The 56402-nt window shown below is 59.2% G+C and carries 58 protein-coding genes and 2 tRNA genes (2 of these 60 cut by a window edge); 22 read left to right on the plus strand and 38 right to left on the minus strand.

Going from position 1 to position 56402, the window contains the following annotated elements; genetic code table 11:
• The 5 genes in view from H663_RS30740 to H663_RS30760 are tightly spaced (at most 9 nt apart) and all read right to left on the minus strand, a layout consistent with a single transcriptional unit that may run on beyond the window.
• Positions 1–1277, minus strand: partial view of an AMP-dependent synthetase/ligase gene (locus H663_RS30740; protein ID WP_053172091.1) — the 5' portion only. It extends 580 nt beyond the left edge of the window; only the first 1277 of its 1857 coding nucleotides appear in the window; its start codon is at positions 1275–1277; the stop codon falls past the left edge of the window.
• Positions 1278–1280: 3 nt separating this feature from the next.
• Entirely contained in the window at positions 1281–2099 is an 819-nt protein-coding gene (locus H663_RS30745; protein ID WP_053172089.1) for an ABC transporter ATP-binding protein, read from the minus strand.
• Positions 2096–2929, minus strand: coding sequence for an ABC transporter ATP-binding protein (locus H663_RS30750; RefSeq protein WP_053172087.1), 834 nt, complete (start codon positions 2927–2929; stop codon positions 2096–2098). Before H663_RS30750 ends, H663_RS30745 begins: the two co-directional genes overlap by 4 nt.
• Positions 2926–4002: a branched-chain amino acid ABC transporter permease gene (locus H663_RS30755; RefSeq protein WP_053172085.1), complete on the minus strand. Its 1077-nt coding sequence runs from the start codon at positions 4000–4002 to the stop codon at positions 2926–2928. The genes H663_RS30750 and H663_RS30755 overlap by 4 nt, the downstream gene beginning before the upstream one ends.
• A 9-nt stretch (positions 4003–4011) precedes the next feature.
• The gene (locus H663_RS30760) at positions 4012–4887 is read right to left on the minus strand and encodes a branched-chain amino acid ABC transporter permease (RefSeq protein ID WP_053172194.1); all 876 of its coding nucleotides are present in this window, start codon (positions 4885–4887) and stop codon (positions 4012–4014) included.
• Between the two features lie 383 nt (positions 4888–5270).
• Here H663_RS30760 and H663_RS30770 point away from each other — a divergent pair, with 383 nt between their 5' ends.
• Both H663_RS30770 and H663_RS30775 read left to right on the plus strand, forming a co-directional pair.
• The gene (locus H663_RS30770; protein ID WP_053172081.1) at positions 5271–5570 is read left to right on the plus strand and encodes an acyclic terpene utilization AtuA family protein; all 300 of its coding nucleotides are present in this window, start codon (positions 5271–5273) and stop codon (positions 5568–5570) included.
• 262 nt (positions 5571–5832) lie between these two features.
• A complete protein-coding gene (locus tag H663_RS30775) occupies positions 5833–6039 on the plus strand; it encodes a hypothetical protein (RefSeq protein WP_053172079.1) in 207 nt (68 codons plus the stop codon).
• Positions 6040–6202: 163 nt separating this feature from the next.
• Here H663_RS30775 and pcaF read toward each other — a convergent pair whose 3' ends face one another.
• Positions 6203–7405: a 3-oxoadipyl-CoA thiolase gene (gene pcaF, locus H663_RS30780; RefSeq protein ID WP_053172076.1), complete on the minus strand. Its 1203-nt coding sequence runs from the start codon at positions 7403–7405 to the stop codon at positions 6203–6205.
• Positions 7406–7521: 116 nt separating this feature from the next.
• Between pcaF and H663_RS30785 the strand changes: the two genes are divergently transcribed.
• The gene (locus H663_RS30785; RefSeq protein WP_205872716.1) at positions 7522–7956 is read left to right on the plus strand and encodes a DUF1841 family protein; all 435 of its coding nucleotides are present in this window, start codon (positions 7522–7524) and stop codon (positions 7954–7956) included.
• A 75-nt stretch (positions 7957–8031) separates the two neighbouring features.
• On the opposite strand, the gene H663_RS30790 is transcribed toward H663_RS30785, so the two are convergent.
• A complete protein-coding gene (locus H663_RS30790) occupies positions 8032–8691 on the minus strand; it encodes a c-type cytochrome (RefSeq protein ID WP_053172073.1) in 660 nt (219 codons plus the stop codon).
• 104 nt (positions 8692–8795) lie between these two features.
• On the opposite strand from H663_RS30790, the gene H663_RS30795 reads away from it, so the two are divergent.
• The 9 genes from H663_RS30795 to H663_RS30835 all read left to right on the plus strand — a co-directional run bounded on the left by H663_RS30795 (position 8796) and on the right by H663_RS30835 (position 18486).
• Positions 8796–9638: an AAA family ATPase gene (locus tag H663_RS30795; RefSeq protein ID WP_053172071.1), complete on the plus strand. Its 843-nt coding sequence runs from the start codon at positions 8796–8798 to the stop codon at positions 9636–9638.
• Positions 9639–9648: 10 nt separating this feature from the next.
• Positions 9649–9888, plus strand: a complete 240-nt coding sequence (locus H663_RS30800) for a hypothetical protein (RefSeq protein ID WP_053172069.1) — start codon at positions 9649–9651, stop codon at positions 9886–9888.
• The gene (locus H663_RS30805; RefSeq protein ID WP_053172067.1) at positions 9885–10508 is read left to right on the plus strand and encodes a GNAT family N-acetyltransferase; all 624 of its coding nucleotides are present in this window, start codon (positions 9885–9887) and stop codon (positions 10506–10508) included. The genes H663_RS30800 and H663_RS30805 overlap by 4 nt, the downstream gene beginning before the upstream one ends.
• A 15-nt stretch (positions 10509–10523) precedes the next feature.
• Complete coding sequence (locus H663_RS30810) at positions 10524–10745, plus strand: addiction module protein (RefSeq protein ID WP_053172065.1); 222 nt, start codon at positions 10524–10526, stop codon at positions 10743–10745.
• The gene (locus H663_RS30815; RefSeq protein ID WP_133240006.1) at positions 10742–11038 is read left to right on the plus strand and encodes a type II toxin-antitoxin system RelE/ParE family toxin; all 297 of its coding nucleotides are present in this window, start codon (positions 10742–10744) and stop codon (positions 11036–11038) included. Before H663_RS30810 ends, H663_RS30815 begins: the two co-directional genes overlap by 4 nt.
• A 2-nt stretch (positions 11039–11040) precedes the next feature.
• Positions 11041–11559, plus strand: a complete 519-nt coding sequence (locus H663_RS30820) for a DinB family protein (protein ID WP_053172192.1) — start codon at positions 11041–11043, stop codon at positions 11557–11559.
• The gene (locus H663_RS30825) at positions 11553–12737 is read left to right on the plus strand and encodes a vWA domain-containing protein (RefSeq protein ID WP_053172062.1); all 1185 of its coding nucleotides are present in this window, start codon (positions 11553–11555) and stop codon (positions 12735–12737) included. The genes H663_RS30820 and H663_RS30825 overlap by 7 nt, the downstream gene beginning before the upstream one ends.
• A 62-nt stretch (positions 12738–12799) precedes the next feature.
• Complete coding sequence (locus H663_RS30830; protein ID WP_133240007.1) at positions 12800–14629, plus strand: autotransporter assembly complex protein TamA; 1830 nt, start codon at positions 12800–12802, stop codon at positions 14627–14629.
• Positions 14629–18486 carry a translocation/assembly module TamB domain-containing protein gene (locus H663_RS30835; RefSeq protein ID WP_053172058.1) on the plus strand — a complete coding sequence of 1286 codons (3858 nt, stop codon included), beginning with the start codon at positions 14629–14631 and terminating at the stop codon, positions 18484–18486. Before H663_RS30830 ends, H663_RS30835 begins: the two co-directional genes overlap by 1 nt.
• 15 nt (positions 18487–18501) lie before the next feature.
• On the opposite strand, the gene H663_RS30840 is transcribed toward H663_RS30835, so the two are convergent.
• Complete coding sequence (locus tag H663_RS30840; protein ID WP_083451144.1) at positions 18502–20520, minus strand: PAS domain-containing hybrid sensor histidine kinase/response regulator; 2019 nt, start codon at positions 20518–20520, stop codon at positions 18502–18504.
• A gap of 84 nt (positions 20521–20604) precedes the next feature.
• Between H663_RS30840 and H663_RS30845 the strand changes: the two genes are divergently transcribed.
• Positions 20605–20679: transfer RNA gene (locus tag H663_RS30845), tRNA-Arg, on the plus strand.
• Positions 20680–20789: 110 nt separating this feature from the next.
• Here the strand turns inward: H663_RS30845 and H663_RS30850 are convergent.
• From H663_RS30850 to H663_RS30930, 17 genes are all read right to left on the minus strand, one after another.
• Positions 20790–21014, minus strand: coding sequence for a hypothetical protein (locus H663_RS30850; protein WP_133240008.1), 225 nt, complete (start codon positions 21012–21014; stop codon positions 20790–20792).
• A gap of 87 nt (positions 21015–21101) precedes the next feature.
• Positions 21102–22100, minus strand: coding sequence for an MBL fold metallo-hydrolase (locus H663_RS30855; RefSeq protein WP_053172025.1), 999 nt, complete (start codon positions 22098–22100; stop codon positions 21102–21104).
• A 54-nt stretch (positions 22101–22154) separates the two neighbouring features.
• Positions 22155–23888, minus strand: a complete 1734-nt coding sequence (gene soxB / locus H663_RS30860) for a thiosulfohydrolase SoxB (RefSeq protein ID WP_053172024.1) — start codon at positions 23886–23888, stop codon at positions 22155–22157.
• 60 nt (positions 23889–23948) lie between these two features.
• Positions 23949–24605: a sulfur oxidation c-type cytochrome SoxX gene (gene soxX / locus H663_RS30865; RefSeq protein WP_053172023.1), complete on the minus strand. Its 657-nt coding sequence runs from the start codon at positions 24603–24605 to the stop codon at positions 23949–23951.
• A gap of 18 nt (positions 24606–24623) precedes the next feature.
• Positions 24624–25427 carry a sulfur oxidation c-type cytochrome SoxA gene (soxA, locus tag H663_RS30870; RefSeq protein ID WP_053172022.1) on the minus strand — a complete coding sequence of 268 codons (804 nt, stop codon included), beginning with the start codon at positions 25425–25427 and terminating at the stop codon, positions 24624–24626.
• Between the two features lie 74 nt (positions 25428–25501).
• Positions 25502–25813, minus strand: coding sequence for a thiosulfate oxidation carrier complex protein SoxZ (gene soxZ / locus H663_RS30875; RefSeq protein ID WP_205872714.1), 312 nt, complete (start codon positions 25811–25813; stop codon positions 25502–25504).
• Positions 25814–25867: 54 nt separating this feature from the next.
• Entirely contained in the window at positions 25868–26323 is a 456-nt protein-coding gene (gene soxY, locus H663_RS30880) for a thiosulfate oxidation carrier protein SoxY (RefSeq protein WP_053172018.1), read from the minus strand.
• 69 nt (positions 26324–26392) lie between these two features.
• On the minus strand, positions 26393–27466 hold the full coding sequence (locus H663_RS30885; RefSeq protein WP_053172016.1) for a c-type cytochrome: 1074 nt from the start codon (positions 27464–27466) through the stop codon (positions 26393–26395).
• Positions 27450–28814 (minus strand): sulfite dehydrogenase, encoded by a 1365-nt coding sequence (soxC, locus tag H663_RS30890; RefSeq protein ID WP_240620488.1) that lies wholly within the window; start codon positions 28812–28814, stop codon positions 27450–27452. Before soxC ends, H663_RS30885 begins: the two co-directional genes overlap by 17 nt.
• Positions 28811–29158, minus strand: coding sequence for an ArsR/SmtB family transcription factor (locus tag H663_RS30895; RefSeq protein WP_053172014.1), 348 nt, complete (start codon positions 29156–29158; stop codon positions 28811–28813). Before H663_RS30895 ends, soxC begins: the two co-directional genes overlap by 4 nt.
• Before the next feature lie 487 nt (positions 29159–29645).
• Positions 29646–29936, minus strand: a complete 291-nt coding sequence (locus H663_RS30900) for a hypothetical protein (RefSeq protein WP_240620489.1) — start codon at positions 29934–29936, stop codon at positions 29646–29648.
• A 149-nt stretch (positions 29937–30085) separates the two neighbouring features.
• Positions 30086–30394, minus strand: coding sequence for a c-type cytochrome (locus tag H663_RS30905; RefSeq protein ID WP_053172009.1), 309 nt, complete (start codon positions 30392–30394; stop codon positions 30086–30088).
• 168 nt (positions 30395–30562) lie between these two features.
• Positions 30563–30943, minus strand: a complete 381-nt coding sequence (locus H663_RS30910; protein ID WP_053172007.1) for a rhodanese-like domain-containing protein — start codon at positions 30941–30943, stop codon at positions 30563–30565.
• 28 nt (positions 30944–30971) lie between these two features.
• On the minus strand, positions 30972–32354 hold the full coding sequence (locus tag H663_RS30915) for a TolC family protein (RefSeq protein WP_053172005.1): 1383 nt from the start codon (positions 32352–32354) through the stop codon (positions 30972–30974).
• A gap of 18 nt (positions 32355–32372) precedes the next feature.
• Entirely contained in the window at positions 32373–32582 is a 210-nt protein-coding gene (locus H663_RS30920; protein ID WP_053172003.1) for a YgaP family membrane protein, read from the minus strand.
• 31 nt (positions 32583–32613) lie between these two features.
• On the minus strand, positions 32614–35835 hold the full coding sequence (locus H663_RS30925) for an efflux RND transporter permease subunit (RefSeq protein ID WP_053172001.1): 3222 nt from the start codon (positions 35833–35835) through the stop codon (positions 32614–32616).
• Entirely contained in the window at positions 35832–36923 is a 1092-nt protein-coding gene (locus H663_RS30930) for an efflux RND transporter periplasmic adaptor subunit (protein WP_116695854.1), read from the minus strand. The genes H663_RS30925 and H663_RS30930 overlap by 4 nt, the downstream gene beginning before the upstream one ends.
• 134 nt (positions 36924–37057) lie before the next feature.
• On the opposite strand from H663_RS30930, the gene H663_RS30935 reads away from it, so the two are divergent.
• Positions 37058–37393, plus strand: coding sequence for an ArsR/SmtB family transcription factor (locus H663_RS30935; RefSeq protein WP_053171997.1), 336 nt, complete (start codon positions 37058–37060; stop codon positions 37391–37393).
• A 136-nt stretch (positions 37394–37529) separates the two neighbouring features.
• On the opposite strand, the gene H663_RS30940 is transcribed toward H663_RS30935, so the two are convergent.
• Together H663_RS30940 and H663_RS30945 are read right to left on the minus strand one after the other, a co-directional pair.
• Positions 37530–37979, minus strand: coding sequence for an OsmC family protein (locus H663_RS30940; RefSeq protein WP_053172184.1), 450 nt, complete (start codon positions 37977–37979; stop codon positions 37530–37532).
• Between the two features lie 188 nt (positions 37980–38167).
• Entirely contained in the window at positions 38168–38470 is a 303-nt protein-coding gene (locus tag H663_RS30945; protein WP_205872715.1) for a hypothetical protein, read from the minus strand.
• 89 nt (positions 38471–38559) lie between these two features.
• Here H663_RS30945 and H663_RS30950 point away from each other — a divergent pair, with 89 nt between their 5' ends.
• The 5 genes from H663_RS30950 to H663_RS30970 all read left to right on the plus strand — a co-directional run bounded on the left by H663_RS30950 (position 38560) and on the right by H663_RS30970 (position 42987).
• Positions 38560–39489, plus strand: coding sequence for a ZIP family metal transporter (locus tag H663_RS30950; protein WP_053171994.1), 930 nt, complete (start codon positions 38560–38562; stop codon positions 39487–39489).
• Between the two features lie 27 nt (positions 39490–39516).
• Entirely contained in the window at positions 39517–39990 is a 474-nt protein-coding gene (locus H663_RS30955; RefSeq protein WP_053171992.1) for a Dps family protein, read from the plus strand.
• Positions 39991–40149: 159 nt separating this feature from the next.
• Positions 40150–40710: a demethoxyubiquinone hydroxylase family protein gene (locus H663_RS30960; RefSeq protein WP_240620490.1), complete on the plus strand. Its 561-nt coding sequence runs from the start codon at positions 40150–40152 to the stop codon at positions 40708–40710.
• Between the two features lie 206 nt (positions 40711–40916).
• On the plus strand, positions 40917–41537 hold the full coding sequence (locus tag H663_RS30965; protein ID WP_053171991.1) for a class I SAM-dependent methyltransferase: 621 nt from the start codon (positions 40917–40919) through the stop codon (positions 41535–41537).
• 148 nt (positions 41538–41685) lie between these two features.
• The gene (locus tag H663_RS30970) at positions 41686–42987 is read left to right on the plus strand and encodes a DUF3422 family protein (protein ID WP_053171989.1); all 1302 of its coding nucleotides are present in this window, start codon (positions 41686–41688) and stop codon (positions 42985–42987) included.
• Positions 42988–43381: 394 nt separating this feature from the next.
• Here the strand turns inward: H663_RS30970 and H663_RS30980 are convergent, their stop codons facing one another.
• Positions 43382–43891, minus strand: a complete 510-nt coding sequence (locus tag H663_RS30980) for a thioredoxin fold domain-containing protein (protein WP_240620491.1) — start codon at positions 43889–43891, stop codon at positions 43382–43384.
• Between the two features lie 103 nt (positions 43892–43994).
• Here H663_RS30980 and H663_RS30985 point away from each other — a divergent pair, with 103 nt between their 5' ends.
• Positions 43995–45059: a YeeE/YedE family protein gene (locus H663_RS30985; RefSeq protein WP_240620492.1), complete on the plus strand. Its 1065-nt coding sequence runs from the start codon at positions 43995–43997 to the stop codon at positions 45057–45059.
• Between the two features lie 98 nt (positions 45060–45157).
• Here the strand turns inward: H663_RS30985 and H663_RS30990 are convergent, their stop codons facing one another.
• The 4 genes from H663_RS30990 to H663_RS31005 form a co-directional block, all read right to left on the minus strand.
• Positions 45158–46432: an FCSD flavin-binding domain-containing protein gene (locus H663_RS30990; protein ID WP_053171987.1), complete on the minus strand. Its 1275-nt coding sequence runs from the start codon at positions 46430–46432 to the stop codon at positions 45158–45160.
• 11 nt (positions 46433–46443) lie between these two features.
• Positions 46444–46752 (minus strand): c-type cytochrome, encoded by a 309-nt coding sequence (locus H663_RS30995; protein WP_053171985.1) that lies wholly within the window; start codon positions 46750–46752, stop codon positions 46444–46446.
• 51 nt (positions 46753–46803) lie between these two features.
• The gene (locus H663_RS31000) at positions 46804–47214 is read right to left on the minus strand and encodes a DsrE family protein (RefSeq protein WP_053171983.1); all 411 of its coding nucleotides are present in this window, start codon (positions 47212–47214) and stop codon (positions 46804–46806) included.
• Positions 47215–47299: 85 nt separating this feature from the next.
• Positions 47300–47629 (minus strand): ArsR/SmtB family transcription factor, encoded by a 330-nt coding sequence (locus H663_RS31005; protein ID WP_053171981.1) that lies wholly within the window; start codon positions 47627–47629, stop codon positions 47300–47302.
• Positions 47630–47899: 270 nt separating this feature from the next.
• Here H663_RS31005 and H663_RS31010 point away from each other — a divergent pair.
• Together H663_RS31010 and H663_RS31015 are read left to right on the plus strand one after the other, a co-directional pair.
• A tRNA-Lys gene (locus H663_RS31010) sits at positions 47900–47975 on the plus strand.
• Between the two features lie 212 nt (positions 47976–48187).
• A complete protein-coding gene (locus H663_RS31015; protein ID WP_053171978.1) occupies positions 48188–49702 on the plus strand; it encodes an acetyl-CoA hydrolase/transferase family protein in 1515 nt (504 codons plus the stop codon).
• A gap of 328 nt (positions 49703–50030) precedes the next feature.
• Here the strand turns inward: H663_RS31015 and H663_RS31020 are convergent, their stop codons facing one another.
• The 6 genes from H663_RS31020 to H663_RS31045 form a co-directional block, all read right to left on the minus strand.
• Positions 50031–50357, minus strand: a complete 327-nt coding sequence (locus H663_RS31020; RefSeq protein WP_053172175.1) for a hypothetical protein — start codon at positions 50355–50357, stop codon at positions 50031–50033.
• Between the two features lie 112 nt (positions 50358–50469).
• On the minus strand, positions 50470–51030 hold the full coding sequence (locus H663_RS31025; protein WP_053171976.1) for a spore coat protein U domain-containing protein: 561 nt from the start codon (positions 51028–51030) through the stop codon (positions 50470–50472).
• Positions 51027–53327, minus strand: a complete 2301-nt coding sequence (locus H663_RS31030; RefSeq protein WP_165803902.1) for a fimbria/pilus outer membrane usher protein — start codon at positions 53325–53327, stop codon at positions 51027–51029. Before H663_RS31030 ends, H663_RS31025 begins: the two co-directional genes overlap by 4 nt.
• Before the next feature lie 31 nt (positions 53328–53358).
• On the minus strand, positions 53359–54234 hold the full coding sequence (locus H663_RS31035; protein WP_083451138.1) for a fimbrial biogenesis chaperone: 876 nt from the start codon (positions 54232–54234) through the stop codon (positions 53359–53361).
• On the minus strand, positions 54152–54673 hold the full coding sequence (locus H663_RS31040) for a Csu type fimbrial protein (protein WP_053171971.1): 522 nt from the start codon (positions 54671–54673) through the stop codon (positions 54152–54154). Before H663_RS31040 ends, H663_RS31035 begins: the two co-directional genes overlap by 83 nt.
• 480 nt (positions 54674–55153) lie before the next feature.
• Positions 55154–56402: the 3' portion of an ABC transporter permease gene (locus H663_RS31045; RefSeq protein ID WP_053171969.1), read on the minus strand. Its footprint extends 386 nt past the window's final position; the window shows 1249 of its 1635 coding nt (coding positions 387–1635); its start codon lies beyond the right edge, outside the window — the gene reads right to left on this strand; its stop codon occupies positions 55154–55156.

Consider the following 56402-nt stretch of genomic DNA (forward strand, 5'->3'; position numbering starts at 1 on the left):
CGCATTTCGTTGTACTCGGCCGCCGGACCAATCGAGCCGGGTTTGATGCGGTCAGCGGGCACACCTGAGGCCGCACCGCAGGTTTCGGTCATGCCCCAGACTTCGAGCATGGGCAAGCCCAGCGCCAAATACCAGCGTACCAAATCGGGTGAAATGGGCGCAGCACCGGTCACCAAAAAGCGTGCACGGTGGATGCCGATCATCTTGCGCACGTTGTTGAGCGCCAACAAACGCGCCACATGAAAACGCAGTTTGATGCTGGCGGGCACCGGCTTTTGCGCCAGCACCAAATCGGCCACTTGCTGGCCCACGCCAATCCCCCAGCCATACACCGCTTGCTGCAAGCCGCCCGCTTCCTTGAGCGCGATCATCACGCCCGAGTAGAACTTTTCCCACACACGGGGCACAGCGGTGAACACGGTGGGCGCGATTTCGCGCACGTTTTCGGGCACGGTTTCGGGGTTCTCGACAAAGTTGAGCTTGGCACCGGTGTACATCGAGAAATACTCGCCACCCATGCGTTCGGCGATGTGGCACAAGGGCAAAAAGCACATGCACTCGTCGCGCTCGTCGCGGGCAATCAGCGTGTTGTAACCGCGCACGGTGTAGACCAGGCCGTGGTGGCTGTGCATGCCGCCCTTGGGCTTGCCTGTGGTGCCCGAGGTGTAGACCAAAATGGCCAGATCTTCAGGCTTGCAGGCAGCGCTGCGATGCGCGAGCATGTCGGGGTGTTGCTGGGCGTGTTCACGGCCCAGGGCGCGCAGGTCTTTCAGGCTGATGACCTGAGGGTCATGGAAGTCACGCAGACCGTCCATGTCGAACACCACGATCTTTTGCAGCAAAGGCAAAGTGTCACGTACGGCCAAGGCTTTGTCGAGCTGCTCGTCGTCTTCGACAAACAGCACGCGGGTGCCCGAGTCTTCACACAGGTAATGCACCTGCTCGGCCGCGTCGGTCGGGTAAATGCCGTTGGACACACCACCGGCGCTCAGCACGGCCAGATCGCACAGCACCCAATCGATGTTGGTGTTGGACAGGATGGAGGCGGTGTGCCGCGCCTCAAAGCCCAGCGCCATCAGGCCATGACCGATCTCGCGCACAGCCTGGGCGGTCTGGTTCCAGGTCCAGCTGCGCCAGATGCCAAAGTCTTTTTGGCGCATCCACACGTTCGGGCCGCGTGCGGCCACCGCGTTCCAGAAGATGGCGGGGATGGTCTCTCCTGCCATGACGACATTTTTTTGCGGCGCAATGCCGGAGGTGTCCCAGAGTTGGCTCATGTCTTATCTCCAGGTTTTCTTCTTTTTCCAACGGCGATCGGCGCGCACGCCTTCTTCCTTCATACCCAAGTAGAACTCCTTGATGTCCTCTTTTTCACGCAAGCGTGCGCAGGTGTCTTCCATCACGATGCGGCCGTTTTCCAGCACATAACCGTAGTCTGAAGCGTTGAGGGCCATGTTGGCGTTTTGCTCGACCAGCAAGATGGTGGTGCCACGTTCGCGGTTGATGCGCACCACGATCTCGAAGATTTCCTTGGTCAGCTTGGGACTCAGGCCCAAGCTGGGTTCGTCCAGCAAGATCAGGTCGGGGTTGGCCATGAGCGCCCGGCTGATCGCCAGCATCTGCTGCTGCCCACCTGAGAGCAAGCCCGCGTCTTGCGCAGCGCGTTCCCGCAGGATGGGGAAGTAGTTGTACACGGCTTCCATGTCGCGTGCCACGCCGTCGCGGTCCTTGCGGGTGTAGGCCCCCATGAGCAGGTTGTCGCGAATCGACAGCAGCGGAAACACCTCGCGCCCTTCAGGCACATGCATCAGGCCGCGCTGCACGATGATGGCTGGGTCTTGCGCGGTGATGCTTTGGCCCTTGAACTCGATCGAGCCCTTGCGCGGGTCGATGATGCCGCTGATGGTTTTCAAGATGGTGGTCTTGCCGGCGCCATTGGAGCCGAGCACGGTGGCGATCTCGCCACGCCGCACCTGCAGGCTCACGCCGCGAATCGCCTTGATCGGGCCGTAGGCGCTTTCCACGTTGAGCAGCTTGAGCATGACATTGTCATCGGCTGCCTCGGACGCCGTGTTCAGGGTCTGGGTCGCTGCGCTCATGCGGCACCTCCGGGCACGTAGTTTTCACGGCGCAAGGCAGACACGTCGTCCACCGATCCCAAATAGGCTTCGATGACGCCGGGGTCGCTTTGCACCTGGCTGGGCGTACCGGTGGCGAGTTCTTCACCCTGGCTCATGGCCAGCACACGATCCGACACTTTGGAGACCAGGCTCATGTCGTGTTCGACCATGAGCACGGTGATGCCCAGCTCGTTTTTGATGTCCGAGATCCAGAAGGCCATGTCTTCGGTTTCCTCGACGTTCAGGCCTGACGAAGGCTCATCGAGCAACAGCAGCTTGGGCTCGGTGCACAGGGCACGGGCCAGCTCGACCACTTTGCGCACGCCATAAGGCAAGCCCGCCACCATCGAGTCACGGTGGTGTTGCAGGTCCAGAAAATCAATGACTTCCTCGACTTTTTCACGGGCTTCTATCTCACCCGCACGGGTTTTACGGGTGAAGAACATTTCGCTCCACAGCCCGGTTTGGCGGTGCGTGTGACGACCGATCAAGAGGTTTTGCAGCACAGTGGCGTGCTCGAACAACTCGATGTTCTGGAAGGTGCGGGCAATGCCCAAACCGGCAATCTGGTGCGGCGGCTGATCGGTCAGGCGCAGCGTGCCTTGTGGCCCGGCGTAATCGATCACCCCCGTGGTGGGCGTGTAGATGCGGCTGATCAGGTTGAACACAGTGGTCTTGCCAGCCCCGTTAGGGCCGATCAGGGTAAAGACCTCGCCGCGCTTGACGTCGAAGCTGACCTTGTTCACGGCCAGCACGCCGCCAAAGCGCACGCTCAGGTTTTGAGCGGATAAAAGGATGTCTGCGTTCATTTCAGGCGGTCCGACTTCTGGAATGATTTTTGGCGCTTGAACAGGCCACGGCGGTAAAAAGGAAACAGCTGGAACCAGGTGCGCACCTTGAGCCAACGGCCATACAAGCCCATGGGTTCAAACAGCACAAAGGCGATCAGCACCATGCCATACACCGTGCCCTGCAAACCGGCGGCACCGCTAATGGCTGCTGGCAAAAAGTCTTTGCCCAGCGAGATCAGCTGCGGCATGACGATCAGGAAAATCGCGCCGAGGAAAGCCCCGTGGATTGAACCCAAACCGCCAATCACCACCATCAGCAACAAGTCAATCGACTGGATGATGCTGAACTGCTCGGGCGAGAGGAACTGGATTTTGTGCGCATACAAAGCGCCGCCAATGCCCGCCAGTGCGGCCGACAAAGCAAAGGACAGCGTCTTGTAACGCGCCAGATGAATGCCCATGCTTTGCGCCGAAATTTCGGAGTCGCGGATGGCCACAAAGGCACGGCCAGTGGACGAGCGCAACAGGTTGACGATGGCCAGCGTGGCCCCCACGGTGACCAGCAGGCACAGAAAATAAAACTCTTCGGTAGTGTCCAGCGTCCAGCCGCCAATCGCCGGATAACCCACCGACAAACCGGCGTTGCCGCCCGTCACCTTTTCCCAACGGGCCATACCTTCTTCGACGATGAAGCCGAACGCGAGCGTGGCCATTCCAAGGTAAATGCCTTTGACGCGCAGCGCTGGCAAACCCACGATGATGCCCACGATGGCCGAGAACACGCCCGCGCACACCAGCGCCAGCGGAAACGGCACCCCGGCATTGACCATGACCGCCTGGGTGTAAGCCCCCACGCCCAAAAAGGCAGCGTGGCCCAGCGAGAACAAGCCGGTAAAGCCTGCCAGCAGCATCAGGCCCAGGCCTACCACCGCGTAGATCAACACAAAGGTCAGCTGGGCCAGCCAGTACTCGGGCACAGCCCAAGGCGCGACCACCAAAAAGACGGCCAGCAGGCTGTACCAGAAGACGTGGCCACCGTGCTTGGCCAGCTTCACGTCCTGGTTGTAATCGGTTTTGAATATGAAACGCATGCCGGGGCCTCAGACTTTCTTGCGCAATTGCTCGCCGAACAAGCCATTGGGCTTGAGCACCAGCATGAGCAATACCACGATGTAGGGCGCAATGTCCTTGAAGCCTTCGGGCAGATAAAAGCCCGAAAGCGACTCAACGATACCGATCACCAGACCGCCGACGATGGCACCTGGCAAGCTGCCAAAGCCGCCCACCACCGCAGCGGGGAAAGCCTTCAGGCCAATAAAACCCATGTTGGCGTGCACAAAAGTGATGGGGGCCAAGAGCAAGCCCGCCACCGCCGCCACGGCTGCAGCCAAACCCCACACCAGACCGTTGATTTGCTTGACCGGGATGCCCATGTAATAGGCGGCCAGTTGATTTTGCGAAGCCGCCTGCATGGCGATGCCCAGCTTGCTGTACTTGAACATGGCAAACAGGCCCAGGCACAAAATGCCTGTGGCACCGATCACCACCATTTGCTCGGCCGCGATCACCAGACCGCCCAAGCGCAAAACTTCGCCCGCATAAGGCACGGGCATGGTGTGGGTGTCGGTGCCCACATCGGGGATCATGGTGATCAAGCCGCGCAGCACATAGCCCACACCAATGGTGAGCATGACGATGGAAAAAGCCGGTTGGCCGAGGATGGGGCGAATGACCAGGCGTTCCAGAAAAGCGCCAAACACCCCCATGGCCACGACGGCCGCAGGCACCGCAATCCAGAACGGAAAGCCCAGCAGCGTCATGGCGGCCAGACCTGAAAAAGCCCCCACCATCATCAAGTCGCCCTGGGCAAAGCTCACCGTTTCGGTGGCCTTGTATATCAGCACGAAACCCAGGGCGATGAGTCCGTAAATACAGCCCTGGGCCACACCGCTGATCAGCAGTTGCAGCAATTGCACGCCTGTCTCCTCTTTGTTCTGTATTGCCAAGCTCTGTGCTCTTGAACGGGTGTTGTTTCAGCCCCGGCAAAAGCATTTGCGAACGATCGTGCGATTATGTATGACGAACACGAGACATGACCTAGGGGTTGTCCCCCATCCAAGTCACTGCGCAAGGCTTCAATACCCCCGGGATGCATTCCATTCGCAGGGTTCGAGTCAGGGCTTTTATGGCGGCAACTCCAAGCATGCGATCGTCAGCGACCGTCTGGCCGAACTCGCGCTGACCATCTTGCAAAAAGACCGACAGCTTGAACTTCTTGCGCAATGCAGACAGCCTGAACCCCATGGGTGCGGTTCAGACCGTGCGCGAAGGGCTGGCGAGGAAAAGCTGACAGCCAAGCATGGCCATGGCCTCGGGCGACGATGTGCTACACCTCTTGCAAGAAGCGCAAACTCACTTTGACTTCTTGATGCATGACGTCGAAGTGAGGGTTGCGCGCGAGCGCTTGGTGTTTGGTAACGCTTGCCTTGGTGCGCAAGCCATCGTGAATGTGCAGGAACAGGTGGCCGGCATCGCGATCCCCGGGCGCGTGGCCGATGCAACTTTGCTCCTCGGTGTTTGCTGCATGTCCTGGGCAGTCAGTTCAGCGACGTCAGCACCAAGCCACCCGCAGCCGAAGTCTATTGATGCGGCACGCTGAAGTTTGAATTTTTTGCACCGTCGCCCGCAAGGACGGCAGCCACAGCTGCGTCAAGTGCCCACACCTAAATCCGCAAAGTCGGAGCTATTGATTCGGCCCTGTGAAGTTTTCTATCCTCAAAGATGTTGCAGGTCGGCGGTCCAAGACCCCGACATGCGCCTGCGCCGAAACCCATCATGTCGGACTCTGCGAGTGCCGACCTACGAGATGTCATTTCTCACACATTTCAAACTTCAGCGTGCCTGATCAATAGAAAACGCAGTTGACCGCTTTGAACCCGCTGGAAACCCTTGTGCATCCTGAACGCTGTGAGCACGAAGCCGCTCACCTTGTGGGTGACACCGATACCCGATGGCACAGCCCCGGGGGCACTGGCGTCGTTTTCCAGCTTGAATGGAACGAGGCGGTCTACAAAATCCTCAAACGTGAAGTCACCACCACCAAAGTGCCAACCCTCTTTTCACCTTGATTGCCAGGCCATATTGATGTCTGAATGCTGCCGATTATTCTGGCCAAGCTGCGCAAAGCCAAGGTCCAGCGCTGCTTGGCATGGAGATCGCCGTCAGACTTGAAGAACTCAAGCAGGTACAAAAAAGCCCCCGAAGGGGCTGGTGGCCAGGGGCGCAATAGCTTTAAACGCGCTCAAGGATCAGCGCAATGCCCTGACCCACGCCGATGCACATGGTGCACAGCGCATAGCGGCCACCTGTGTGGTGCAGACGGTTGATCGCCGTGGTGGCCAAACGCGCACCCGAAGCACCCAGCGGGTGACCCAACGCAATCGCACCGCCCCAGGCATTCACACGGGCGTCGTCGTCTTTCAGGCCCAACATGCGCAGCACGGCCAGGCCTTGCGCGGCAAAGGCTTCATTCAGCTCAATCACATCGATCTGGTCCAGCGTGAGGCCGGTTTGTGCCAACACCTTGAGCGTGGCAGGCGCAGGGCCAATGCCCATGATGCGCGGGGCCACACCAGCGGTGGCCATGCCGACCACACGGGCCTTGGGCGTCAAACCGTTTTTGGCGGCGGTGGCCTCATCGGCCAGCAACAAGGCACAAGCGCCATCGTTCACGCCCGAGGCATTGCCAGCGGTCACGGTGCCGTCGGGGCGCACCACACCTTTGAGCTTGGCCAGCGCTTCGAGGCTGGTTTCGCGGGGGTGTTCATCCGTATCCACAAGAACAGCGTCGCCCTTTTTCTGGGGGATGCTCACGCCCACGATCTCACGCGCCAGGTGCCCGGCCTTGATGGCGGCCACCGCACGCAGCTGGCTGTTGTAGGCCATCAGGTCTTGCGCTTCGCGCTCAATCTTGAAATCGGTGGCCACGTTCTCGGCGGTCTCGGGCATCGAGTCCACACCGTATTGGGCCTTCATGAGCTTGTTGATAAAGCGCCAACCAATGGTCGTGTCATACACCGCGTTGGCACGGCCGAAGGCGGTTTCAGCCTTGGGCATGACGAACGGCGCACGGCTCATGCTCTCAACGCCACCGGCAATCATCAAACCCGATTCACCGGCCTTGATGGCACGGGCTGCAGTGCCCACGGCATCCAGGCCCGAGCCGCACAGGCGATTGAGGGTGGCACCAGGCACGTCGATGGGCAGGCCAGCCAGCAAGCTGCTCATGTGGGCCACGTTGCGGTTGTCTTCTCCGGCCTGGTTGGCGCAGCCGTACAGTACGTCGGTCACAGCGGCCCAGTCGACATTGAGGTTGCGGGCCATCAGGGCGCGCAGGGGCACAGCGCCCAGATCATCGGTGCGTACACTGGAGAGTGCACCGCCGTAGCGGCCGAAAGGGGTACGGACGGCGTCGCAAATGTAGGCTTGGTTCATTTTCGTCTCTTGAAGGTGGGAGGATTGTCTGCGTTTAACATGCAGTGTTTAGCGGACCTTTTGATTTTATGCCATTAACCGACCGATCGGTCGGTTTTGCTGTTTTTTGAACCATGTTGATCCAACCCTCTCAAGCCGATGTCAGGCGATTTTTTTGTGGCGTTTACGCCAAATCCAGAACCGCTGCGCCTCTGGAGCCCATGGAAATGCTGGTCAGCCAGTGGATTGACGAGCACCCCGAATACCACGCCGAATTGGCCGATGTCGACGCCGCACTGGCCAGCATGCACCTGGCCGACCCCGACCGGGAAAACCCCTTTTTGCACCTGTCGATGCACCTTTCCATCAGCGAGCAATGCAGCATCGACCAGCCCAGGGGCATCCGCCAGGCAGTGGAGTTGCTGACCCACAAACTCAACTCGCTGCACGATGCCCACCATCAGGCCATGGCGTGCTTGGGCCGCATGGTGTTTGAAAGTCAGCGTTCGGGCCGCATGCCCGATGGCGAAGCCTATATTGACTGCGTGCAAAAACACGCCACCAAAGATTGAGATCTACAGATCGCCCAAAAACAAAAAAGCCCGCTGATCTGCGGGCTTTTTTGATGACAACCGGATATCGACTGATCAGCGGAACTTGGACTGTGGCACGACTTTCATGTCGCCTTCCAAAGAGCCGATGTAAGCAGCCATGGCTTTGAGTTCTGCGTTGGAGAACTGCTTGGCAATGCCGCCCATGACGCCGTTGCTGCGGCCCCAGGTGGACAGGTTTTCCACTTTGTAGGACTTGAGCGCGACAAACAGGTAGTCTTTGTGCTGGCCTGCAATCTTGGGGTAGCTGGGGTCCACGGGTTTGGAGAAGTTGTCGCCGTGGCAAGATATGCAAGCGCCTTTTTGCAGCAAAGCGGCTACTTTGGCGTCGGGCGCTTTGGGCGCTGCAACCACTGCTTCGGTCTTGCCGTGCAGTTCGTAATAAGCGGCCAGGTCAGCGATGTCCTGATCACTCAGGCTGTCGGAAATGCCGCGCATGGTGGGGTGCTTGCGATCGCCTTTTTTATAGGCATTGAGCGCCGTAGAAATGTACTTGGCGTTCTGGCCAGAAATCATGGGCACGCGGTACACCTCGGGAAAGCTGGCTTGGTAGCCTTTGATGCCGTGGCAACCGATGCACATGGCAATCTTTTGCTCAGCGGCTTTGGCGTCGCCCTTTATTTCCTGGGCTTGAACGGAAATAGCGGTCACTGAGGCGACAGCCAAGGCAAACATCGAGGTCAACAGCTTGTTCATTTTGCTTACACAATCCAATTGATTGATAAAAATCAATTGGGGATTATATCGGGCTCGCCCTCATAATCCTGACAAGCTTTTTTTGCTTTTCACGAGACCTCCACATGAAATTCCAAGGTACCGAAAAATACGTCGCCACGCAGGATCTGATGCTGGCCGTCAACGCCGCCATCACCCTCAAACGCCCCCTGCTCGTTAAAGGCGAGCCCGGCACCGGCAAGACCATGTTGGCCGAGGAAGTGTCCGAAGCGCTGGGCCTGCCGCTGCTGCAGTGGCACATCAAATCGACGACCAAGGCCCAGCAAGGCCTGTACGAATACGACGCTGTGAGCCGTCTGCGCGACAGCCAGCTGGGCGATGAAAAGGTCAAGGACATCGAGAACTACATCATCAAGGGCGTGCTCTGGCAAGCTTTCACTTCGGAAACCCCAGTCGCCATCTTGATCGACGAGATCGACAAGGCCGACATCGAATTCCCGAACGACCTGCTGCGCGAAATCGACCGCATGGAGTTCTATTGCTACGAGACGCGCCAGCTGATCAAGGCCAAGACCCGCCCGCTGGTGTTCATCACCTCCAACAACGAAAAAGAACTGCCTGACGCCTTCTTGCGCCGCTGCTTCTTCCACTACATCAAGTTCCCAGAAGCCGAGACCATGAAGCAGATCGTGGACGTGCACTTCCCCACGCTCAAGAAAGACCTGCTGGCCCTGGCGCTCAAGACCTTTTATGACGTGCGCGGCCTGCCGGGCCTGAAGAAAAAGCCCTCCACCAGCGAACTGCTCGATTGGCTCAAGCTGCTGGTGGCCGAGGACATCCCGCTCGAAGCGCTGCAAAGCGCCGACCAGAAAGTTTCGGTGCCACCATTGGTAGGCGCACTGCTCAAGAACGAGCAAGACGTGACCTTGTTTGAAAAGCTGGTGTTCATGAACCAGCGCAACCGCTGAAGCCATCTCCATGACGAGCTCCAATCTTTTCAGGGAAGGCATTTCAGATGCCGTGGGTTTTATCGGGGGTGCGCTGGCCGGTTACTGGGCTGGCAAGTGGCTGGGTCTGAACATTTTCAGCGCCGGTTATGACAACGCCAGCATTGGCGGCATTTTGCTCGTGGGCCTGGGCGGTGGTGCGGGTTTGCACTTGGCGCGCTTTTGGCGCAGCAAACAAAAAGCCAAACACCACGACAGCGACCCATCATGAGTCCTTGGATCGCGCCCATCCCGCTTTCGGGGCAGCATGTGCAACTCGTACCCTTGTCACAGCTGCACCACGATGACCTGGTCCAGGCCGTGCGCGATGGCGAACTGTGGAACCACTGGTACACCGCCATCCCCACACCCGAAGGCATGGTGGCTGAAATCACCCGCCGCCTGGACTTGCAAGCCAAGGGCAGCATGTGCCCGTTTGCAGTGATCAACCCTGCCACCGGCCAGGCCGTGGGCATGACCACTTACATGAACATCGACGCGGCCAACCGGCGCGTCGAAATCGGCTCGACCTGGTACCGCCAGAGCGTGCAACGCAGCCCGCTGAACACCGAAGCAAAGCGCTTGCTGCTGACCCACGCTTTTGAGCACTTGAAGTGCATCGCGGTGGAGTTCCGCACGCATTTTTTCAACCAGCAAAGCCGCCGCGCCATCGAACGCCTGGGTGCCAAGCTCGATGGCGTGCTGCGCAGCCACCAGATCAACCCCCACCCTCTGGCTGTTGGCGCACTGCGAGACACTTGCGTTTACAGCATCATTGCCAGCGAATGGCCCAATGTGAAAACGCATCTGGATTACCAACTTCGCCGCAAGCACGAGACAACTCAAAGCTGATTGCAGGAGACGCCCATGTCCACACTCATTGAGCAAATTCAACAACTCAGTAAGGTTGAAAAAATCCAGCTGGTACTACAAGTCTGGGATGACATTGCGCAAGACCCACAGAGTGCCCCAGCCGTGCCCTTGTTGGTTCAACAAGAAGTCCTGCGTCGCTCGGCAGTGATCCATGCCAACCCAAAAACCTCTTCCACCCTGCAAGACATTGCGCAGCGCCTGGGTGTCAAGCTGTGAGCTATATGGTCCGCTTTGCACCAGATGCCGAGCTGGACTTGGTGGAGGCTTACGTTTGGTATGAAGAACAATCTATAGGATTGGGGGCAGAATTCTTGGGGCAAATCAGCATCCAGGAAGCCCAACTGAGCCGCAATCCCCTGTTGCATGCAGTGACCTACGCGCACATTCGCAGGGTCTTGTTAGGTCGATTCCCCTATGCCTTGCATTTTGAAATTCTCGATGAGACGGTCTTGGTATTGGCATGCATCCATCAACACCGCTTACCGCGCAGCTGGCCCAAGGTGCAATGACCATGAAAAACAACAACCCCATCTTGCTTGAATTACTGCAATACAAGTCTTGGGCTGACCAGGAACTGATGCAATGCCTGTGCGACAACCAAGATCGCTTGGCCCCGCAATTGTTGAAAAAATCTGTGCGACTGATGAACCACATTCATGTGGTGGACTGTATTTTTTCAGCGCACTTATCCGGACAAAAGCACGCCTTCACCAGCACCAACACCGATGCAACGCCAGAGCCCGAAACTCTGACTTGGGCGATGCAAGAAACCAATCAGGCCTTGGTGGAGCACCTTCGCTCATGGCATGAAAACGAGGCGAACTCACGCATGCATTTTGAATTCACAGATGGCGACCCGGGCAGTATGAGCCCCACAGAAATGCTTTTGCATGTGGGTGTTCACAGCACTTATCACCGCGGACAAGTCAGCCAAATGCTCAAGGATGCAGGCATTGCACCTCCACGGGAACTTCTGACGCGCAAGCTCCATGCGCAAGAACCAGATCGCAGAAAGGTTGACGCATGCTGATCGATTTCTTCTACACCCTGCGCGCAGCCAAAGTGCCAGTGTCTGTGCGTGAATTCCTGACACTGCTCGAAGCGATGCAAGCCAATGTGGTGGGCCCTGGGTCTGATGCCTGCAGCATCGACGACTTCTACCACCTGTCGCGCACTGTGATGGTCAAGGACGAAAAACACTTCGACAAGTTCGACAAGGCTTTCGGTGCCTATTTCAAGGGCGTGGAAATGGTGACCGACTTCACCAAAGAAGTGCCCCTCGACTGGCTGGAAAAAATCCTGCAAAAAGAACTCACGCCCGAGCAAAAAGCCGCCATCGAGAAAATGGGCTGGGACGAGTTGATGGACACGCTCAAAAAGCGCCTCGAAGAGCAAAAAGAACGCCACGAGGGCGGCAACAAGTGGATCGGCACCGGCGGCACTTCGCCCTTTGGCAACGGCGGATATAACCCGCAGGGCATTCGGATCGGCGGCAAGGGCGGCAACAAGAGCGCCGTCAAGGTGTGGGAGCAACGCGCCTACAAGGACTATGACGACCAACAGGAGCTGGGCACGCGCAACATCAAGGTGGCCCTGCGCCGCCTGCGCCGCTTTGCACGCGAAGGCTCGCACGACGAGCTGGACCTGGACGGCACCATCCGCAAAACCGCAGCCAACGCGGGTTACCTCGACATCCTGATGCGACCGGAGCGCCACAACAACGTCAAGGTGTTGCTGCTCATGGACGTGGGCGGCACCATGGACGAGCACATTGCCCGCGTGGAAGAAATGTTCTCAGCCGTCAAGGCCGAGTTCAAGCACCTGGATTTTTATTACTTCCACAACTGCGTCTATGACTTCATGTGGAAGAACAACAAGCGCCGCTACGCCGAAAAATTTCCCACCTGGGACATCTTGCGCAAGTACAACAAGGACTACAAGCTGATCTTCATCGGAGACGCCACCATGAGCCCGTATGAAATTTTGCAAAAAGGCGGCAGCGTCGAATACAACAACGAAGAAGCCGGCGCTGAGTGGCTACAGCGCCTGACGCACACCTTCCCCAAATTTGCCTGGATCAACCCTGAGCCGCAAGGTGTGTGGCAATACCGCCAAAGCATCTCCATCATCCAGCAGCTCATGAGCAACCGCATGTTCCCTCTGACCTTGAAAGGGCTGGAGGACGCCATGCGTCTACTCAGCAAGTGAGCGACAGCGCTTTGCACCCTGGGCTGCGTGTGTGCAAGTTTCTTGCATGGCCAGGCAGTCCGATGCCCCAAACGCTCTGCCCGCCCACCCGCCAAAGCGGGCAATGGCTGCGTGCCCTGTGCATGGCCGCATGCCTGCTGGCCCCCGCCTTGCAGGCACAAACCCACTCAGACAGCCCACCCGGGCCTGCCACCCAGGCCTTTGAACTCGTGGTGCAGACGGAATCGGCCCCATTGGCGGCCTGGCTGAGTCAGCACCTGGATTTGCAACGTTACCGTCAATTGAGTGATCTGGACGATGCCGAAATGGCCCGCCTGCTGCGCGACGCCGATGTGCAGGCGCGCGACTTGATGGCCACACAAGGATTTTTCAACCCGACCCTGGACTGGCGTCAAACGGCCACACCTGGCCAGGCACATTTTCGCCAAGTGCAGCTGAGCGTCCTGCCGGGTCCGCAAGCACGCATTGGACAAGTCGACATCCGTTGGCAAGGCGACATCGACAAGCGACCGGAAGCCGAGGCACAGCGGCGCGATGTGATTCAGGCCTGGGCTTTAGCGCCAGGCGAGACCTTCACCCAAGAGGAATGGGCCGACGCCAAGACGGGCGCGCTCAGGCAGTTGCTGTCCGAGCGCTATCCGCAGGGGCGCATCGCTTACAGCCAGGCGCTGGTAGACCCGAAAACCAACCTGGTGCAATTACAGATCACCCTGGACTCGGGGCCCGCCGTGCAACTGGGGCCACTGGTCATCACGGGTGCCGAACGCTACGGCAGCGAGCAGGTCGAACGCCTGGCGCGTCTGAAGCCTGGCAGCCTGTACCGCCAAAGTGATCTGCTCGAAGCACAGCAACGCCTGGTGCTCAGTGGTTTTTACGATTCGGTGTTTGTGAGTCTGGACCCTGACAGCCTGGACGATGTGCGCCCCGTCAAGATTGAACTGAAGGAAGCCTTGCGCCAAAAATGGGTGTTGGGTCTGGGTGTGCGCAGTGAAAGCGGTCTGCGCCTGACGGCGGAACACACGCAACTCAAACTCCCCGGTCTGGAGTGGCGCGCTGCGAGCAAACTGGCCCTGGACCGCAAGTTGCAGCGTGTCGGCGTCGATCTGCTCGCCCCCCCGGACCCGAGCCTGTGGCGCTGGAACATCTCTGGCCAATACGAAAACGAAAAGTTGACCAGCTACAGCGTGAGCAGCCACCGTTGGCGGGCCGGGCGCATTCAGCTGAGTGAACGCATCGACCGCGCCTATTACGCCCAATACGACGGTGCCACCACCACCGGTGACCAGGCAGGTCAACGTGAGTCGGTCAGCGTCAACTATGCCTGGACCTGGCGGCGCTTTGACAGCATGCCCTTTCCCACCCAAGGCACTGGCTGGGGACTGGAGCTGGGTTACGGCGTGACTTTGGGCTCGCCCCGTGAACCGTTTGGACGCTGGCTGGCACGGGGCATGTGGCTGTTGCCTTTGGGGTCGCAATCGGGCCGTTTGGTCCTGCGCGGTGAAACAGGCAGCGTGGTCAGCAAAAACGCCAACGCCCTGCCCGCCACGCAATTGTTCATTGCAGGCGGCGACAACAGCGTGCGCGGTTATGCGCCGGGCAGCCTGGGCATCACCCAAGCCAACGGCACAGTCAGGCCGGGACAATACCTGTCAGTGGGCAGCCTGGAGTGGCAGCGCCCCATCCGCTGGAACCAGCAACGCACCGACTGGGAAAGCGCCGTGTTCGTCGATGCTGGAGCGGTGGCCGATCAGCCCACCGAGCTTCACCCCCGGCTGGGCTATGGCGTAGGTGCCCGCTGGCGCAGCCCCGTCGGTCCTCTGCGCATCGACCTGGCTTATGGTCAAGCCACCCAAAAATTACGCCTGCACCTGAGCGTGGGGTTCACCTTCTGATGCACACACCAGAACACCGCCCCCAGGAAGCTGCACAGGACGACGCCCACCCTGTGCGCACAGGCCCACGCCGCCGCTGGCCCCTGGTGCTGTCTCTGGCGCTGAGCCTGTCGCTGTCCCTCACCCTGATCGCTGCCTGGCTCTGGTCAGGCAGCGAAGGCTCCTTGGCGAGCACCTTGAATCTGGTCAGCCGGCTGCTGCCCAAAGGGCAAACCGTGGTCAGCGCACAGGTGCAGGGCAGCCTGCAACAGGGTGGCCGGTTGGGCCTGCTGCACTGGCATGACAAGGGGCTGGACGTGCAGCTGCACAACACCGAGCTGACACTGGACTGGTCCAGGCTGTGGCATGGTCAATTGCCCTTGACCGGTTTGCACGCTGCGCAGCTGCGCATTGAGGACAACAGCCCGCCCGGCCCCAAAGCTGTGCTGACCACCCTGACCTGGCCGATCAAAGTCCATCTACCCTGGCAAATTGACCAGCTGCACTGGGCAGGCCCACCGGCGCTGAGCGTGCAGGCCCTGTCAGGCCGCTACGATTTTGACGGGCAACACCACCTGCTCAAACTCCAGCCCTTTACCCTGGCCCAGGGTCAATACAGTCTGGATGCCCGGTTGCAAGCGGCTGCGCCCATGGCCTTGGATCTTCAGCTACAGGGCCAGGTACAAACCCCTGCAGCGGCGCGCACCCGTGCCCTGACCTTGCAAGCCAGCGCCAGCGTGCAGGGCCACCTGTCCGGCACCGAAGCCCAACTGCAGTTGAAAGCACACCTGTCGCCAGCCACGCAAACCGCCTCCGGCATGCAGATTGATCTGCAGGCCCGACTGCACCCCTGGCAAGCTCACACCGTACAAGACGCCCAGGGCCAGTGGCAGCAAGTGGATCTGGCCCTGCTCTGGCCCGGTGCCCCGAAAACCCGCTTGAGCGGGCAGCTCAATCTGACACCCGACGCCACAGGATGGCCCTGGAACACCCAATGGACCAACGCCATCCCCGGCCCTTGGGATCAGCAACGCTTGCCACTGAACCAACTCAATGCCCAGGGGCGCTACGAACAAGGGCTGTGGCAAATCCTGCAACTGGACGCGCGCCTGGGCGGAGGTCAGGTTCAGGGCCAGGGCCAACAAAGCGACTCAGGCTGGACCGGGCAAATACAGGTCAAAGGACTGATCCCATCGCTGCTGCACACCGCACTGGCTCCGGACCCGGTGCAAGGCCAATTACAGGCCCAGGAAACTGGCAAAGACGGCCAGCACAGCGGCGTGCGCTTTGGAGCGGACCTGAGCAGCGTGCCCACCTCATCACAGGGGCCGCGTTCGGTCTCACGAACGCTGCGCTGGGAACACCTGCACCTGCAGGGCCTCTGGCAAGCCACCCAGTGGGACATTCAGGCCCTGGACCTGCGCGCCGCAGACGCTCGGGTGCAAGGCCAATTCAAGCTCCAGCCACCACAAGGCCGCACCTCCTGGACCGCGCAAGGCCAGTTGCAGCTGGATGTGCCGGGCCTCAAAGCCCAGGCCCAAGGCCAGTTGGCTGCGCAAACCGGCGCGGGCAGTGTCCAGCTGGATGTGCAAAATGCAGCCCTCAGCCAGGCTTGGCTCAGTCGCTGGCCGGGTGCCGCACAGAGGCTTCAAGGACTGCAAGCGACTGGGCCTGCGCAATTGCAAGCCCAATGGCAAGGCGGCTATGCACAAGGCGACACCACGGTACAAGCCAACCTCCAGCTGCCGCGACTGGCGCGGCAGAGTCTCGCCGCAGAAACGGGGCACATCGATCAAGCGCGCATTCAGGCCCAAGGCACCTTGCAAAAGCTGGACATACAAGCACAAAGCCGTCTGCAACTGGGGCGCTTGTCGGCGCAATGGCAAACACGGCTGAGCGCCACCGCCAAGCCGCCAGCGGCCGGATCGTCCCGCCTGGGTGCCTGGCAAGGCCAAATCCTGAGCGCCACCCTCGACGCCCAAAACGGTGACACGACACCCACCTGGCATGCGCAGCTCAAGGAGGCCGTTTCATGGCAATGGTCCACCGATGCCCCCTCACCCAGCGGCCGCTGGGGCGCAGGGGCCTTGGTCGTCAAAGGTCCCTCGCCCGGCCAGGCCCAACTGAGCTGGAGACCAGGCCAATGGTCCGCCCCGCTGTCCGGCCAAGGGGCCAAGGCAGAAATGAGCGCACGCCTGAAAGACCTGCCCCTGACCTGGCTGTCCGGCCTCATCAGTCCCGACATCCACAGCGACGTGCTGCTGCAAGGCGAGCTGAACTGGACGCAGCATGACCGCCTGCGTGTCCAGGCCGTGCTCGAACGCAGCACAGGCGATTTACGCATCGCCTCAGACGGTGCCCCAGGCCAAAAACTCAACGCCGGATTGCGCACCGCCCGCGTGCAGCTGCAGGTGGATGGCGAAGACGTGCGCACCCAATGGCAATGGGACAGCGAACAAATGGGCCAGGCCCAGGCCCAGGCCCAAACCCGCCTGAGTGCCAACGCCCAAGGCTGGAGCTGGCCCGAACAAGCCCCCTTGAGCGGGCAACTGCAGGCCAACTTGCCGCGCGTGGGGGCCTGGTCCTTGCTCGCACCGCCGGGCTGGCGCGTGCAGGGCACGCTGGACGCCAACGTCACACTCTCGGGCACGCGCGCACAACCGCAGTGGCAGGGCCTGCTGCAAGCCGACAAGCTGGCGGTGCGCTCGGCCGTGCAAGGCATCGAATTCAGCCAGGGGCAACTGCGCGCCCAACTGCAAGGCCAACAAGTGGAGCTGACGCAATTGAGTCTGCGCGGTGCAGGTGCCCAAGGCGGTGAGTTGCAAGCCAAAGGCCTGGTGAAATGGTTGTCGGCATCCAGCCGCACAGACCAGCCTCCTGCACACCCCTGGGACGATGTCGAGATGGCTTTACAAATGAAAATCCAGGGTCTGCGCGTGAGCAACCGGGCTGATCGACGTCTGGCCATTTCAGGCGATATCAAAGCCCAAATGCAACAAGGCAGACTGCAACTGCGCGGACAAGTGCAAGCCGATCAGGCCTTGTTCATCCTGCCCGAAGACAACACCCCCAGGCTGGGCTCGGACGTGCTGGTGATGGGTGCGGACAAACCCCTGCCCACAGGCCATGCAAACGCCACCGGCCCGTCCTGGCTGGGCACGCCCGATGTACAAGTCAGCCTGGACCTGGGCCCGGACTTTCAGGTCAGGGGCCTGGGGCTGAACACCCGCCTGGCGGGTCAGCTGACCCTGGTGAGCAACGCCGCCAGTCAGGGCCAGCCCCGCTTGACAGGCCAGGTGCGCACCGAAGGCGGTCGTTACAAAGCTTATGGCCAGCAGCTGGACATTGACAACGGCTTGCTGCGCTTCAGTGGCCCTTACGACAACCCCAGTCTGGACATCCTGGCCATCCGGCCCAATTTGCCGCAGCGCGTAGGTGTGCAGATCACCGGCACCGCCTTGCTGCCGCGCATTCGGCTGTATTCAGACCCGGACATGCCCGATGCAGACAAACTGGCCTGGCTGGTGATGGGCCGCTCGGCCGCCGGAGGCGGAGCAGAATCAGCGGTGCTGCAACAAGCGGCACTGGCCTTGCTGGGTGGCAATGGCAAGACACTCAACAGCGAATTGGCCGGTGCCCTGGGGCTCGATGAAATCTCGCTGGCCAAAGGCAGCCGCAGTGACGCCACCGCCACAGGCGCTGCCGTCACCCTGGGCAAACGCCTGTCCAAAGATTTTTACATCGTCTATGAAACCAGCTTGAAGGGAACCTTTGGCAGCTTTTATGTCTTCTACGACCTCTCGCGCCGCCTGACACTGCGCGCACAAACAGGTCAGGACAATGCACTCGATCTGATCTACACCATCCGCAAGGACTGAGGCCCGGCGCTTGGCTTATGCCATGGCGTGCGGTATCGCCCTGTGCAACGGGCCCTCTGTGGGCTTCAGGTTGCGCGACAACACGGCCAGCAGCTTCTTGTATTCAAAAGGCTTGCTCAGGTAATCGTTCATGCCCGCGGCCAGGCAACGGTCACGGTCCTCATCAAAACCACCGGCCGTGAGCGCCACAATCGGCAAGTCCTGAAAAACCGGATCTTGCCGAATCTGCCGCGTTGCCTGCAGTCCATCCATGAACGGCATCTGCATGTCCATCAACACCAGTGCATAGCGCGAAGACTGGAGCTTGGTCAAAGCTTCGCGGCCGTTTGCTGCGGTATCCACCTCGACGCCGGCCAGACCCAGCAACTGCGTCAGGATGTCGCGGATCGTGGCATTGTCATCCACCAGCAACACGCGAAGGCCCTGAAACTGGCCCAGGCCCGCAGGCGCATCTGTGACGCCATCATTCGCCACCTGCACGCCATCAGGCCGCTCCAGGCGCACCGTGAACCAGAATGTGGAACCTTGCCCCGGCACCGACGCCACACCCACATCACCGCCCATCAACTGAGCAATTCTTTTGCAGATCGACAAACCCAGCCCCGTGCCCCCGTGCAGCTGCGTTTGCGCATTGTCCCCTTGAACAAAACCTTCAAATACGCGTGACTGAAACTCTGGCTCCAGGCCAATGCCTGTGTCCTGAACCGCAAAACGCAGTTGCTCCACGGCCCCGTCTGAGCCCAGGTATTCCACCCGAACGGTGATGCCACCGTGTTCGGTGAATTTGACGGCATTGCCCACCAGATTCAAAAGCGCCTGGGCCAGGCGTTGCGAATCGCCCAACAGGGCTTGAGGCACCATGGGGTCCAACATCACCTCATAACCGAGTCCTTTGAGCGCACACGCATCGGCCACCACATCGCTCACTTGCTGGAGCACCTCCTGCACATTCAACGGCAGGCGCGACAAAGCCACATGGCCAAATTCCAATTTCGACAAATCCAGAATGTCATTGATGATGCCGAGCAATAAACTGCCTGCGCTTTTCGACTTGTTCAACCACTCACGTTGCTGCACATCGAGGTCCGTGCTCAACAACAAGTCTGTCAGCGACACGATGGCACTCATGGGGGTGCGAATTTCGTGGCTGATATGGGCCAGAAATTCACTTTTGGCCTGATTGGCCTTCTCGGCCTCTTCACGCGCGCGCCGCAGGCCGTCTTCATAAAGCCGACGTTCACTGATGTCGCGCGTCACCCCGACAATTTCCACCAACTCGCCTTGCGCCCCCATGAGCGGGAAAGACAAAACCTCCGTCCAGAAACTCGAGCCATCGCGCCGCCAGTAGGCCATCTCCCCCTTGAAACTTTGGGGCACTCGGCCTTCCTGAATGGCCAAAGCCACTTCGCCAAAATACCGCATCGACACATCCCTGGACTCGGGGGTCAGCGCCTGGTCAATCGTTTGTTGCATCGCCTCTTCGGGTGTGATGCCCCGCAGCTGCATCACCGCAGGACTCACATAAGTGATCTGCCCCAAAGGGTTCATGGTCCAGACCACATCGCGCGCACTGTCGGCCAGCAGGCGGTGGCGCTGCTCACTGACGCGCAACTGGGCTTCTGTCTGCGCATGCTCTGCCATGTCGCGGACCATCAAGCAACACACGAGCTGACCATCACGCCCGGTGGTGCGGGTCAACAGAGACAGCTCTGCGTGCAGCTGCTGACCATCCGGCATGAAAAAACGCTGCAACACCACCTCAGGCTTGGCCACCTGTGCGGCAAAAGGCATGTTCTGGGCTGGCGTTTTGCCGGCATGCCAGGCCCCCTGTGTCAGCTGCTGCCAGACTGCGTTTTCAAGAGCGTGCTGCGTACGCCCCACCCAACGAGCAAAGCGCTGATTGACCCGCACAATGCGCCCGTTGTGGGGCGTCAGCACCACCACACCAAAAGGCATCTGTTCAAGATCCAGACAAACAGCCTCATGGCGTGCAGGAAAAAGGCGCTGCAATGTATTTCGAAGGGCGGCAAACATGCGCGGATTGTTCCACAACGCCCGAAAGTTCCTTGTCACCCACAGTCTGCAGCAACAGCCCCCGATTACAATCGCTCCCGGGCAGCCACCGTAGTTCAATGGATAGAACGACTCCCTCCTAAGGTGTAAATACAGGTTCGATTCCTGTCGGGGGCACCAAACCTGCATCCGCACACGTTCAGCACGGTGCGGATTTTTTTATTTCCCCTCTGAAAACCCGTTTTCATTGTCCATTGTGGTTCGTTGAAGTGTGAGCATGTGCCAGGACATCACTGCTGCTGCAGCACCGGTTCCGAGCAGTTCACAAATTTGCGCACAATCACGCGGTGCTTCAAGCCATCTTCAGCACCACCCATGAACACCCGAATGGCCATCAGAATGCCTGCGCGTGTTCGATGCGCCGTATCGCAGACGAAGGGGATGACGTCATCAGGATTTCTGAACCACAGCTGAGACCATGACTTCCCGGAAAGATTTTGAATGGAATCAGCCATGTTCATGCGCCTGTACTTCACCCAAAAAACCAGTTTGCCTGGCCCGAAAGCCGCCATCGATCAACCCAAGTCCATGCGCGGTCAAAATCAGAACGCTTCTTTTTCTGCCTCCAGATAAGCCAGGCTGGTGTATTTGCCGATATTGCCTTCAAAACCCTGCATCGACTTGGCACGAGCTTGCACACGCGGGTCTTTGAGAACCATGCTGCGCGCATCGGCTTCAGTCCTGCCATCTTTAACGGCTTGCAAGCAAGGCTCCCAAATGCCCGCCATGAACTCGCCATAAGTCTTGAGCAAGTCCTTGCTGCCCAAGCCATGACCGGGCACCCACATTTGTTCGCCCGTGGCCGCCATCAGCGCTTGGTAATACTTGAACGTACCGGGGTAAGAACCGTCGTCCATGTTGGCAATGCGGTTGGCCATGGCAATGTCGCCCACCGCGGTGAGTTTGTCTTGCACGACCTCAACACACAAGTCGGAAGGTGTGTGTGCGGTGCCGTAGTGGTGCATGCGAAAGCTCACATCACCGATCTGGATGAGTTGGCCATGCTGCACGGGGGTGTTGGGCAAGACCACCTGGGTGCCCAATGTGGACTGGTTGGTCCAGCGCTCCATCAGGCTGCGCCACAAATTGCCTTCGGTGCCTTTGATTTTTTCAATGGTGTAGGGCAGTGCATAAATAGGCAGCTTGTCACCATAGGTTTTGACGAAGGCGTGGTTGCCCAGCCAATGGTCACCGTGGTAGTGGCTGTTGAACACGGCCACCACCGGTTTGTCGGTCACTTGGCGGATCATGCGGATCGCCATCTGCCCAATTTGCAATGAAGCGCCCGAGTCGATCACCACCACGCCGGCAGAGGTCACCACAAAGATCACATTGGACATCATGCCCCGGTTTTCAACGGTCGGAAACCCATCCGGAGAGAACACCATCCACACATGCTGCGACAGTTGTCTGGCTGGGATATCGGCCACAGGTGGGCCTACAAGGAAGTCTTGCGCTTGCTGTGCCAGCAAACGTGCATCGGGCCACATGACCAGGCCACCGACGGCAGCGCTGGCCCACAACAGTTGTCTTCTTTTCATGTGATTCCCCTGCTTGGATTCATGCAGCGGCCTCAGGCGCTGCACACGCACACATCAAGCCGCGTAACCCTTGTTGGGCAAAGCGCCCAAGATTTTGGGCGCATTGAGTTTGCGGGGTTTGACACGGCCGCCTTGGGCCTTGAGCCAGGTCTCGACCACGTCCCAGACCTGCTTGTTGCCTTGGTTGCGAGCCTCTTCGGCCACAGGTGCCCAGCCCGCCACCTTGTACTTTTTGCCCGACTCGATGAGCTGGCCCTTGAGGCGCAAATCGCCAATGCGTTTGCCCATGGTGCCCACGGGGTTGCAGCTGTAGCTCAGGCCACCCACGCGCACCATGTCGCCGCCTTGCTGGTAGTAAGGGTCAGGATTGAACAGGTTGTCGGCCACGTCTTCCAGCACCGTCTTGATGGTCTCGCCCGTCATCTCGGTCACAGTGGCGTACGAGTAGGTGGTGGCGGTCATGTCGAGCAACCATTCACGCGTGATGGCCTGCCCTGGCAAGAGCGTGGTGCCCCAGCGAAAGCCCGGCGAAAACGCGATGTCGGCACCTTGTACATCGAGCAAGGCATCGACCAGCAACTGATCGCCCGTGCCGTTGAAGTTGCCACGGCGGTAAAGCAGGCCATCGGTCACGGCCAGTTTTTCGGCCAGCTTGCTTTCGTAGGGCGCACGGATCTTGGTGATCAAGGCGTCCATCTCCTTATCGGCGGGCAGCATGTTGGAGAACACGGGCAGCAGCTTGTAGCGGAAGTCGCTGACCTTTTTGTCTTTGACTTCGAAGTCGAGCACGCCCAAAAACTTGCCATTCGAGCCTGCATTGGTGACGATGGTTTTGCCGCCCTTGTTGGAGACGATGGAGGCCACCGGCATGCCGTCGTGCGTGTGGCCGCCCATGATGGCGTCGATGCCGCTGACGCGGGTGGCCATCTTCAGGTCCACATCCATGCCGTTGTGGCTGAGCACCACCACCACCTGGGCCCCCTTGCCACGGGCTTCGGTGACCATCTTTTGCATGTTCTCGTCCTGGATGCCAAACTCCCAGTCGGCCACCATGTAACGCGGGTTGGCAATCGGGGTGTACGGAAAAGCCTGGCCAATGATGGCGCAAGGCACGCCATTGATCTCTCGGATCACGTAGGGCTTGAACACCGGGTCGCCAAAGTCGCTGGTCTTGATGTTTTGCGCCACAAAGTCGACCTTGCCTGCAAAGTCTTTTTCAACGATTTCCTTGACGCGTTCCATGCCCAGGGTGAATTCCCAGTGGCCGGTCATCACGTCTACGCCCAGCAGTTTGCAGGCATCCACCATGTCCTGGCCATTGGTCCACAAACTGGTGCCCGAGCCTTGCCAGGTGTCACCACCGTCGAGCAGCAAAGCGCCGGGGCGGCTGGCCTTCATGCGCTTGACCAGTGTGGCCAGGTGCGCAAACCCACCCACCTTGCCGTAGCGCTTGGCGGCTTTTTCGTAATCCAGGTAAGTCAGTGCATGAGCCTGTGCGGTACCCGGGCGGATCTTGGCCACTTGCAACAAATACTCACCCACCAAATGCGGCAAATTGCCTTCCATGGAACCAATGCCCATGTTGATGCTGGGCTCGCGAAAATAAATCGGCTTGAGCTGGGCATGGCAGTCGGTCATGTGCAAGAAAGACACATGGCCGAACTTGGGAATGTCGTACAGCCCGTTCGATGCGGTGGCCGCACTGGCTTCGGCAAAAGAGCCCATGCTCATGCCAGCCATCGTGCCAGCGCCCATGACTTGGATAAATTCGCGTTTGGAGAGATTCATATTTCCATCCACTGATATATGGAAACTTTAAAAACCCGGACCAGCCGGGTTTTCAAGGGCTTACTGATTGACTGGCGATTTGGGGTCGAGCAGCAGGCCCACGATGTGGCGGACCTGTGTTTCGTTCAGGATGCCGGTGTGGCCAGCGCGGGGCATGTTGGAACAAGCGTTGTAGGCCTTGGCGTTCCAGATCTTGCCCCAGGTGTATTCCACAATGGCTTTGCTGGCAGGGTCGTTGGGGTTGGCCACGCCACGAATCTTGCCGTAGTTGTACAAACTCGGGCCGATGGTGCCGAAAGAAATTTCTTCTTTGCTGATCTGGTGGCAGTTGTAGCAATTGCCACCATTGACCGCGGTGGCCGAATCGGTCCAAGTCAGGCCACGACCGCTTTGCGCGATGGCTTCGCCTTGCTTCCAGTCACCGATGAATTGGCCATCAGAGGGCCATTTGACGGCTTTGAGGTTGGCTTCTTCGATGGCCTTGGCCGTTTTTTCATCCAGTGGTTTGCCCGCCACATCGGCTTCGCTGCAAGCGCGGTTGGTGTCGTCGGTGGCGGTGATACGCTCCACTTTCACATAGCTTTCATCGCGGAAAGAGGCTTTGACGATCTTGTCGGTCAGGGCATTGAGCTCGGCCACAGAGGGGCCAGATGCGCAGCCTGCAGCCACCAAAGCGGCCGCCAAGCTGGCCAAAACGAGTTGGGTCTTTTTGTTCATGGGTTTCTCCTGCTTGGGTCAGCGTTTGATGGCCGGTGCAACCGAGGCAGAGCCCTTGGCGTTCACACCCAAATATGTGGACAAAGCAACAGTGGCGTCACTGGCAAAACCGGGATAGGGGAAGCGTTGTTGGCGGTAGCAATCGTTCAGACGCAGTTGCATGCTCCACATCTGACCATTCGAGACGCGATAAGCTGGCCAGGCGGCGAAGCCCACGCCGTCCCCAGGGTTCTTGGTCAGGATGGGCAGGTCTTGCAAGCGGATGCGCTTGCCTTCTTCACCATGGCAAGAGGCGCATGAAAAGTCGTGGGGCCCACCGCGCTGGAAGAACAGGCGTTTGCCCACTTCGTAAAACGTTTTCTCCTGGGTGTGTGACTGAGACAGGTTGAACTTCATCCCCTTGGACTCAGCCGCAATCCAGGTGGCCAAAGCGGTGACGTTGGCCATTTCACCGCGACCAAACGGGGTCTTGGCAATGTCTGCGGCACTGAAACCCTGCAGGGTTTCCATACAAGTGAGCAGGCGCGACTCCAGGTCTTGCATGCGCTGCGTGTCTGCAAAATAGCGAGGCAAGCTCACAAAAGCGCCTTTCACCACGCCCGGGCCTTGACCCAGATCGCATTTTTCGAGCGATGCATTTTTGGGGCCACGGGCTTTTTTCCACAGGTCTTCGCCTTTGGCCTCAAAAAGGTCTGCCGGGTTGCCGTCTTGCAGCATGGCACGGTACTCGTCAATGCCTTGGCTGGTGGTCTTTTGGGCCAATGCTGTCCCTGCACTCAAAGCCAAGGTTGCAGCCATGGCCAGGGTTGTTTTTTTGTTCATGCTCACCTCGGGTGATTTTAAAAAAGCAAAAAGGGTGAAGTTGTGGCCCCACCCTTTTCCAACTCAGCGGAAGATCACGACACCGTGGCTTCGTCAGTGCGGGTATCACCCTTGTTGTCTTTCCAGGTCACTGCAATCTTGTCACCGGCTTTGGCACCTTTGACGGCAAATTGCAAAAACGGGTTTTTGGACACTGCGGGGCCCCACTCAGCGGCCAGCACTTGCTTGCCGTTGAGGTTGGCTGTGACTTCCTGGATGAACCAGGCCGGCACGGTTTTGCCGGAAGCGTCTTTGCGCTGACCGGATTCCATTTCGTGGCTCATGAGCACACGAACAGTTGCTTTGTCGCCAGAGGCCTGGGCACGGATGCGCATTGGATCTGCCATTTTTCTCTCCTAAATCTTTCAGTGAATCAATGTGTGGAGGCTGTTTGCCGGGGCTTAGCCGCCGCAACCACCCAGGGTGACTTTGACTTCTTTTTTGGCCCAAAAAGCCTTGCCGTCGTTCATGATGGCCACGGCGTAGACATCGGAGGACTGGCCCATTTTGGCGCGGGTCATGAAGTTGGCGTCCACAGCATCGCTGACATGGAACAGTGCCACCAGCGCAGCTGGATTCTTTTCGACCATGATCAGCAATTGCTTGACGCCAGACAGCGATGTGCTGGCACCCAAAGGCACCACTGCACCGTTTTCAGCAATATCAGGCCCCGTGATGGTCACGTCTTTGCTTTCGGCCATGCTGGCGGCACCCGCGGCTTTGGCGGCATCTTGCACCGACTTCGCGTCGAATGCGGCTTTGTTGAAAGCGGCGTGGGCGAACTGGGGGAAGCCAGCGGAGGCCAAGAGGCCAGCCACAACTGCGCTTTGCTTGAGTGTCTCGCGACGGGTTTGCATCTGATATCTCCTTGATGGTTGAGTGATGCTATTGAAACAGGTTCAGCAGTGCAACGGGTATATCCCGAATTACTTACTGGCCCCCTTGGAAATCCATTCGGCAATTTGTTTGGCGTCGGCATCAGGCAGCGACTGGGATGGCATGGGGATTTGACCATACACGCCCACACCACCTGCTTTGATTTTGCCTACCAAATACTCCACTTTGCCAGCTTGTTTTTTGGCCACTTCATTGAAGCCGGGACCCACGATTTTCTTGTCAACACCATGGCATGCCGTGCAGCTGTGTTTGTTCAAGAGTGCGATGGCAGCCTTGGCCTCGTTGTTTTCTGGCTTGGCTGCGGCCACGGGGGCTGCTGCGGCCACTGGCATACCGGCTTTGGGTTCAGGCTTGGTGGTGTCGACCCCGTGTTGCGCGCCCACCATGCGGTTTTGCTCCAGCAAGTTGCCATGGGCATTGCGAGCAAAGTCGGGCAGAAAGGACGCCAGCTTGGGTTCGGGCGTACAGTCTTTCATACACACTTTATTGGCAGTATCTGGCTTTTTTACACCTGCAAACTCATTGCCCGGCCACATCGCATGCGCCGTGGTCATGCCGTTGCGGTTGGGCATGCGCGCTTGCACTTCGGCAATGTTCTTGTCTGACAACACATAGTTGTCAGGCACGATGTTGGCCAAATTCAACATGAAGGCGGTGACCGAATACACCTCTTCCGTGGTCAATGATTTGGGGTTGGTCCAAGGCATGGCACGGTTGATGTAATCCCACAATGTGGACACTGTGGCCACCTTCATGAGGGTGGTGCGGCCTGGATAGTCTGAGCGGTTCAAATTGGCCACGCGACCCGTCTTGATGTCTTCGGCCGTGGTGCCGCCAATCAAGGGGCTGAACACTTCGCCCGACTCACCAAACACGCCGTGGCAGTGGGCGCACTTGCTCTCCCATACCTCTTGGCCTTTGGCCACCGAGCCAGAGCCAGCGGGCAGACCCTTGAAGTCGGGGCGCACATCAATGTCCCACTTGGCGACTTCTTTGGGTGTGGCATCACGCCCGACACCGGGATACTTGTTGCCTTGCGCTGCGCCGACACCGGCCACAGCCAACAACGCAAGTGTCAAAACGGCATTAGGAAACCTGGACATTTTTCACCTCACCGTTTTCCTGCACCAACCACGACTGGATGGCATTGTTGTGATAGATCGATCGCGTGCCGCGCACAGAGCGCAGTTGTTGGTAAGTGGGTTGCACATGGCCCGTCTCGTCTTGCGCACGGCTTTGGATGATGGCGGGCTTGCCGTCCCACACCCAATCGATGTTGAAACGGCTCAAGGCCTTGGACAACACAGGTGTCTCAAGGCGTGCCTGACGCCAGTTGCGACCACCATCGGTAGACACATCCACACGCTTGATCTTGCCCTTGCCCGACCAGGCCAGGCCCGTGATGTTGTAGAAGCCTTTGTCCAGCAAGACTTGACCACCAGAAGGCGTCGTCACCACGCTCTTGACTTCCTGCAAGTTCGTGTATTGACGGTGCAGACCACCGGGTTGCAAGTCCATGTAGTGAATCGCTTCGTCTTTGCTTGCATACGGCTTGTCCCCCACTTCCACGCGGCGCAGGTATTTGACCCAGCTCACCCCCTGCACGCCGGGCACCACCAAGCGCAGGGGGTAGCCGTTTTCGGGGCGGAGCATTTCGCCGTTTTGGCCATAGGCCACGATGACTTCACCCGACGTGATCAGGCTCATGGGAATGGTGCGCGTCATGGACGAACCGTCGCCGCCTTCGGCCAGCACAAACTTGCCGTTTTTCAAGTCAACACCCGCCAGCTCGAGCAAGGTGATCAAGGGCACGCCCGTGAACTCGCTGCACGACAACATGCCGTGGGTGTATTGCACCGTCGGCACGGCCACATTGCCCCAATCGACAGCCGTGTTGGCCCCGCACTCGATGAAGTGAAAACGCGAGACCGATGGCAAGCGCATGATCTCGTCCATGGTGAAGACCATGTTCTTTTTGACCATGCCGTTGATCATGAAGCGGTGCTTGGACGGGTCGATGTCCCACCAGCCTTGGTGATGCCGCTCGAAGTGCAAACCGCTCGGGGTGACGATACCGAACAAGGACTGCAGTGGCGCAAACGACACCGAAGCTTGTGTGGTTTGAGTCAAGCCAGGGCTTTGACGGCGCTGCAAGTTCGCTTCGAACTTGGAGGGCTTGCCATAACCTTCCACGGCTACGCCTTGACCCAGACCCGTGGTGTGCTCGGGCAGGTTCAGAATATTGGGGTCCCCCCCCTCGGTGGGTACCGGGTTGCCCTGAGCCATGGCCATCGGCGCGGCGGCACCAGCGGCAGCGGCTGCAAAGGCATTGCGGATGAAATCACGGCGGCCTTTTTTGCCTTGGGCAAAGACCTCCTTGATGCCACTTTGGGTCAGGAAGTTTTCAGGTGCTTTTTGCACCCTTCCTGAATTGATGCTGTCTTCTTTCACACAAACTCCTCGTTTTGAGTTGTCAATTCATGGCTCAATCCATGGCAACTTGCGTTCACATGACCCCAACAGACCCCGGCCGCAGCTGGGTCTGAAAACCGATAAAACATTTGGGCCCAATGACGGCGATTGCCCCAAATGCCTGACCTGTACATGATGTTCATGAGCTGCGACATATTGGGTTGCGCTACATCAATCTGCGACAACAACTGCCTTGTGTTTTTCTCACCATGGCATGGCACTTTGATGATGCGCAAACGAATTCGCGTTGACAGTACTGCAAACAACTCTGCAGCCCTGTCAAACACATTCTTCAATGTCATCAGCCATGCTGTGCTTGCCATAAGCTTTGTATATTCGGATGTTCAAATATAAATGATGAGCGATAAATTTGAATCAGGGATTACACCCATCGAACTTCTTGATCAGAACGCCAGGGTTTGCCTCATGACGCTCTGATGATGACAGGCGAAAACTCACCAACGCTACCGCGTTTTTTCATTTTTCTATTGATTCGGCCCTGTGAAGTTTTCAATGCTCAACGATGTTGTAGATCGGCGGTCGAAGACCCCGACATGGGCCTGTGCTGAAACCCATCATGTCGGACTCTGCGAGTGCCGACCTACCAGATGACTGGTCTCACACATTGTTGTAGGTCGGCGGTCGAAGACCCCGTCATGGGCCTGTGCCAAAACCAAAATGGCGGACTCTGCGAGTGCCGACCTGCAAAACCTTTGACCATTGAAGACTTCAATGGGTCGTATCAATCATGGTGTCCCACACGGCTTTGGCTTGTGGTGTCAGGAGCGAGGGGCAGTTGACTCAAAGACATTACTTGAACTTGTAATGGTCCCGATTCAAAACAGCCGCCACCGATGTCACCTCTTCAGGGAACATGCCCAGATTCAGTTCGGTGTTGCACTGCTCCACCATGCCGCGCAGCAACGATGCATTGTTGATGCGCCCTTGGGGCTTGTAGATGGCGCTGCCGTTGCCGCCCACTTTCGAAACATGGCAGGCCACGCATTTGCTGTCAGCGATCAATTTTTCGCCCAGCTTGTAGTCGGCCTCCTTGAAGATGGCGGGCTGAGCCTGAGCCCACACGGAGAACGTTGCGGTCATCAAACAAACCATCGATGCGTGCAGTTTCATTGGATTCACCCATCAAAAAAGCCGCTCAAGGGCGAACCCCTGAGCGGCAAATAAAGCCACGAGTACAAATCGAGCTTTCTCAAGCATTCAATGTTCATCAAGCCCGTTAAGGCTTGCGTTCATTTGGCACCGGCCAAAATCCAGGTGGCCAAAGTCAGCGCATCGGCATCACTCAATGCCGCCTGTGCAGGCATGGGCACAGGGCCCCACTTGCCTGAACCACCGGCCTTGATGCTCTTGGCCAAAGTGGCTGCTGCGTCTTTTTGGCCGCCATATTTTTTGGCCACGTCCTGGTAAGAGGGGCCCACCAGTTTCTTGTCCACAGCATGGCAAGCCATGCAGGCGTTTTTCTTGGCCATGTCCAGGTTGGCAAAAGCGGGGGAAGAAGCCAAGGCTGCGACAGCGGCAAGCGCAAAAATCAATTTCATGAGAACTCCAAATGGGGGGTTTAAATATAACCAGTCGCTAATTTAAACGAAATCAACGCGTCTTTGTGCACACCCGAGATGGTTATGCGCTGGCGATTTTACTGAGCACACCCCTGCCAAAACACCCACAACAGGCCCAAAGCCTTGCCGCTGACGCGGCCATCAGGCTCAACCAAAACTGGGTTGTTCAGGCTTGACCAGCGTTTTGCCTGCAGCAGCCCAGGCATCAAAACCACCCGCAATGGAGCTGACATTCAAGTAACCCATGGCTTGCATGGTTTGCGCAGCCAGTGCAGCACGTCCACTGGTTTTGCAGTACAGCACCACCTTCAAGTCGCGCCCAGACAAGGCGGGTGTGCCGCTGAGCTTGAACTCCAGCAAGCCCCTGGGGACCAGCACCGCGCCGGGCAAATGGCCTGCGGCAAACTCATCAGCTTCCCGCACATCGATCAGTACATCGGCTTGGCGAATGGCTTCTTCGGCATCGGCCAAGGTGACTTCATGGACAGCGGCTTTGGCCTGCATGACCAGATCTTGGGCGTTTTTCATGGGGTGTCTCCTTCGTTAAATCTGGATATCAGGGCTGCAATTGTGCGTTCAGCGTTTGCAAGCTGTGCACCGACAGGCTGCCGGTCAAGGCATCGAGTTGGATGCGGGTGCTGAGCAAGTCGGTTTGTGCACGCAACCAAGCCAATTCGGTTTGGGCCGCGTCGTTTTCAGCTTGCAACAATTCCAGCGTGGTGCGGTCACCCACTTGCCGTCCCAGACGGGTCGCGTCCAGGCGCGCTGTGCTGGCTTTCCATGCCGCTTGCATGGCCGACAAACGGGCTGGGCCCGTTTGCAGCGCCAACCAGACTGACCGGGCTTGTTGCTGCGCTTGTTGCAGGGCCATGTCGGCTTCAGCGGCCGCTTGTGCCTGCGCACTCAGCGCCTCTTGCAGTTTGGCGCTGCGCCAACCGCCTGTGTACAAAGGCACATTCAGACTCAAACCCAGCATTTGCTGGCTTTGCGTGTTGGACGATGTCCCAAAGTCACCCTCGCCGCTCAAACGATCGCGTCCGACAGAAGCGACCAAGTCCAGCGTGACGCCGCCACTGCGCGCGTGCTTTTTGAGCTCTTGGCGGGCCACATCGTGTTGGGCTTTTTTCAGCAGCAAGCCAGTGTTGGCTTGTTGCACTTGGGCCAGCACCTGCTCCAAAGAAGGCACAGCAGATACTTCCGTCTCGGTTTTGGGCGCTTGCAGCTTCAAAGCGTCTGCACTCAAGCGCGTGGAGTCAGCCAGCACACTGCGGGCCATGTGCACTTCGCTGTCTGCGGCCAACAGTTGCGCTTGCAAACCGGCGGCACGGGCCGTGGCCTCGTGCGTATCGGTCACAGGCAAGTCGCCGAGGGCATAGCGGTCTTGCACTTCGGTCAGCGATCGGCTCACAGCCGCATGTTGGTTTTTCAACACCTGCTGCTGACGCTCGGCCAGCAACAGATTGAAATACCGTTGCACCGTGAGCAGCATGAACTGTTGCTGGGCCAGGTCGGCACGCAGTTCGGCCACGCCCGCTGCGGTGTGCAATTGGGCTTGCTGGGCCTGGCGCTCGGGGCTGTACAGCGGCTGCTTGGCTTGCAATGACCAACGGGTGGAAGTGGCGGCGTTGGCAGACGTGGCAAAGTTCCCCGACATGGGTGGTCCACCCATCGAAAACTGCGCCCCCTGCGTGCGGGTGTCCGCCGACATGCCACCCACCGTGGCGCTGCCCATCAGCACAGGCCGCCACAAGGCTTTGGCCTGATCTTCAAAGGCTTGCACCGATGAGCGCGTGGCCGCGACCACCTGCATTTGGGGGTCGTGCTGGCGCGCTTGTTCCCAAGTTTGCAGCAGATCCAGAGCTTGCGCGGATGGAGCGGCCAGCAAGGCCGCCAGCACCCAGCCGCTCAGGGGCCGGGGTTTGAACAGTGGCGAGCGCATGTCTTTGCTGCCGTCTGTTCAGCAACCGCGCTCAACGCCCAGCTTGCTCAAAATGGACTCCATCAAGCACCACTTGGTCAGGGCGCTTTGCAGCAAATTCAAACCCACAAAAGCGGTGAAGGCCAGCCACCACTCATTGACAAAAACGGGACTGCCCTCCACGCCCAAAGCCAAAGACAGCAAGACAAAAAAGCCAGCGAGCAAACGAACGATTTGCCAAGATTTCATGATTCAAACTCCAAGGGGTTAAAGAAAAAATTTAAGCGCCGTACTTTTTGCGGTACGCCACGTAATACAAAGTCGGGATGACCACCAGCGTCAGGACCGTGGACACAAAGATGCCAAAGATCAGCGAGATGGCCAGGCCGTTGAAGATCGGGTCGTCCAGAATGAAGAAGGCACCGATCATGGCCGCCAGGCCCGTGAGCATGATGGGCTGGGCACGGGTGATGGCCGACTGCACAATGGCCCGCTTGAATTCCATGCCGCTTTGCACCTGCAGGTTGATGAAGTCCACCAGCAAGATCGAGTTGCGCACGATGATGCCGGCCAACGCGATCATGCCGATCATGCTGGTGGCGGTGTATTGCGCGTGCAGCAAGGCGTGGCCTGGCATCACCCCAATAATGGTCAGCGGGATCGGCGCCATGATGATGAGAGGCGTGAGGTACGAGCCAAACTGCGCCACCACCAGTAAATAGATCAGGATCAGACCCACCCCATAGGCTGCGCCCATGTCGCGGAAGGTCTCATACGTGATTTGCGACTCGCCATCCCACTTGATGCTGTAACCACGCCAGGCGTCGTCAGGCTGGTGGATGAAGTACTCTTCAATCCGCTCACCGTCCGGGCCTTTGATCTGGGCCACGTCACTGCGCATTTTGAACAACCCATACAAAGGGCTGTCCACCTTGCCGGCCATGTCGGCGTTGACAAAGTTCACAGGCAGCATGTCTTTGTGGATGACGGGCTGCTCGCGCAGCGTGTCGCTCACGGTGACCAGCTCACGCAGGGCCACCACCTTGCCTGTGGCGCTTTTCACGCCCAGCTGCAGCAAGGCGTCCAGATCGCCATGCAAGTGCTCGGGCAGCTGAATCAAGGCGGGCACCGGGTACTTGCTGCCGTCATGCAAATACGTGACAGACTCGCCCGCCAAACCGGCGCGCAATGTGGTCACGATGGCTTGTTGCGACACGCCCAGCACGGCCGCTTTGCGGCGGTCCACCAGCAGCAGCTTGCGCGGCGCATCGTCAATGGAACTGTCATCGATGTCCACCACACCTTCGGTTTTTTCAAACACGGCGCGCACCGACTTGGCCACTTGGCGACGGCCTTCGGCATCGGGCCCATAAATCTCGGCCACGATGGGCGACATCACGGGCGGGCCCGGTGGCACTTCGACCACTTTGACGTTGGCACCGTGCTTGCGGCCGATCTCTTGCAAGGCCGGACGGACACGCGTGGCAATCACATGGCTCTTGTCGCTGCGCTCGGACTTGCGCACCAGATTCACCTGGAGATCGCCCAGCTCGGAGCCTGCACGCAGGTAGTACTGGCGCACCAAACCGTTGAAGTTGATCGGCGAAGCCGTGCCCACATAAGCTTGGTAATGCGTCACCTCGGGCACGGTGGCCAGGTGGCCGCCCAGCTCGCGCATCACAGCGGCGGTTCTCTCCAAAGGTGTGCCCGCAGACATGTCCACCACCACCTGAAACTCCGATTTATCGTCAAAGGGCAGCATCTTGAGCATGACCAGCCCAGTGACCGGCAGGACCAAGGACAAAGCGATCAAACCCGCAATGCCCAAGCCCAGCAGCTTGCGGTTGCGCCCGCCTGATTGGTTGTCGAGCAAAGGTTTGAAGATTTTTTCAAACAGGGGTTCTAGCTTGGCGCTCAGACCGCTGTGTCCCCCACCCCTTGCATTCTCATCGTGCGCATGGCCAGACGGCTTCATCCACATGCCCGACAACCATGGCGTGATGACAAAGGCAATGGCCAACGACAGCAACATGCCCAAGCTGGCATTGATTGGGATAGGGCTCATGTAAGGGCCCATCAGGCCGCTCACAAAGGCCATGGGCAACAAGGCCGCGATCACGGTGAAGGTGGCCAAGATGGTGGGGCCACCGACTTCGTCCACCGCACCGGGAATGATCTCGCGGATGCTTTTACCCGGATACAGCTGTTGGTGGCGGTGGATGTTTTCCACCACCACGATCGCGTCGTCCACCAAAATGCCGATGGAAAAGATCAGGGCAAACAGCGACACGCGGTTGAGCGTGAAGCCCCAGGCCCAAGAGGCGAATAAAGTCGCCGTCAGCGTCAAGATGACCGCCACGCCGACGATGGCGGCTTCGCGGCGCCCCAGCGCCATGAACACCAGCGCCACCACCGAAGCGGTGGCAAACAGCAGCTTCTGAATCAGTTTTTGCGCCTTGTCGTTGGCGGTTTCACCGTAGTTGCGGGTCTCCACCACCTGCACGTTGTCAGGGATCACCGTGCCTTGCAGCTTCTCAACGCGGCTCTTGACACCATTGGCCACATCGATGGCGTTTTCGCCCGATTTTTTGGTGATGGACAGCGTCACGGCGGCAAACTCTTCGCCGCCATTTTTGTCGTTGTTGCCGTGCCAGACATAACGCTCGGCGGGCATGGGGCCATCTTTCACGCTGGCCACGTCTTTCAAAAAGACGGGCTTGCCCTGAACCACTTGCACGACCAGATCGGCCACGTCGCTGGCTTGCGCCAGGTGTGGACCGGCCTCAATGGCCACGCTCTGGTTGGCACCCAGCAATTCACCCACGGGCAAGCCGAGGTTGGCCGACTGCAAGGCCATGCGCAAGTCGTGCACGGTGACGCCCGATCCGTTCATGCGCTGCGGGTCGATCTGCACCAGCACCGCACGCCGCGGGCCACCAATGGTGACCACATCGCGGGTGCCGGGCACGCGCTTGATGTCGGCCTCGATGCTGTGCGCCACGCGCTCCAGATCAAAAGCGCTCACGTCTGCGTTTTTGCCGTGCAAGGTCAAAGACACGATGGGCACATCGTCGATGCCCTTGGGTTTGATCAAAGGCTCAGGCAGACCCAGGTTGCGTGGCAACCAGTCAGCGTTTTCGCGGATCGTGTCGTGCAACTTGACCAGCGCCTCGGTGCGCGGCACGCCCACCTTGAACTGCACCGTCAGGATGGCCACGCCGGGGCGCGAGACCGAATACACATGCTCGACACCCGCGATCTTGGAGAGCACCTGCTCGGCCGGGATCGCCACCATTTGCTCGACATCGCGCACCGATGCGCCCGGAAAAGGTGCGATCACGTTGGCCATGGTCACGTTGATTTGCGGCTCTTCTTCGCGGGGCGTCACCATCACGGCAAACACACCCAGCAAAAACGCCACCAGCGCCAGCAAAGGCGTGATTTGTGCACGCTGGAAGGCTGCCGCGATGCGGCCCGAAATGCCCATTTTTTGCTCGCTCATGGGGCTGCTTTCGGAAGTTTCTTGCCAAGGCTGGCGGGCTCGGTCACCACCTGCTCACCCGCGTTCACGCCGGTCAACACCTCCACCGTCTGGCCCGAAGTGCGGCCCAAGCGCACCTGGCGCAAACGCGGTTGCCCTTTCGCGTCCATCACGTAAACACCGGTCATCTCGGCGCGGCGCACGATGGCTGTGAGCGGCAAAAACACGCGGCCACCTTGGGCTGCATCCTTGGCCCCGTTCTGGGCCGCAGCGCTGGCCGAGCTGCCAGGCACCCAAACCCGGGCAAACATGCCGGGCACCAAGCCCTCAACGCCCGCAGGCAAAGCCACGCGCAACTGCGCGGTGTGCGTCACCGGGTCTACAGAGGGCAGCAGTTGCACGCTGGCCGCTGCCACGCTGGTGTGGCCCGCGATCTCGTAGCGCACCGCTTTGAGTTGCTGACGCACGCCTTCAATCATCGACTGCGGCACGGCCGCGCTCACGCGCAAAGCCGAGGGGTCGTGCAAAGTCACCAAGGGGCGACCGGGCATGGCCATGTCACCCAAGGTGACGGGCACATCGGACACCACGCCATTGAAGGGGGCACGCACGCTGAAGAAACCCGTCTGGGTTTGGGCCGCGCGGGTTTGGGCTTGCTGAGCCTGCACCTGGGCCTGGGCGGCTTCGAACTGGGCTTGGGCGCGTTCAAGCGCGCCCTGACTGATGTATTGCTTTTCAAACAACTGCCTTTGCCGCGCCAACTCTTGGCTGGCAACGCGCAAGCCCGCCTGCGCGGCTTCGAGCTGGGCGCTGCTGCCCGCCACATTTTGCTGGGCAGCGCTGGCGTCGATGCGCAGCAACTCCTGGCCGACCCGCACCCGGTCACCGGCCTTCACGTTCAAATTGACGATGGCACCAGGTACTTGGGCAGACAAGGTGGCCTGGCGCACCGCCTCGACCACGGCGTCCAGGCTGACCTCTTGAGCTCCTGCCGCACTGGCTTGGGCGGCCACACTTTTGACCGCTGCCACATCTGCATTGGCCCAAACAGGGGCAGTGCCCAAGCCGGTGAGTGTGATGGCCGTAGCCAAAAGAAATCGTCTGTTCATCAAAGCATCTCTATCAAACCGTTATGTTTACGTGTTTAGTTGTTTGCGTATATGCGCAATAATACAATGAATTTCAACAGCCCGTCAAACATTCTCTGATGACTGACGTCCTTACAATGTGATGTGGAGCACCTATGAAAGATTTGTCAGCCAAAGCACTCGATCAGATTGCCGCCTATTTCCAGGCGCTTTCTGAGCCCACACGCCTGAAAATTCTGAACTTGCTGCGCGATGCCGAACACAACGTGGGCGAATTGGCCCAACTGAGTGGCTATTCGGCAGCCAACGTCTCGCGCCACTTGTCTTTCCTGGCGCAACACGGCATCGTCGCCCGAGAAAGCAGGGGCGCGAGCGTGTTCTACAAAGTGAGCGACCCCTCCATCTACGCCCTGTGCGATCTGGTCTGCGCCAACATCGCCCGGCAGTACGAACAATCCTCCAGCGACCGGGCCATGTTCACACCGCTGTGAACCTTTCGACAGCCTGCAAAGTTGTCGATTCGACCGGCTGCGGTTTCAAGCGCCAAACCATGGTCTTTTGCTCAGCACCCCATCTGATGACGACCTGCTGATCCCAATCGCCTGAGACCAGCACTGTCAAAAATCCTCAGGACTTGAGCACCAGCCCATCGGCATCGAGCACCCGGATTTGAATCGGGATGCCCTGCCCCACGCTTTGGGTGACGGTACAAAAAACTTCAAACTGGCCCAGCACACGGTCCAGCTGCTCCAGCTGGGCGGCGCTCACCCCCAGGTGCAAAGTGGCCACCATCTCCAGCACGCGCATGCGGCCCTCGGCATTGCGGCCCACCTGGGCTTGCACCTCGCAGCGCAAAGGCTCGGGGGCTTGCTTGAATTTGCGCCAAGCAAAAAGCAGTGAATCGCTCAGGCAATTGCCCACCGCTGCACACAGCAATTGCACGGGCGATGGGCCCAGACCCGTGCCCAATGGCGCGGGCTCGTCGCTGGTCAGCACAGGCATGCTGTCGTCAAAACGGATGTCGAAGCGGTAATCGTGCTGCTGGGTCAGCGTGACTGAAATCATTTTTTCGCTCATGGCTTGGCCCTGCTTCGGCGGCATTCCTTGCTGCCTTGCATCAAGCCGGGCGGGTCAAACGTGCTCATGGGAATTACCTTCCTGGGATGGCTACAAACTGAATGCAGGCCGTTTGCATTGGGACGCACCGAATGGCCTTATTTGAGTTTCAGTCTATATCTCCAGATCTGGCCGCGACTTGCAATACATCAAGACTTGGGCGCTCCCACCAGGTTTTGCGGCTTGACCATGGGCCAGCCGCGCTTGGCCCACTTGCACATGCCGCCGTTCACGTCAGGGATGTTGGTGAAGCCCTGCTCTTGCGGCGCCTGGGCCAAGGCGCGCGATCGGTTTTGGGTGTTGCCATCGGCTTGCTTGGAGATCTCGGCCACGCGCTGCGCCCCCTGGCTCATGGGCAGCACGGCCACACCTTGCCCCATGCCCGACCAGCAAGGCGTGCCGCCGAACAGACAAGTGATCGACCAACAGTTTGAATGGCGACAAGCGTTCATAGCTTTTGGCTAATGATAGATTAAATAAAACAAAACTTCATTTTGATTTATCAATACTATCATTCACCTCTTGAACGAACCACACAACCATGAACACCCTCCCACACGCCCCACGACCCTGGGCACAATTGCTGGCCCAACACGCTCGCCAACGCCCCCAAGTCTTGCTGGGCTTGGGCATCGCCCTGACGGGCATATTGGTCTTGCTGCTGCAAGGCCAGGTCTGGCTGGCCCAGGCCACGCAACACGAGGTGGTGCGCTGGGCCTTGTGGGGTGGCAGCGCGGGCCTGGCCGCCACCACTCTCGGGGCTTTGCCCGCTGTTTTCCTGAAACGCCTGAAAGCCCAGCACGAAGACGCCATGCTGGGCATGGCGGCGGGCATGATGTTGGCCGCTGCGGCTTTTTCACTGCTGCTGCCCGGCATCGCAGCGGGCACCCAACTGACGGGCCATGCCTTCACAGGCGCAGGCCTGGTGGTACTGGGCATGGGGCTGGGCGTCTTGCTCATGCTGGGGCTGGACGCATTCACGCCCCACGAACACGACAAAACCGGCCCCTGTGGCCCCGGGCATGAGCGCTGCCAGCGCGTGTGGTTGTTCGTGATGGCGGTGGCCATCCACAACCTGCCCGAAGGCATGGCCGTGGGGGTGGGGTTTGCGCAAGGCGACTTGTCGGTGGGCCTGCCATTGGCCACAGCCATCGCCTTGCAAGACATCCCCGAAGGCCTGGCGGTGGCCATGACCTTGCGTGCCATCGGCACCCCAGCATGGAAGGCCGTGGGCATTGCCGCCCTGGGTGGTTTGCTCGAACCCATTGGTGCCCTCATCGGGGTCAGCTTGGTGGGCAACTCGGCGCTGGCTTATCCTGTGGGCTTGGGCTTGGCCGCCGGAGCCATGCTGTTTGTGGTCTCGCACGAAGTGATTCCCGAAACCCACCGCAACGGCCACCAAACCAGCGCCACCCTGGGCCTGATGGCAGGCTTTGCGCTCATGATGGTGCTTGACACCAGCTTGGGTTGACCCTTTTTTTAACCGCAAGGAAACACCATGAAAATCGACATCGGCATCTCTGACTCGCACCGCCAGGCCATCACCGAGGGCTTGAGCCACTTGCTGGCCGACACCTACACGCTGTACATGACCACGCACAACTTCCACTGGAACGTGACGGGCCCCATGTTCAACAGCCTGCACGCCATGTTCATGCTGCAGTACACCGAGCTGTGGAACGCGGTGGACCCGATTGCCGAACGCATCCGTTCGCTGGGCCACCCGGCACCGGGCTCGTATGCCCAGTTTGCCAAACTCAGCTCACTGCCCGACGCACCCGCCCTGCCCCCCAAGGCCCTGCAAATGGTGGCCATCCTGGCGCAGGGCCATGAGGCCGTGGCCCGCACCGCACGCGGTTTGTACGAGGTGGTCGAACAAGCCAAAGACGAGCCCAGCGCCGACTTGCTGACCCAGCGCATCGCCGTGCACGAGCAAACCGCCTGGATGCTGCGCAGCTTGCTGGAAGAGTGAAGCGCACAGGCCGGGGCAGCCAGCACCGGCCAGCGTGCCATGCAGCCGGGCGGTGTTCACACACGCAGCAACACCGATGCACCCCGGCAGCTCAGGGACAAGGTTGGACCGATAGGATGCACCTTCGGGTCGAAACACGACCGCCATGCAAGCCCTGCCGTGAAAAACCCTGCACTTCCTGAACATCCTTCAAACAAGCTGTCGAGGCACATGGTGCGCGAACTGCGCTCCGACCACGCGGGCGAGACGGGCGCGGTCTACATCTACAAAGGCATCACCGCCGTGGCCCTCTGGCGGCAAGACGCTGAGTTGCTGGCCTTTGCCCACCAGCACGGCGACACCGAAGCCGAGCACTTGCGCCTGCTTCAAGCATGGTTGCCCGCTTATCGCCCCAGCCGCTTGCTGCTGCCTTGGCGCATCGCGGGTTGGCTGACCGGGGCGCTGCCTGCGCTGTTTGGCCGCCAGGCCGTTTACGGCACCATCGCCGCTGTCGAAACCTATGTGGACATGCATTACCAGCAACAAATTGAGCACCTGCAGGTGCACGGTGGCCCCGAAGGCCTCTTGCCCTTGTTGCTGCGCTGCCAGGCCGATGAACAGCACCACCGCGACGAAGCCGCCGCCCTGGCTGGCACGCACAAGCCTTGGCTTTTGCGCCTTTGGTGCTCGGTGGTCGGCTCAGGATCGTCATTTGCGGTGGTGCTGGCGCGGCGTATTTGAGTGTCCGGGCCTCCTGAACCTATGGATTCGGCCCTGTGAAGTTTTCAATGCGCAAAGATGTTGTAGGTCGGCGGTCGAAGACCCCGACAGGGGCTTGTGCCCAAACCCATCATGTCGGACTCTGCGAGTGGCGAGCTGCGAGATGACTTTTCTCAAGCATTTCAACCTTCAACGTGCCGGATCAATGGCTTGAAAGAATTTTCTACATGAGCACTTTTCAAAACCCCCAACAGACCTGGAACCAACGCTTTGCCGCTGAGCACTATGTGTTTGGCCAAGCGCCCAACGCCTATTTGCAATCACAAGCGGCGCACCTGTCGCCCGGCAATGCGCTGGCCGTGGCCGATGGCGAGGGCCGCAACGGCGTCTGGCTGGCCCAGCAAGGCCTGCAGGTCGATGCCTTTGATTTTTCGGACAAGGCCATCCGCAAAGCCCAGGCCCTGGCCCAAAGCCGACAAGTGCAGGTCCATTGTGTCTGCAGCGACTGGCAGTCATTTGACTGGCGGCCAGCGCATTACGACAACGTGGTGGGCATCTTTTTCCAGTTCGCCACGCCCGAAGAGCGCGCCCCCCTGTTTGCGTGCATGCTGGACAGCCTCAAGCCCGGTGGCACCCTGATCATCCAGGGCTACACCCCGCGTCAACTGGACTTCAACACCGGCGGCCCCGGCAAACTGGCACACCTGTACGACGAAGCCCTGATGCTGGACGCCTTCAGCGAGCTGGACATCCTGGACCTGCGCACCTATGAGGCCGAGATTGCCGAAGGCACGGGCCACCGGGGCATGTCGGGCTTGCTAGGTCTGACGGCGCGCAAAACGGTTTGAGGGGTGATCCTTCTTGTCGGCTGAAGTCCACCATCCAAGCCTGACACAGCACATCTTGGCAACAAAACATGGACCTGGTCAGTCCTGGGCACACAAAGACCATCGCTAGAATGAATCACCGAGCCCGCCCAGACCAACAGAGGCCCCCATGAACACCCTGCCCGTTGACGACCCTTTGCGCATTGAGCTGCACAACGAGGTCCACGCCCGACCCAGCGCTCGCATCCGCTTGCCGGCCTTCATTATCCTGGTCGGTGTGTTCAACAGCGGCGTCAGCCGCGAGCAGGAATGGGAGCACCTCAAGCGACTGCAGCCCGATTTGTTGTTCGAAGAGATTCAAGGTAACTTTGTTCGCCTGCGCCTGGGCGCATACACCCTCAAGTGGGAGCGGCACACCGAATTCACCCGCTACTCGCTGGTGCAAGCGCTGCCGCAAGGCGTGGACCTGGAGTCCCAAGACACCCATCTGCTGAGCCACTTGGCCTTGCCCGATGGTTGGCTGGCCACCATTCCCGGGCGGACCTTCGCGGCCATTGAACTCATCATGCTGCACGATGATTTGAGCGAGTCTCAACAATCCTTGCGCAAAGCGCAGCAATGGTTTGGCGAGGACACGGTGGTGGCCTCGCGCATGGGCAACCCCGCGCACTCCCTGGTGGTGACCGACTTCCATTTGCGCCCCAGCGGCTTTGAGCGCATCTTGGTGCTGGCCCCCGAATCCACCAGCGACACACGGGGCGGGCGCATCTCGCAGCGCTTGCTGGAGTTGGAAACCTACCGCCTGATGGCCCTGCGCGGTTTGCCTGTGGCCAAAGCCGTGGGCGCGCAACTGGGTCTGGCCGATCGCGAACTGGCCGACATCACGGCCGCCTTGCAAAACAAGGCCGCACAAGACCAGACCATGCTTGACCGCCTGATCGGTCTGGCCGCCTCGGTCGAACTCATCACCGCCGAACACGCCTTTCGCTTTGCCGCCACCGCCGCCTACGACAAGCTGGTGCGCGAGCGCATCACCGAGCTGCGCGAGTCGCCCATCAGCGGCACCCAAACCATTGGTGAGTTCATGCAGCGGCGCTTGTCGCCCGCCATGGCGACAGTGGCCGCAACGGCGAAACGCCTGTCCGACCTGTCCGAGCGCATCAGCCGCACCAGCGCCTTGCTTCGCACGCGCGTGGACATCGCGACCGAAGAACAAAACAGCCAGTTGCTGGCCAAGCTCACCAAAGGCCAAGAGCTGCAGCTGCGCCTGCAAACCACGGTGGAAGGCCTGTCGATCGCGGCCATCTCGTACTACGTCATCAGCCTCTTGCTCTACCTGGGCAAAGCCGCCAAAGCCGCCGGCCTGCCCATCCACCCCGAGATGGCGGCAGGCGCTTTCGTGCCCCTGGTGCTGTGGGTGGTGTGGCGCACCAACAAGCGCATCCACGACAAGCTGCGCAGAGAGAACTGAGCCCGGGCGAATCAGCCACGTGACCTCGTCTTGCGGGGGCTCATGCTGATTCGATCAGTTCGACAAGCCCAGGCTTTGACAGCCCTGCAGGCTTCACAACGCGTTCAGCGGGATCAGACCAAAGGCGCCAGCGCGGGCAGCAGGCCAAAGACCATTTCGTAGGCGATGTTCATCGCCAGCCAGATTTCATACATGTGCGTTCCCTGATGGCTGCAAGTGTTTCGGCATTAGGCACCTTGAGTTCAAGTGGAAATGAGCACCATGTCGCGGATGCCGCAGTTGCGGCAGTCCGAGGTGCCTTTCCAGGCCGAGTCAATCTGGATGGGAATCATGTTTTGAATCTGGGATGCGGACCGTGCCGCCAGCTGACGCAGGATTCGCGTTTAAAGCGCCTTTAAAGCGCCTTTTGCCCCTGCGCCATGCGCTCTTCCAGGTAGGGGCCATAGAAGTCTGGCAGATACGCCCCTTCCATGCGCTCGGCCACTTCTTTGCCGCCCGGGCCAAAAAACAGCAGCGTGGGCGTGATGGAGACTTTCCACAGGCGTGTGAGCTGGTCGTGGGTGGTGAGCTTGCCCGCAAAGTCGAGCAGGGGTTGGTTGTTGCGCATGTCCACCTGCACGATGACGGTGCCTGCACGCTGCATGGGCGAGAGGTGGCTTTGCCGGGCCTGGCGGCAAAACACGCACCCGTCCAGGCTGACCATGACGATCAGGGGCTGCTTGTTTTTGAGGGCCTGGGCCAGTTCGTCGGGCAGCGATTGCGCAGCAGGCAAAGTGGCTGCCGCAGCCTTGGGTGCCGCCACTTGGGCCATTGCAGGCAGCGCAGCCCATGACGCGCAGCCCCACAAAAGCCAGTCGCGGCGACGCAGGGCAAACAATGGAAATGAGCTGGGATGGGAGGCCATGACTTGCGAACCGTGGACAATAGCGGGTTTTGCGTTGCGATGAATCGAACTGTACACGCAATGCACTTTTATATAAGAAACCAGTGAATTATTGGAGTCATCCGTGAATCTCGCAAGCCTGCTCGAAACCTGGGGCGATTCAAATGTGCTGGCCATGACCGGCGCATTGGTCGGTTTTATCTTTGGCCTGGCCGCTCAGCGCACCCGTTTTTGCGCCCGTGCCGCTGTGGTGGAGTGTTGCGAAGGCCGCGCTGGCGACCGCTTCAGCGTGTGGTGGCTGGCGTTTGGCGCTTGCTTGGTTGGCGTGCAGGCTCTGGTGTTGATGGGCTGGCTCAAGCCTTCGGCCTCGCGCTACATCGGCCCGGTAGGAAGCATTTCCGGGGCGGTGCTGGGCGGCTTGTTGTTTGGAGCCGGCATGATCTTGACGCGGGGTTGCGCCAGCCGTTTGCTGATTTTGTCGGCCAATGGCAATTTGCGCGCCCTGCTTTCGGGTTTGGTGTTTGCGGTCACGGTGCAAGCGAGCATCGCCGGTTGGCTGGCGCCTGCCCGTCAAGCCATGAGCAATTGGTGGCCCATTGACGGTGGCCCTTCACGGGATTTGTTGCACATGTCGGGCTTAGGGCCTCATGGAGGTATGGGTCTGGCTGTGCTGGCCATGGCGCTTGGTTTGTATTTTTTCTTCAAAACCCACCAGCGCCGTTGGGGCCTGGCGCTGGGAGCGATCGCGGTTGGTTTGAGCATTGCTTTGGGCTGGGGCCTGACACAGGCCATCGCTTCGCAGTCGTTTGAGGCCGTGCAGATCCAGGGCCTGAGTTTCAGCAGTGCCTCGGCAGAGTTGCTGATGCGGGCCCTGTCCAGCAGCACATCGCCCAGCTGGGGCTTTGATGCAGGCTTGATACCCGCCACTTTTGCAGGTTCCTTGCTCGGCGCTTTGGTGGGCGGTGATTTCAAGTTCGAGGGCTTCAAAACCGAAAACAAACTGGGCCACTACCTCACGGGTGCAGTGCTCATGGGTTTTGGGGCCGTGCTGGCTGGTGGCTGCACCGTGGGTGCGGGCATGACCGGGGGGTCGATCTTCTCGCTGACTGCCTGGCTGACCCTGATCGCCATTTGGCTGGGCGCAGGCTTGTCCTGGCGCATCCACCGCAGCATGGGCTGGCAAATCTGAGCGTTTGCGCACACGCTGCTCTGAAAAAAAAACGCCGCAGTCTGTGAGACTGCGGCGTTTTTTTCATGCGCGTGGCTTGAAGCCACGCCTGTGGGACTTCAAGCCAGTGTGTCGGCCCAGATGTTTTGCGCCCAAGCCAAGGCATAAACCCCTTCGAGTTCATTGGCAGCGCTGGACACGCCACCCGAGCCGGGCACGGTCAGCATGGTTTTCTTTTCAGCGTCGTAGCGGTGCACGCTGGCCACATGCACCACGTCTTTGCTGCTGACGAAGCTGTAGCAGGTGTTGTTGTAAATGGGCATGGGGTTGACTTCTTTGCCCATCAACAAGGCGATGACCGCTGCCGCACAGGTCTTGCCGTGCTGGTTGGCCATGTGTCCCGACTTGGGCATGGCTGGCGCGATCTGGATCGAGTCGCCCAGAACGTGGACGTTTTTGGCGGCTTTGGATTCGAAGGTGAGGAAGTCCACTTCGCACCAGCGCTTGTTGGCCGTGGCCAAACCCGCGTTGACAGCGATGTCACCGGCTCGCATGTTGGGGATCACGTTGAGCACGCTGGCCTTGATGTCGTCGTTGAACTCGAACTTCAAGGTGTTGGTGGCCGCATCGACGTCGGTCACGTTGTGTTTGCCGCGGTATTCAACCATGCCTTTGTAACGCTCGGCCCAGGCTTTTTTGAACAAGGGGCCTTTGGACGTGACGTCTTCGTTGGCGTCCAGAATCAAGACCTTGCTCTTGGGCTTGGCCTTGCTGAAGTAGTCGGCCACCTGGCAGGCGCGCTCGTAAGGGCCCGGGGGGCAGCGGTAGGGGGCCAGCGGGATGGACATGGCGAACACGCCGCCGTCGGGCATGGCTTCGAGTTGCTTGCGCAGGGTGACGGTTTGGGTGCCCGCTTTCCAGGCGTGCATGACTTTGTCTTTGGCACCGTCCTTGTTCATGCCGGGCAGGCTTTCCCACATGAAGTCCACGCCGGGCGAGACGATCAGGCGGTCATAGGCCAACTCGGTGCCACCTGCCAGCTTGACGATACGCTTGTCAGCGTCGATGGTGTTGACGCGGTCCTTGATGATCTTGACGCCATGGCGCTTGGTCAGGTTGTCATAGGGCGTGGTGATGTCGGCAAGGGTCTTGCTGCCACCGATCACCAGGTTGGAGATGGGGCAGGAAATGAACGCATCGTTGGGCTCGACCAAGGTGACCTGGATCTTGTGCTCAGACCACATGCGCAGGTATTTGGCGGCCGTGGCACCGGCGTAGCCCCCGCCAATGACCACCACCTTGGGGCCGCTGCCACCGCTGATGGAGGCACAACCCGAAACCAAACCCATGGCACCCAAAGCGGAGCCAGTCTGCAAAAAATGACGACGTTGCATGGCAGTTTTCCTTAGTTCTTCTGGGCGGCAAAGTAGCCAGCGATGGCGGCAATCTGCTCGTCGGAATAGCCCTTGGCGAGCTGGTGCATGATGGTGGCCGCAGGCACGCGACCGGCTTTGAAGTCCAGCATTTTTTGCACCGTGACCTCTTTGGGCACACCGGCCAAAGAAATCATGCCCGGCTGAGCACGGCCATCGGTGCCGTGGCAGGCCGCACACGATGCAGCCCAGCTGCGCACATGCAGCGGATCGACCTGGGCTTGGGCCAGGCCGGACAGGGCGACCAAGGCGGCCGCTGTCAAAGCGTGTTGAATCTTCATGGGTTTTCCTCGAAAAAAATCAGACGGGACGCTGGAAAGTCTCAATGCCCATCAGGGGCGCAGATAAACAAATTTTTCATTGGCTTGCAGCTTGGCCACTTCGGCCACACCGGAGGGCACGACTTTGGCTTCCATCAGCAATTTGTCAGCCGATATTTTGCGCGACACCAACGTGTTGTTGCACACACGAAACTCCACGCCTTTGCCCACCAGATCACTGACGCTGCCAGAAAATGGCTGGCCCATCTGGTTGGTGGCACCGTCGAGCAAAAAATCGATACCCAAACCATGGGTGACGACCACGATCTTGACAGTCGGATCAGCGGCCAAGTGGTTGCGGATGTTACCAATGGCACGCGAAGCCTGGGGTATGCCTTCGCTCAGGTGATAAACCACTTTGATTTCGGCCCAGGACAGGGCACATGCCAGCAAACCAGTAATCAGCAACAGATGACGTTTCATTCGTGACTCCTTATGGATGAATATTAGCCGGATCACAGTCCGAGGCATGCCCGTGAAAACCCGGCTCGAAACTGACGCCGTTCTTTCAATCGGCTTCGCTGGCGATCTGCACACACACTGCACGGCACAGCGTAACGACCTTGTCGTTGATGATGCGGTAATAGATTTGAACACCCTCGCGGCGCTTGCCCAACACCCCCGATTGGTACAGCGTGTTCAGGTGCTGCGACATATTGGGCTGAGTGGTGTCGATCTCGGCGAGCAACTCGCCCACGTTTTTCTCGCCGTTGCACAGGGCGCTGATGATGCGCAGACGCATGGGGGCCGACATGACGCGAAACACCTCGGCAGCTTTTTCAAAAACCTCTTCCGATTCGGTCAGGGCGTTGTTGTTTGTCAATGGGGTCTTGGCCATGGCTATGTTTTCAATCTCGGCGTGCAAAGGGCTGAACGACTTGTGTTTTGAGTATTTTGTCTATTTTCGCCCCAATTGGCGGCATCCATTTGCACTTTGCGGGTGAACAGACCCAATACAGCACAACGATGACCATGACCGCCTACAGGCCGGAGCATCGTGACTCAGGCATTGATTCGTCTGGGGTGCTCCGGTTTCTGAAAATTGTGAGCTTGCCAGCGCCGGGCTCATTTTTGCCCATTTTCCAATCTATAATTCGCGGCTTCGTGTGGGACCATAGCTCAGTTGGTAGAGCAGCGGACTTTTAATCCGTTTGTCGTGGGTTCGACCCCCGCTGGTCCCACCAAAAAAATTAAAAAACCACTGTGTGCCTGTGCACCCAGTGGTTTTTTTTCGGGGTAGCAATGTCCCTGCTCACGCTGTAGCCTCATGCGGGTGATCCAAGCGTGGGCCGACTGGCCCGGCGGGTAGCTTGTCTGACTTTCACCTCTTCACCTCGTGCCACGCGGTTTGAACGAGTGCATCACGCCATTTGCGCAGGGGTATTCCGGAGTGCTCATGAACATCCACAAGCGCATCCAGAATGCCGCACTGCATCCCAAAATCATGCCTGCTGCGCAAGCTGCCAGCCTGATCCCGCTCGGTGCCAATGTGGGCATGAGCGGATTCACTGGCGCGGGCTACCCCAAAGCCGTGCCGCAAGCCCTGGCCGCCCGGTTGTCTGCCCTGCACGCAGCGGGGCAAACCCATGCCAGCATCAACTTGTGGACCGGCGCCTCCACCGCGCCCGAGCTGGACGGTGTGCTGGCAAAGGCGCATGGCATCCAGATGCGGCTGCCCTACCAGTCAGACCCCAGCTGCCGCCAGCAGATCAACGCCGGGCAAATGCGTTACACCGACATGCACCTGTCACATGTAGCGCCCATGGCGCGTGCAGGCTTTCTGGGCACGCTTGATGTGGCCGTGGTGGAAGTGGTCGGCATCTTGCCCGATGGGCGCATGATGGCCTCCACCTCGGTCGGCAACAACCAAACCTGGCTGGACCTGGCGCAGCACATCATTCTGGAAGTCAACTTGCACCAGAATCCGGCACTCGAAGGCATGCACGACATGGCGCACAACATGCCCATGCCACCACACGGCCAGCCGATTGCCCTGACCCACCCCAGTGAGCGCATCGGCACGCCCTATCTGCAGGCCGACCTGTCCAAGGTGATGGCTGTGGTCATCACCGATCACCCTGACCGCAACTCGGCCTTTGATGCCCCCAATGAGGTGTCGGCCCAAATCGCCGGGCACTTGATTGACTTTCTCCAAGACGAAGTCCAAGCAGGTCGCCTGCCACCATCGCTGCTGCCGCTGCAATCGGGCGTGGGCAACACCGCCAACGCAGTGCTGGCTGGGCTCAACCAAGGTCCTTTTGACCAGATGACCGCCTACACCGAAGTGCTGCAAGACGGCATGCTTGACATGCTGCGCTCGGGCAAGCTGAGCTGTGCATCGGCCACGGCCTTGTCGCTCAGCCCGACGGCCTTGGCCGAGTTCAACGCCAACATCGACTTTTACCGCCAGCGCATCGTGCTGCGCCCGGAAGAGATCAGCAACCACCCCGAGCTGATCCGCCGCCTGGGCGTGATCGCCATGAACACCATGATCGAAGCCGACATCTACGGCAACGTCAACTCCACCCACATCATGGGCTCGGCCATCATGAACGGCATTGGCGGCTCGGGCGACTTTGCGCGCAACGCTCGCCTGTCGATTTTCATGAGCCCCTCGGTGGCCAAGGGCGGCAAGATTTCCAGCATCGTGCCCATGGTCTCGCACCACGACCACACCGAGCACGATGTGCACATCATCGTGACCGAACAAGGCCTGGCCGACCTGCGCGGCCTGGCCCCCACCCAACGCGCCCGCTTGATTGTGGAGCGCTGCGCCCATCCATCTTTTCGCCCCCAACTGCTGGACTACATGGACCGCGCCCAGCGCAGCGGTGCAGGCCTGCACACACCCCACCTGCTGGACGAAGCGCTGAGCTGGCACAGCCGGTATCTGAAGACTGGGCAGATGTGAAGGTGATCGCTGCTGGCCCCTCCAACTGGTCATGTCGGGGCTGAAGCCACCGACCTACAAGAGATGCCACCCATCATCGCTGCAAAACCTCTCGCAGGTCGGTGGTCGAAGACCCCGACAAATGCTTGATCCACTCGCTGCGCCTGCTTGGGCATTCATGGTCAATCGGACAAACGTCGGACTCTTCGAGTACCGACCTACGGGATGTGTCTGCGTAGGCCGGCGGCTTCAGCCTCGACGGCGCGGTGACAGTGCACGACTTACCGCCAGAGATAGCCTCAGGTCGATGTCCAATTGCTGGCAGCAAGCCCTGTGGCCAAATCTGTATTCACGACGACAAAGCGGCTTCAAGCTGTGCCTTGTTCATCTTCGATCGCCCCTTCAGTCCACGCTGGCGGGCCTCATTGCGAAGCTGAAGCAATGTTCGCCCACCCGGGCCTTTGTGGGAGCGCATGCCGCCACGTTGCCCAGAAGACATGTCATTGAGAGAAGACGCACTGGCAGTCTCGGATTCACCGTGGCGTGCGCGCTCTTTGTTGACCACCCGCGCTGCGATCTCTTGGGCCAGAGGTTCGGGCTTGCCCGATTCAAGCAGGCTGTCCTTGATGTGTTCGTATTGACGTTCGCGTTTGGCGCTCCAGGTTTTTTTGGGCATGACAACTCCTTGGGTGTTGGCTTGGTTGAGAAAAGCAAATGAATACAGGGGGTGTTTGATGGCACAAGTCATGCGCTGCAATCCATTGGTCTTGCGCCTGAAGTCATAAAAATCACCTCGGCACAGCCGTCATCTGAAGAGGAACCTGAACCAAATAGACGCCAGCTCGGGCATCGCGTCGATTCTGTAAAAGCGCATGCACGGGCAGGCGCAGCAGCTTTCGCTCTCCGGGCTCCAATTTCACAACCACTTGCAAAGCTTGACCCCCATTGGAGCCATCACCCCAAAGTTGAGCCCATTGCGCATCCAGAAAAAAATCGACGAGCAAAGCATCTTGACCGGACTGAAGAAGCGCCGTGTGAGACCCCATGCGCGAAAAGGTCACAGAAATCTCCACCGAACGAACGTCTTGCGACAGGTTTTGACATGTCACGGTCACCTCGCCTTCACCTTGCACCCAAAGTGGTCTGTATCGGGTCAGTGTGCCAAAGTCCAGGCGTGTGGATTGAATATTGCATTCCACCGACGCCAGGTCAGCGGGTGACGCATGAACACCGTCAGGGCAGGTCAAGCCCATGCCTGCCAACAAGGCCAGCGCAAGCCCCAAATCGCGCGCATGTTTTGGCCAGTTCGTTGGCTGATGTGCACAGTGCGTCAGGTCAAGCATGTTCATGGCGCTTCTCGCAGGTCGCAGATGAAAGGCCCCAGGCGCGGCTGTGGATCGGTGGTGAGGGGGCTATCAATGGCTAGACGGCATATTTTTTGTTTCACGCGCACCTCCACCTCTGTTTTGGCAGGCAAGTTTTGCAGGTAGGCCTCACCGCGCAGACCCACTGATGCCGTCTCGCCACTGGAAAGCACATGGACTCTCGCACCAATGGGTAAAGATTGACCGTCTGGCGACGCCAACACGAGCACCGCAGGTCGTTCACGCACAATTGAAAAATCCACCAACACCCCACCGCGCCCTCTGGGCACGGCCGTGATTTCATTGCTGGCGACGCGGTATTGCATCGGCACTTCTTCAGGCTTGATGGCCAGCAGATTCTTTTGATACGGGTTCAATGTCGTCACCAACGCCATGCCCTTCGAGTCGCTCACGGCCACAGGCAAGTTCCATCGGTAGATGGGGATATCGGGTGCATCGCCAGTGGACACCAGTGCAAAGCCACCATGAATGGGTGGACCATAAAACCGATGCCCTGCAAGCAGTCCCAAGCTGCCTGCAGTGCGCGCCCGCCAGGATGCGCCATTCGGGGAACTCACCCAGTCCAATCCGTGTTCACCCCCATCCGAACGCATGTCAATGCCCGCAAAAAATCGGGATCTTTCTGAGGTGGTCACGGCGTTATTCAATTCGATGCCGCCGCGCCAGGCCACGCCTTTGTCTGTCACACCGGGAGTGGCGTAATCGGTACGGATCGCTGAGCCCCGACCCTGCTTGTTCATGCTGGTGCTCAAGAACGCGCCACGCTCCAAAGGGATATTCAGCATGAACTGGAGCAGCGTGCCATCCAGGCTGCGCACAGCACTCAGCGAAACGTTCGTCACGCCAAAGCTTTTGGTCCAGCCCACGCTGCTGATGGAACGCGACTTGCCTGACCAGTCTGCAAGACGACCCCAGCTGATGCTCACGCTACCCAGCTCTGAGCCCAGGGCGCGCGCTGCGAAAAAGCGCATGTCGTCTCTTGGTCGATTTCGGGCTTTCCAAACATCACCGAGCAGTTCAAAAGCAGAAGATGCATGGCTGTAGCTGGCACCCATGCTCGATCGACTGTCTTGCCATTGAACCGATGCGCCCAGCTTTTGTCCCGCATTGGAGGGCGAGCGACTGAATGCAAGGTTGACATTCCCGATGGCCAGGCCAAACAAGGCCACTGTGGCACCTGCACCGACACTGCTTTGGTGTGTACTGAGCGCAGCACCCGCATCCAGTGTCACCCTGCGCGAGAGGCCCCAACGGTGTGCGCTGGCCAGAAATGGCGTTTCATACCGGTCCAGATCGGGGCGCAACCAACCGGCGGTGTAACTGAAGCCGTGCAAGCCTTGACGGTACAAACTTGGGGTTTGCAGATAAGGCACAACAACGACGCGTTCGTTGTTCAGCGCATCACGGATGAGCACCTTGACCATGCCATTGACCCCCACGGTGGGCAAACCACTGATTTCAAAGGGACCCGGTGCCACCGTGACGGGAGAGCCCACACGCCGGTCATTGAGGAAAAATTCCAGTGTGCTGGGCAAACGTGCAGCGTCAAAGAGCGTAGGCGTTTCCAGCGTAGAGAAGGACGGATTCAGCCGAAAATTGCTCTGCCAAGAGACACCTCCATAACGCACGCTGGGCACACCGGTGCCCGCTTGCAGCACATCGTCGCCCACAGACAGGGTGGTCAGGTTTTCAGGATCATCACGCCAAAAAGTGGTGCCCAGCCGTGTGAACTTTTTCTCAACCACAGGGTTCAAAGTGGCCTGCCGTGACTCAGTGGTCTTCATGGCGGTCGTCAACTGCAGCAAGCCCGCAGAACCGAACAATGACAGCACTTGGGTACTGTTCATGGCCACTGATGCATTGCCACTGCGACTGGCTTGCACGCTGTAGTTGAGCAGCGCCCCCGGCGCTGCGGGCAGGGGCTTTCCCACTTGCGGTGCATTCAGGTTCATACGGGTGAACCCATACCATTCGGGCTCCACCTCCAAAGAGACCAGAAGGCGCTTGGCGTCAACCCTCACGACCATGCCTTCATTGCCGTCAAGGGGAACAAGCGCCATGCCATCTTGCATGATGTGAGGGATCGACTTTGAAAACCCCAAGTTCAAAAAGTCTTGTCGGGCCATGGAAGGTCGCCATTGCGCATCAAAGACCAGCAGTGCAAAACCCGCTTGCGTGACACCATTGACCACCACACCATAAAAACCACTGCTTGTGTTCGTCGCACTCGCTGTGCCCAACATCAAGAAAGAAACGAACACGAGAAAGTGCGGACGTACGCTCTTGCATGCTCTAGCGCAAATGGGGGCGCATTTCAGCATGAGGAACGACCTCGAGCGTCTGAGCGTCACTTTGTTGAACCACGATCCGCCACGAAAGGTGCAACTTGTCATGTGCAACTGGAAAACGCCATTCATGCCATGCATGGGCCAACACGGTGGTTCGTCTTTGGCTGGCCATCTCCGCTTGGACATCAGGTCCGGATTGCTGAGTCAGCCCCACCATGTTCAGTACCGTATGAGTGGATGAAGGATTGTCCACGCGCACAACCAAAGTGCCACCTTCCTCGCGCATTTGCCACACCAAGGGAAGTGGACCTGCGCGGCTCGAAGAAGCCACAAAAACTGGAATCGCGTATCGCATGGCAAATTCAACAATCCCGCGCTCAGCTGAGTTGTCATCGGGTCGGGGCACCTCTGCCAGAAACAATCGATAAGACTGCTCAAGGGGCAAGCGCTGAGGGTTGCGAAACCCCACGCGAATAATCTGTGACTCAGCAGCTGCCAAGGTGAACATGGGCGGGCTGGCAATGAAGTCTTGCGTGGCCTCGTAACGGTCTACCCCATCGACTTGAAGCCAGCGAAAGACACTGATTTGGTACAACACCTCGCGCTGTCGTTCGTTGCGCACCGTGATGATCGCCCGGCCATCTGGCGGCACATGGACGATGACGGGTGAGATCGTTATGGCAGCCTGCGCTGGCAGGCAAACTCCGACAAGCAAGCAAAAAACCAGAAAGCTCAGCTGTTGGGCAAATTGCCGTATTTTGAAAGTTTGGCGTCTCCGAAAATTTATAAACCCGACATCAGAACGCGATGGTGACGACGACCTGGTCACTGTAATTTCCTGCGCGACTATTCTTGGTCTCGGCACCAATGACACGGCCATAAATGTTCATAGATTTCTCGTAGCCATTACCCATGCCATCTGTTAGGAGATTGTTATTGCCCGCACCCGCCGCACTGGCTCCGATCTCTGCTCCGCCGTCCTTGTAGAGAATGTAAGGCAAGCGATTGTTACCCGAAGCCATTTGCCGACGGAACTGGTCACCCGTGCCGCCTGTTGTCGTGGAGTGGCCGCCATTACTCAGGTCCAGCGTGTAGGCCGTTCCTGATGTACAAGTCGACGCCAGCACTGCCGCGGCATTCTTGTCGACTCCTGGCTCGACATTGTCGAATTTCAATCCCATGACCGACAGCTTGCAACTGGCCACAATGGTGGCGCTCACATCCATCGTCGCTGTTTGCGTCGCAGCATGACTGCCCATGGCACAGCACATTCCCAGCAGTGGGAGCAGGTTTCTGAGGTTCCGCTGAATGCAGTTCATGCCCAAGTTTTCCTTTCAAAGATCACATTCACTCACCCACAATATGTTGCGGGTGAGTTGTTTTTTGATGGTACGCCGAACTAATGAGTTGTATTGTGCGAAAGCACACACACAAGGCCGGGAACAGACAGTGGTGAGGGCCAATGTGAACAAGCAATTGGAAACCGTTGGAGGTGGTTCTTGTCTGTTTTTGCAGGCGCTTGCCCCCCTGTTCGCCCTTCTTGACACCCCAAAAAAAAGCCCACGACTTTCGCCTTGCGTCAGATGACCCCGTTGAGGTTCAAAGACATTTGTTGCCAATCAATAGGCCTGATCGACCTTGTTTCTACGCCGGCACCGAGGGGCGACCCCAGTCGGCCAGCAGCAGGGCCTGTGGGTTGAGGTCGCGCTCATGGCGGTGCATGACAAAACGAACCTGCAAAGCTGGGTTCGTCAACGCAAGGTAAGGGGGCCAACGCATCGCCCGCTGCGGCGCAAGCGTCAGCCTTTGGTTTGACGCAAGGTACGGCTGAGCAACATCACGGGGATCAGCCCCACCAGCACCAGGGCCAGCGAGGGTAAGGCGGCTTCGCCCAAGCGCTCGTCGCGAGCCAGCTGGTAGGCCACCACGGCCAGGGTGTCGCTGTTGAAGGGGCGCAGCACCATGGTGGCGGGCAGCTCTTTCATCACGTCCACAAACACCAGCAGCATGGCCGCCAGCGTGGTGCGCTTGAGCAGCGGTGCATGCACCCGGCGCATCAAGCCCCAGCCGGTCACGCCCAGCATGCGGGCCGAGTCGTCCAGACTGGCCGGAATGCGCGCATAGCCGCTTTGCACCGACTGCAAGGCCACTGCGCAAAAGCGCACCAGATAGGCCCAGATCAGGCCCAATGCGGTGGCCGTGATCCAAGCACCTGCCGAAGACGCAGGCCAAGTCTGTTGAATCCACCCCACGGGCAAGAGCAAGCCCACCACCACCACAGCACCGGGAATGGCGTAGCCCAAGCCCACCAGCTGAATGGCCCCTTGGCTGAGGCGGTCGCCCCGGGTGCGCACACTGAATGCCAGTGCCAGCGCCACGCCCACGGCCAGCACCGCAGTGACCACGCCCAGGCGCAAGCTGGTCCAGGCCCACTGGCCAAAACGCTCCCAAGGCATCTCGGTCGTCTCGCCCAGAAAAGCCCGCAGCATGATGAGCACCGGCAGCACAAAGCCCAGCAGCACAGGCAAGCTGCACAACGTCCAAGCCAGCATGCGGCGCATGCCCTTCAGCTGCACCGGCTGCGCCTCGGTCGAGCCTTGGCGGGAGCCGCGCCCTTGGTTGAAGCGCATGCGCTTTTGGGCGCGTTGTTCGAGCTGCAGCAAGACCACCACCACCGCCAAGAGCACCGTGGCCAATTGCGCAGCCGCGATGCGGTTGTCCATGGACAGCCAGGCCTTGTAGATGCCTGCCGTGAAGGTCTGGATGCCAAAGTAGCTGGACACGCCAAAGTCGGCCAGCGTTTCCATGAGCGCCAGCGCCACGCCTGCCGCCACAGCAGGCCGCGCCAGGGGCAAGGCAATTTCGCGGATGCGGCGCGACAAAGGGGCACCCAGCAAGCGGGCCGCTTCCATCAAACCCGAAGCCCGCTCGACCAAGGCGGTGCGGGCGAGCAGATAAACGTAGGGATAAAGCGAGAGCGTGAACACCAGCGCCGCGCCCCAGACGCTGCGCACATCGGGCCACAAACGCCCCTGCAAACCCAGCGCC

This window comes from Limnohabitans planktonicus II-D5, from assembly GCF_001270065.2.
GTDB classification, from domain to species: Bacteria; Pseudomonadota; Gammaproteobacteria; order Burkholderiales; family Burkholderiaceae_C; genus Limnohabitans_A; species Limnohabitans_A planktonicus.

Bases quoted from the DNA above. Each gene is read 5' to 3' on its own strand.
- H663_RS30745 (WP_053172089.1), bottom strand. From the start codon at position 2,099: ATGAGCGCAGCGACCCAGACCCTGAACACGGCGTCCGAGGCAGCCGAT.
- H663_RS30750 (WP_053172087.1), bottom strand. From the start codon at position 2,929: ATGAACGCAGACATCCTTTTATCCGCTCAAAACCTGAGCGTGCGCTTT.
- H663_RS30755 (WP_053172085.1), bottom strand. From the start codon at position 4,002: ATGCGTTTCATATTCAAAACCGATTACAACCAGGACGTGAAGCTGGCC.
- H663_RS30770 (WP_053172081.1), top strand. From the start codon at position 5,271: ATGGCCATGGCCTCGGGCGACGATGTGCTACACCTCTTGCAAGAAGCG.
- pcaF (WP_053172076.1), bottom strand. From the start codon at position 7,405: ATGAACCAAGCCTACATTTGCGACGCCGTCCGTACCCCTTTCGGCCGC.
- H663_RS30790 (WP_053172073.1), bottom strand. From the start codon at position 8,691: ATGAACAAGCTGTTGACCTCGATGTTTGCCTTGGCTGTCGCCTCAGTG.
- H663_RS30795 (WP_053172071.1), top strand. From the start codon at position 8,796: ATGAAATTCCAAGGTACCGAAAAATACGTCGCCACGCAGGATCTGATG.
- H663_RS30800 (WP_053172069.1), top strand. From the start codon at position 9,649: ATGACGAGCTCCAATCTTTTCAGGGAAGGCATTTCAGATGCCGTGGGT.
- H663_RS30805 (WP_053172067.1), top strand. From the start codon at position 9,885: ATGAGTCCTTGGATCGCGCCCATCCCGCTTTCGGGGCAGCATGTGCAA.
- H663_RS30810 (WP_053172065.1), top strand. From the start codon at position 10,524: ATGTCCACACTCATTGAGCAAATTCAACAACTCAGTAAGGTTGAAAAA.
- H663_RS30820 (WP_053172192.1), top strand. From the start codon at position 11,041: ATGAAAAACAACAACCCCATCTTGCTTGAATTACTGCAATACAAGTCT.
- H663_RS30825 (WP_053172062.1), top strand. From the start codon at position 11,553: ATGCTGATCGATTTCTTCTACACCCTGCGCGCAGCCAAAGTGCCAGTG.
- H663_RS30830 (WP_133240007.1), top strand. From the start codon at position 12,800: ATGCCCCAAACGCTCTGCCCGCCCACCCGCCAAAGCGGGCAATGGCTG.
- H663_RS30835 (WP_053172058.1), top strand. From the start codon at position 14,629: ATGCACACACCAGAACACCGCCCCCAGGAAGCTGCACAGGACGACGCC.
- H663_RS30840 (WP_083451144.1), bottom strand. From the start codon at position 20,520: ATGTTTGCCGCCCTTCGAAATACATTGCAGCGCCTTTTTCCTGCACGC.
- H663_RS30850 (WP_133240008.1), bottom strand. From the start codon at position 21,014: ATGGCTGATTCCATTCAAAATCTTTCCGGGAAGTCATGGTCTCAGCTG.
- H663_RS30855 (WP_053172025.1), bottom strand. From the start codon at position 22,100: ATGAAAAGAAGACAACTGTTGTGGGCCAGCGCTGCCGTCGGTGGCCTG.
- soxB (WP_053172024.1), bottom strand. From the start codon at position 23,888: ATGAATCTCTCCAAACGCGAATTTATCCAAGTCATGGGCGCTGGCACG.
- soxX (WP_053172023.1), bottom strand. From the start codon at position 24,605: ATGAACAAAAAGACCCAACTCGTTTTGGCCAGCTTGGCGGCCGCTTTG.
- soxA (WP_053172022.1), bottom strand. From the start codon at position 25,427: ATGAACAAAAAAACAACCCTGGCCATGGCTGCAACCTTGGCTTTGAGT.
- soxZ (WP_205872714.1), bottom strand. From the start codon at position 25,813: ATGGCAGATCCAATGCGCATCCGTGCCCAGGCCTCTGGCGACAAAGCA.
- soxY (WP_053172018.1), bottom strand. From the start codon at position 26,323: ATGCAAACCCGTCGCGAGACACTCAAGCAAAGCGCAGTTGTGGCTGGC.
- H663_RS30885 (WP_053172016.1), bottom strand. From the start codon at position 27,466: ATGTCCAGGTTTCCTAATGCCGTTTTGACACTTGCGTTGTTGGCTGTG.
- H663_RS30895 (WP_053172014.1), bottom strand. From the start codon at position 29,158: ATGGCAAGCACAGCATGGCTGATGACATTGAAGAATGTGTTTGACAGG.
- H663_RS30900 (WP_240620489.1), bottom strand. From the start codon at position 29,936: ATGACCGCAACGTTCTCCGTGTGGGCTCAGGCTCAGCCCGCCATCTTC.
- H663_RS30905 (WP_053172009.1), bottom strand. From the start codon at position 30,394: ATGAAATTGATTTTTGCGCTTGCCGCTGTCGCAGCCTTGGCTTCTTCC.
- H663_RS30910 (WP_053172007.1), bottom strand. From the start codon at position 30,943: ATGAAAAACGCCCAAGATCTGGTCATGCAGGCCAAAGCCGCTGTCCAT.
- H663_RS30915 (WP_053172005.1), bottom strand. From the start codon at position 32,354: ATGCGCTCGCCACTGTTCAAACCCCGGCCCCTGAGCGGCTGGGTGCTG.
- H663_RS30920 (WP_053172003.1), bottom strand. From the start codon at position 32,582: ATGAAATCTTGGCAAATCGTTCGTTTGCTCGCTGGCTTTTTTGTCTTG.
- H663_RS30925 (WP_053172001.1), bottom strand. From the start codon at position 35,835: ATGAGCGAGCAAAAAATGGGCATTTCGGGCCGCATCGCGGCAGCCTTC.
- H663_RS30930 (WP_116695854.1), bottom strand. From the start codon at position 36,923: ATGAACAGACGATTTCTTTTGGCTACGGCCATCACACTCACCGGCTTG.
- H663_RS30935 (WP_053171997.1), top strand. From the start codon at position 37,058: ATGAAAGATTTGTCAGCCAAAGCACTCGATCAGATTGCCGCCTATTTC.
- H663_RS30940 (WP_053172184.1), bottom strand. From the start codon at position 37,979: ATGAGCGAAAAAATGATTTCAGTCACGCTGACCCAGCAGCACGATTAC.
- H663_RS30945 (WP_205872715.1), bottom strand. From the start codon at position 38,470: ATGAACGCTTGTCGCCATTCAAACTGTTGGTCGATCACTTGTCTGTTC.
- H663_RS30950 (WP_053171994.1), top strand. From the start codon at position 38,560: ATGAACACCCTCCCACACGCCCCACGACCCTGGGCACAATTGCTGGCC.
- H663_RS30955 (WP_053171992.1), top strand. From the start codon at position 39,517: ATGAAAATCGACATCGGCATCTCTGACTCGCACCGCCAGGCCATCACC.
- H663_RS30965 (WP_053171991.1), top strand. From the start codon at position 40,917: ATGAGCACTTTTCAAAACCCCCAACAGACCTGGAACCAACGCTTTGCC.
- H663_RS30970 (WP_053171989.1), top strand. From the start codon at position 41,686: ATGAACACCCTGCCCGTTGACGACCCTTTGCGCATTGAGCTGCACAAC.
- H663_RS30980 (WP_240620491.1), bottom strand. From the start codon at position 43,891: ATGGCCTCCCATCCCAGCTCATTTCCATTGTTTGCCCTGCGTCGCCGC.
- H663_RS30990 (WP_053171987.1), bottom strand. From the start codon at position 46,432: ATGCAACGTCGTCATTTTTTGCAGACTGGCTCCGCTTTGGGTGCCATG.
- H663_RS30995 (WP_053171985.1), bottom strand. From the start codon at position 46,752: ATGAAGATTCAACACGCTTTGACAGCGGCCGCCTTGGTCGCCCTGTCC.
- H663_RS31000 (WP_053171983.1), bottom strand. From the start codon at position 47,214: ATGAAACGTCATCTGTTGCTGATTACTGGTTTGCTGGCATGTGCCCTG.
- H663_RS31005 (WP_053171981.1), bottom strand. From the start codon at position 47,629: ATGGCCAAGACCCCATTGACAAACAACAACGCCCTGACCGAATCGGAA.
- H663_RS31015 (WP_053171978.1), top strand. From the start codon at position 48,188: ATGAACATCCACAAGCGCATCCAGAATGCCGCACTGCATCCCAAAATC.
- H663_RS31020 (WP_053172175.1), bottom strand. From the start codon at position 50,357: ATGCCCAAAAAAACCTGGAGCGCCAAACGCGAACGTCAATACGAACAC.
- H663_RS31025 (WP_053171976.1), bottom strand. From the start codon at position 51,030: ATGAACATGCTTGACCTGACGCACTGTGCACATCAGCCAACGAACTGG.
- H663_RS31035 (WP_083451138.1), bottom strand. From the start codon at position 54,234: ATGGCCGTGTCATTGGTGCCGAGACCAAGAATAGTCGCGCAGGAAATT.
- H663_RS31040 (WP_053171971.1), bottom strand. From the start codon at position 54,673: ATGAACTGCATTCAGCGGAACCTCAGAAACCTGCTCCCACTGCTGGGA.